The 57,509-nt window shown below is 71.1% G+C and carries 47 protein-coding genes, 1 tRNA gene and 2 pseudogenes (2 of these 50 running past the window's edge); 29 read left to right on the plus strand and 21 right to left on the minus strand.

The genetic code is table 11. The features are described 5' to 3' along the window. Positions 1-1,286, plus strand: partial view of an endo-alpha-N-acetylgalactosaminidase family protein gene (locus AB0E98_RS02775; RefSeq protein ID WP_361697805.1) — the 3' end only. Its footprint begins 1,777 nt before the window's first position; only the last 1,286 of its 3,063 coding nucleotides appear in the window; the start codon falls outside the window, past its left edge; it ends in the stop codon at positions 1,284-1,286. Between the two features lie 64 nt (positions 1,287-1,350). Here the strand turns inward: AB0E98_RS02775 and AB0E98_RS02780 are convergent. Beyond that, positions 1,351-3,205, minus strand: a pseudogene (locus AB0E98_RS02780) (beta-galactosidase family protein). Between the two features lie 129 nt (positions 3,206-3,334). On the opposite strand from AB0E98_RS02780, the gene AB0E98_RS02785 reads away from it, so the two are divergent. Further along, on the plus strand, positions 3,335-4,225 hold the full coding sequence (locus tag AB0E98_RS02785; protein ID WP_361697807.1) for an AraC family transcriptional regulator: 891 nt from the start codon (positions 3,335-3,337) through the stop codon (positions 4,223-4,225). Positions 4,226-4,235: 10 nt separating this feature from the next. Beyond that, positions 4,236-4,547: a chorismate mutase gene (locus AB0E98_RS02790; RefSeq protein WP_361697809.1), complete on the plus strand. Its 312-nt coding sequence runs from the start codon at positions 4,236-4,238 to the stop codon at positions 4,545-4,547. Positions 4,548-4,650: 103 nt separating this feature from the next. Here the strand turns inward: AB0E98_RS02790 and AB0E98_RS02795 are convergent, their stop codons facing one another. Continuing rightward, positions 4,651-5,205: a F0F1 ATP synthase subunit B gene (locus tag AB0E98_RS02795; protein WP_361697812.1), complete on the minus strand. Its 555-nt coding sequence runs from the start codon at positions 5,203-5,205 to the stop codon at positions 4,651-4,653. Positions 5,206-5,450: 245 nt separating this feature from the next. On the opposite strand from AB0E98_RS02795, the gene AB0E98_RS02800 reads away from it, so the two are divergent. Continuing rightward, positions 5,451-6,890: a SidA/IucD/PvdA family monooxygenase gene (locus tag AB0E98_RS02800; RefSeq protein ID WP_361697814.1), complete on the plus strand. Its 1,440-nt coding sequence runs from the start codon at positions 5,451-5,453 to the stop codon at positions 6,888-6,890. Here AB0E98_RS02800 and AB0E98_RS02805 read toward each other — a convergent pair. After that, entirely contained in the window at positions 6,846-8,657 is a 1,812-nt protein-coding gene (locus tag AB0E98_RS02805) for a 5'-nucleotidase C-terminal domain-containing protein (protein WP_361697816.1), read from the minus strand. The two genes, AB0E98_RS02800 and AB0E98_RS02805, sit on opposite strands and share 45 nt — an antisense overlap. A gap of 148 nt (positions 8,658-8,805) precedes the next feature. On the opposite strand from AB0E98_RS02805, the gene AB0E98_RS02810 reads away from it, so the two are divergent. Beyond that, entirely contained in the window at positions 8,806-9,495 is a 690-nt protein-coding gene (locus tag AB0E98_RS02810; RefSeq protein ID WP_361697818.1) for an SIMPL domain-containing protein, read from the plus strand. A gap of 133 nt (positions 9,496-9,628) precedes the next feature. Beyond that, positions 9,629-11,065, plus strand: a complete 1,437-nt coding sequence (gene pyk / locus AB0E98_RS02815; RefSeq protein ID WP_361697820.1) for a pyruvate kinase — start codon at positions 9,629-9,631, stop codon at positions 11,063-11,065. 11 nt (positions 11,066-11,076) lie between these two features. Here pyk and AB0E98_RS02820 read toward each other — a convergent pair. Both AB0E98_RS02820 and AB0E98_RS02825 read right to left on the minus strand, forming a co-directional pair. Then, positions 11,077-11,840, minus strand: a pseudogene (locus AB0E98_RS02820) (transcriptional regulator). A gap of 119 nt (positions 11,841-11,959) precedes the next feature. Then, positions 11,960-12,034, minus strand: a tRNA-Leu gene (locus AB0E98_RS02825). 97 nt (positions 12,035-12,131) lie between these two features. Between AB0E98_RS02825 and AB0E98_RS02830 the strand changes: the two genes are divergently transcribed. Continuing rightward, the gene (locus tag AB0E98_RS02830) at positions 12,132-12,782 is read left to right on the plus strand and encodes a response regulator (RefSeq protein ID WP_311613259.1); all 651 of its coding nucleotides are present in this window, start codon (positions 12,132-12,134) and stop codon (positions 12,780-12,782) included. Between the two features lie 54 nt (positions 12,783-12,836). On the opposite strand, the gene AB0E98_RS02835 is transcribed toward AB0E98_RS02830, so the two are convergent. The 7 genes from AB0E98_RS02835 to AB0E98_RS02865 form a co-directional block, all read right to left on the minus strand. Then, on the minus strand, positions 12,837-13,553 hold the full coding sequence (locus AB0E98_RS02835) for an ABC transporter ATP-binding protein (RefSeq protein WP_361697823.1): 717 nt from the start codon (positions 13,551-13,553) through the stop codon (positions 12,837-12,839). Continuing rightward, complete coding sequence (locus tag AB0E98_RS02840) at positions 13,550-14,410, minus strand: ABC transporter ATP-binding protein (RefSeq protein ID WP_361697825.1); 861 nt, start codon at positions 14,408-14,410, stop codon at positions 13,550-13,552. The genes AB0E98_RS02835 and AB0E98_RS02840 overlap by 4 nt, the downstream gene beginning before the upstream one ends. Positions 14,411-14,415: 5 nt before the next feature. Further along, on the minus strand, positions 14,416-16,173 hold the full coding sequence (locus AB0E98_RS02845) for a branched-chain amino acid ABC transporter permease (protein WP_361697827.1): 1,758 nt from the start codon (positions 16,171-16,173) through the stop codon (positions 14,416-14,418). Between the two features lie 5 nt (positions 16,174-16,178). Further along, positions 16,179-17,111, minus strand: a complete 933-nt coding sequence (locus AB0E98_RS02850; protein WP_361697829.1) for a branched-chain amino acid ABC transporter permease — start codon at positions 17,109-17,111, stop codon at positions 16,179-16,181. Positions 17,112-17,193: 82 nt separating this feature from the next. Beyond that, on the minus strand, positions 17,194-18,438 hold the full coding sequence (locus AB0E98_RS02855; RefSeq protein WP_361697831.1) for a branched-chain amino acid ABC transporter substrate-binding protein: 1,245 nt from the start codon (positions 18,436-18,438) through the stop codon (positions 17,194-17,196). 309 nt (positions 18,439-18,747) lie between these two features. Then, the gene (locus AB0E98_RS02860) at positions 18,748-19,209 is read right to left on the minus strand and encodes a hotdog fold thioesterase (protein WP_361697833.1); all 462 of its coding nucleotides are present in this window, start codon (positions 19,207-19,209) and stop codon (positions 18,748-18,750) included. Positions 19,210-19,315: 106 nt separating this feature from the next. Beyond that, positions 19,316-21,616, minus strand: coding sequence for an FdhF/YdeP family oxidoreductase (locus tag AB0E98_RS02865; RefSeq protein WP_361697835.1), 2,301 nt, complete (start codon positions 21,614-21,616; stop codon positions 19,316-19,318). Positions 21,617-21,844: 228 nt separating this feature from the next. Here AB0E98_RS02865 and polA point away from each other — a divergent pair, with 228 nt between their 5' ends. The 4 genes from polA (at position 21,845) to AB0E98_RS02885 (ending at position 26,015) form a co-directional block, all read left to right on the plus strand. Continuing rightward, the gene (polA, locus tag AB0E98_RS02870) at positions 21,845-24,502 is read left to right on the plus strand and encodes a DNA polymerase I (protein ID WP_361698155.1); all 2,658 of its coding nucleotides are present in this window, start codon (positions 21,845-21,847) and stop codon (positions 24,500-24,502) included. A gap of 152 nt (positions 24,503-24,654) precedes the next feature. Beyond that, positions 24,655-24,789: an SPW_0924 family protein gene (locus AB0E98_RS02875; protein ID WP_361697837.1), complete on the plus strand. Its 135-nt coding sequence runs from the start codon at positions 24,655-24,657 to the stop codon at positions 24,787-24,789. Between the two features lie 16 nt (positions 24,790-24,805). Next, positions 24,806-25,807 (plus strand): DUF3068 domain-containing protein, encoded by a 1,002-nt coding sequence (locus tag AB0E98_RS02880; protein ID WP_361697839.1) that lies wholly within the window; start codon positions 24,806-24,808, stop codon positions 25,805-25,807. A 16-nt stretch (positions 25,808-25,823) separates the two neighbouring features. Then, entirely contained in the window at positions 25,824-26,015 is a 192-nt protein-coding gene (locus tag AB0E98_RS02885; RefSeq protein ID WP_361697841.1) for a hypothetical protein, read from the plus strand. An 80-nt stretch (positions 26,016-26,095) separates the two neighbouring features. On the opposite strand, the gene hrpB is transcribed toward AB0E98_RS02885, so the two are convergent. Together hrpB and AB0E98_RS02895 are read right to left on the minus strand one after the other, a co-directional pair. Next, complete coding sequence (gene hrpB / locus AB0E98_RS02890) at positions 26,096-28,630, minus strand: ATP-dependent helicase HrpB (protein WP_361697843.1); 2,535 nt, start codon at positions 28,628-28,630, stop codon at positions 26,096-26,098. A gap of 158 nt (positions 28,631-28,788) precedes the next feature. Beyond that, on the minus strand, positions 28,789-29,592 hold the full coding sequence (locus AB0E98_RS02895) for a class I SAM-dependent methyltransferase (protein WP_361697845.1): 804 nt from the start codon (positions 29,590-29,592) through the stop codon (positions 28,789-28,791). 424 nt (positions 29,593-30,016) lie between these two features. Here AB0E98_RS02895 and rpsA point away from each other — a divergent pair, with 424 nt between their 5' ends. The 7 genes from rpsA (at position 30,017) to AB0E98_RS02930 (ending at position 35,507) form a co-directional block, all read left to right on the plus strand. Beyond that, the gene (gene rpsA, locus AB0E98_RS02900; protein ID WP_311613272.1) at positions 30,017-31,513 is read left to right on the plus strand and encodes a 30S ribosomal protein S1; all 1,497 of its coding nucleotides are present in this window, start codon (positions 30,017-30,019) and stop codon (positions 31,511-31,513) included. Positions 31,514-31,671: 158 nt separating this feature from the next. After that, positions 31,672-32,616, plus strand: coding sequence for a PAC2 family protein (locus AB0E98_RS02905; protein WP_311613273.1), 945 nt, complete (start codon positions 31,672-31,674; stop codon positions 32,614-32,616). A 25-nt stretch (positions 32,617-32,641) separates the two neighbouring features. Beyond that, entirely contained in the window at positions 32,642-33,250 is a 609-nt protein-coding gene (coaE, locus tag AB0E98_RS02910) for a dephospho-CoA kinase (protein ID WP_361697848.1), read from the plus strand. Between the two features lie 220 nt (positions 33,251-33,470). Then, the gene (locus tag AB0E98_RS02915) at positions 33,471-34,049 is read left to right on the plus strand and encodes a hypothetical protein (protein ID WP_361697850.1); all 579 of its coding nucleotides are present in this window, start codon (positions 33,471-33,473) and stop codon (positions 34,047-34,049) included. A 44-nt stretch (positions 34,050-34,093) separates the two neighbouring features. After that, a complete protein-coding gene (locus AB0E98_RS02920; RefSeq protein WP_361697852.1) occupies positions 34,094-34,414 on the plus strand; it encodes a type VII secretion target in 321 nt (106 codons plus the stop codon). A 7-nt stretch (positions 34,415-34,421) separates the two neighbouring features. Continuing rightward, entirely contained in the window at positions 34,422-35,156 is a 735-nt protein-coding gene (locus tag AB0E98_RS02925) for a hypothetical protein (protein ID WP_361697854.1), read from the plus strand. A 24-nt stretch (positions 35,157-35,180) separates the two neighbouring features. Then, positions 35,181-35,507 (plus strand): hypothetical protein, encoded by a 327-nt coding sequence (locus AB0E98_RS02930; protein ID WP_361697856.1) that lies wholly within the window; start codon positions 35,181-35,183, stop codon positions 35,505-35,507. Here the strand turns inward: AB0E98_RS02930 and AB0E98_RS02935 are convergent. The 3 genes from AB0E98_RS02935 to AB0E98_RS02945 form a co-directional block, all read right to left on the minus strand. Further along, positions 35,504-35,785, minus strand: a complete 282-nt coding sequence (locus AB0E98_RS02935) for a DUF6343 family protein (protein WP_361697858.1) — start codon at positions 35,783-35,785, stop codon at positions 35,504-35,506. The genes AB0E98_RS02930 and AB0E98_RS02935 overlap by 4 nt on opposite strands. 57 nt (positions 35,786-35,842) lie before the next feature. Continuing rightward, complete coding sequence (locus AB0E98_RS02940) at positions 35,843-36,394, minus strand: methylated-DNA--[protein]-cysteine S-methyltransferase (RefSeq protein WP_361698157.1); 552 nt, start codon at positions 36,392-36,394, stop codon at positions 35,843-35,845. A gap of 71 nt (positions 36,395-36,465) precedes the next feature. Further along, complete coding sequence (locus tag AB0E98_RS02945; protein ID WP_361697860.1) at positions 36,466-37,461, minus strand: glycerophosphodiester phosphodiesterase family protein; 996 nt, start codon at positions 37,459-37,461, stop codon at positions 36,466-36,468. 242 nt (positions 37,462-37,703) lie between these two features. Between AB0E98_RS02945 and uvrB the strand changes: the two genes are divergently transcribed. From uvrB to AB0E98_RS02965, 4 genes are all read left to right on the plus strand, one after another. Then, positions 37,704-39,842 carry an excinuclease ABC subunit UvrB gene (uvrB, locus tag AB0E98_RS02950; protein WP_361697862.1) on the plus strand — a complete coding sequence of 713 codons (2,139 nt, stop codon included), beginning with the start codon at positions 37,704-37,706 and terminating at the stop codon, positions 39,840-39,842. 178 nt (positions 39,843-40,020) lie between these two features. Next, the gene (locus AB0E98_RS02955; protein ID WP_126913639.1) at positions 40,021-40,599 is read left to right on the plus strand and encodes a TerD family protein; all 579 of its coding nucleotides are present in this window, start codon (positions 40,021-40,023) and stop codon (positions 40,597-40,599) included. Between the two features lie 59 nt (positions 40,600-40,658). Further along, the gene (locus AB0E98_RS02960; protein WP_361697864.1) at positions 40,659-42,815 is read left to right on the plus strand and encodes a TerD family protein; all 2,157 of its coding nucleotides are present in this window, start codon (positions 40,659-40,661) and stop codon (positions 42,813-42,815) included. Between the two features lie 103 nt (positions 42,816-42,918). Next, entirely contained in the window at positions 42,919-43,935 is a 1,017-nt protein-coding gene (locus tag AB0E98_RS02965; RefSeq protein ID WP_361697866.1) for a TerC family protein, read from the plus strand. Between the two features lie 5 nt (positions 43,936-43,940). Here AB0E98_RS02965 and AB0E98_RS02970 read toward each other — a convergent pair whose 3' ends face one another. The 3 genes from AB0E98_RS02970 to AB0E98_RS02980 form a co-directional block, all read right to left on the minus strand. After that, positions 43,941-45,227 carry an MFS transporter gene (locus tag AB0E98_RS02970; RefSeq protein ID WP_361698159.1) on the minus strand — a complete coding sequence of 429 codons (1,287 nt, stop codon included), beginning with the start codon at positions 45,225-45,227 and terminating at the stop codon, positions 43,941-43,943. A gap of 158 nt (positions 45,228-45,385) precedes the next feature. Continuing rightward, on the minus strand, positions 45,386-46,042 hold the full coding sequence (locus AB0E98_RS02975; protein ID WP_311613285.1) for an MBL fold metallo-hydrolase: 657 nt from the start codon (positions 46,040-46,042) through the stop codon (positions 45,386-45,388). Between the two features lie 10 nt (positions 46,043-46,052). After that, entirely contained in the window at positions 46,053-46,739 is a 687-nt protein-coding gene (locus AB0E98_RS02980) for a maleylpyruvate isomerase family mycothiol-dependent enzyme (protein WP_361697869.1), read from the minus strand. A 211-nt stretch (positions 46,740-46,950) separates the two neighbouring features. On the opposite strand from AB0E98_RS02980, the gene uvrA reads away from it, so the two are divergent. Continuing rightward, on the plus strand, positions 46,951-49,992 hold the full coding sequence (uvrA, locus tag AB0E98_RS02985) for an excinuclease ABC subunit UvrA (RefSeq protein ID WP_361697871.1): 3,042 nt from the start codon (positions 46,951-46,953) through the stop codon (positions 49,990-49,992). Positions 49,993-50,207: 215 nt separating this feature from the next. Then, on the plus strand, positions 50,208-50,630 hold the full coding sequence (locus AB0E98_RS02990) for a Rieske (2Fe-2S) protein (RefSeq protein WP_361697873.1): 423 nt from the start codon (positions 50,208-50,210) through the stop codon (positions 50,628-50,630). A gap of 17 nt (positions 50,631-50,647) precedes the next feature. Here AB0E98_RS02990 and AB0E98_RS02995 read toward each other — a convergent pair whose 3' ends face one another. Further along, on the minus strand, positions 50,648-51,592 hold the full coding sequence (locus tag AB0E98_RS02995) for a hypothetical protein (protein WP_361697875.1): 945 nt from the start codon (positions 51,590-51,592) through the stop codon (positions 50,648-50,650). A gap of 291 nt (positions 51,593-51,883) precedes the next feature. Here AB0E98_RS02995 and AB0E98_RS03000 point away from each other — a divergent pair, with 291 nt between their 5' ends. From AB0E98_RS03000 to yvcK, 5 genes are all read left to right on the plus strand, one after another. Continuing rightward, on the plus strand, positions 51,884-52,507 hold the full coding sequence (locus AB0E98_RS03000) for a papain-like cysteine protease family protein (RefSeq protein ID WP_361697877.1): 624 nt from the start codon (positions 51,884-51,886) through the stop codon (positions 52,505-52,507). Positions 52,508-52,512: 5 nt separating this feature from the next. Continuing rightward, on the plus strand, positions 52,513-53,385 hold the full coding sequence (locus AB0E98_RS03005) for a hypothetical protein (protein WP_361698161.1): 873 nt from the start codon (positions 52,513-52,515) through the stop codon (positions 53,383-53,385). Positions 53,386-53,613: 228 nt separating this feature from the next. Next, positions 53,614-55,599, plus strand: a complete 1,986-nt coding sequence (gene uvrC, locus AB0E98_RS03010) for an excinuclease ABC subunit UvrC (RefSeq protein WP_361697879.1) — start codon at positions 53,614-53,616, stop codon at positions 55,597-55,599. Positions 55,600-55,741: 142 nt separating this feature from the next. Continuing rightward, a complete protein-coding gene (gene rapZ, locus AB0E98_RS03015) occupies positions 55,742-56,674 on the plus strand; it encodes an RNase adapter RapZ (RefSeq protein ID WP_361697881.1) in 933 nt (310 codons plus the stop codon). Further along, on the plus strand, positions 56,671-57,509 hold the 5' portion of the coding sequence (yvcK, locus tag AB0E98_RS03020; protein WP_361697883.1) for a uridine diphosphate-N-acetylglucosamine-binding protein YvcK. 214 nt of this gene lie beyond the right edge of the window; only the first 839 of its 1,053 coding nucleotides appear in the window; the start codon lies at positions 56,671-56,673; the stop codon falls past the right edge of the window. The genes rapZ and yvcK overlap by 4 nt, the downstream gene beginning before the upstream one ends.

Consider the following 57,509-nt stretch of genomic DNA (forward strand, 5'->3'; position numbering starts at 1 on the left):
GGACGATCGTCACCGACGGACGCGTCGTCTACCGCGGCGGCACCTACCTCCTCCCCTGGGAGCCCCGCCGCGCCACCGACCCCGACAGGCTCTACCACTACAACCCGCACGGCGGCACCACCACCTGGACCCTGCCCCGCGCATGGTCCCGGCTGCGCGCCGTCGCCCTCCACCGCCTCACCGACCAGGGCCGTACCGACACCCTCCGGCTGCCGGTACGGGACGGCCGCGTCACCCTCCGGGCGGCCCCCGCTCAGCCCTATGTCCTGACCCGCCCGGACGGACGCCCGGCCCGCCGCGACCCCCGCTGGGGCGAGGGCACCCCCCTGCGCGACCCGTCCTTCACCTCCGGCACCCTCGACGCCTGGCAGGTCAGCGGCCCCGCCCGCGTCGAGCGCAGCGCCCTCGGCAACCCGGAGCTGGTGATCGGCGCGGGGGAGGCGGCCACCGTGAGCCAGCGGCTCGCCCGTCTGCGGCCCGGCACCTACGCGGCGTCCGTCCAGGTCGAGGTCGGCGCCGTCGCGGGGGAGCGGCGCCGGGCCGCGCTGACCGTCCGCACCGCCGACGGGATCACCGCGACGAACTGGACGGACACCTCCACGGCCGGCAATTTCGTGGCCGCCGACAGCAAGCACGGCACCCGCTTCCAGCGGATGTTCACCTGGTTCACCGTGCCGGAGGGCGGCGGGCCCGTGACCCTCGCGCTGACGGCCGGCCCCGGCCGGGCGCGGGTGCGGTTCGACGCCGTCCGCGTGGTGCCCGGCCGCCGGGCCGGCGCCGGGGGCGCCCTCGTCCTTGAGGACTTCGAGAACGTGCCCCAGGGCTGGGGCCCCTTCGTCAAGGGGGACGCGGGCGGGGCCACCGACCCGCGCACCCATATCGCCCAACGGCACGCGCCCTACACCCAGCGCGGCTGGAACGGCAAGGCCGTCGACGACGTCATCGATGGCACCCAGTCGCTGAAGTCGCGCGGCGAGAACCTTGGTGTGGTCTACCGCACCGTGCCCCACACCGTGCGCTTCGCGGCGGGGCGCCGCTACCGGGTGTCCTTCCGCTACGAGAACGAGCGGGCGGGCCAGTACGCATGGGTGACGGCCGTCGACGAACCGGGAGCGCGCGAGCTGGTCCGTACGCCCCTCCCCGTCGCCGAGCGACCGGCCACATTCTCATACGAGTTCACGGCACCGGATACGGGTGAGGCGTGGGTGGGACTGCGGAAAGTGGGGGACAACGGGACTGCTGAGTTCTGCCTGGATGGCTTCATCGTGCAGTTAGTCGGGCAATAAACAACCACGGGGTTCCGTCCCGTTGGCCACCGTCATCGGCCGGTGACCAGCGGGACGGATGCTCTCAGGCCCCGTCGTGGCCGGGCACTCCGCCCAGCCGGACCTCCGGCTCGCCCGGCCCCTCCAACTCCAGCACCAGCACCTCGTTCTCCCCCTCGCGCAGCACCGGCCCCGGTACGTACAGCGGACGGCGCGGACCCCGGTCCCAGTAACGCCCCAGACAGAAACCGTTGACCCACACGAACCCCCGCACCCAGCCGGGCACCTCCAGCACCGCGTCCCCCGCCCCCACCACGGGGAACGTCCCCCCGTACAGCCCCGGCCCCCCACCCGGCCCCGGCCCCCCACCCGGCCCCGGCCTTCCACCCGGTCCAGGCCCCTCACCCGGCCCCGCCCGCCACGGCACCCGCTCCAGGGCCCCGGGCTCCTCCAGCGCCGCGAGCCGCAGCCCCCGCGCCCGCACCCCGTGCACATACTGCCGCTCGTGCAGCAGCCCGCCCGTGACGCCCTTGGCCTCCCCGAGCCGCGGCCCGTAATTGACCCGGCCCAGCGACTCCACCCACAGCTCCACCGCGGCCGGCCCCGCCACCTCACCGATCAGCACCGGATCCGAGGCGTCGTCGACCACCGCGACCCGCACCCCGTCCACGGACACCACCGCCACATCACGCAACCCCATCACCCACAGCGGGGACGCCTTCCGGGGCCCCGGAATCCCGAAGCGATACCGCACCAGCCCCCGGTCCACCCCCAGGTCCTCGAACGACGGGGGCAGCGCCGTCTCGCTCTCCTCGCCCCCCAGCGCGTCCACGACCCCGTCCAGCGGCGCCCACCGCTCCAGCCGCGCCACCACCGCGGCGCCCAGCACCGGTGGCGCGGGCGGCGGCTCCGGCAGCGGACCCGCCGCCCCGCCCGGGACGGCCGCACTGTCCCGGAACCCGGCCAGCACCTCCCGGAACGCCCAGAACTTCGCCGTCGCCCGCCCGTACTCGTCCACCGGAGCGTCGTAGTCGTACGACGTGACCGTCGGCCGCAACGCGCCGAGATGATCCTCACCGGCCCGGTTCGCCCCCGCCCAGCCGCCGAAGTTCGTCCCGCCGTGCGCCATGTACACATTCACCGACGCTCCGCACTCCAGGACCTCCCGCAGCGCCCCCGCCGCGTCCTCCGCCCCCCGCACGGCCTCCTCCGCGCCCCAGTGCGTGAACCAGCCGCACCAGAACTCCATGCACATCAACGGACCGTCCGGCCGGAACCGCCGCAGCACCCCGAACGCCTCACGCGCCCCCGAACCGAAATTCACCGTCGCCGGCACGCCCGGCACCGAACCGCCCGACAGCATGTGCTCCTCCGGACCGTCCGACGTCACCAGCGGAACCGTCACCCCCAGCGCCTTCCACCGTTGGACGAGCCATTCCAGATAAACCCGGTCACTGCCGTACGACCCGTACTCGTTCTCCACCTGGAGCAGCACCACCGGACCGCCCCGGTCCACCTGCCGCCCCACCACCTGCTCCGCCACCAGTGCCAGCCAGCCGTCCACCGCCCGCAGAAACCCCTCGTCCCGCGTCCGCACCCGCGCCCCGAGCCCCCCCGGTCACCCACGCCGGCAGCCCGCCGTTCTCCCACTCCGCGCAGATGTACGGACCCGGCCGCACGATCGCGAACATCCCCGCCGCCGCCACCGCGGCCAGGAACCGCCCCAGCGGCCCCGTGTCCACCGGCCCACCCTCGACCGGAGCATGCCAATTCCAGGGGACATACGTCTCCACACACGTCAGTCCCATCGCCCGCAGCATCCCCAGCCGATGCCCCCACAGCCCCTCATGCACCCGGAAGTAGTGCAACGCCCCCGACAACAGCCGCACCGGCCGTCCGTCGAGCTCGAAATCCTCGTCCCCCACCACGAACCCCGGCACGACCCCCGCCTTCCCTCACACCACACGGACAGCGCGAACGGCGACCATCCTCGCCCTCTGGCGGGAGCGAGGGCCATGGACAAAGATCAGCCCTGATTGGACACCCGGCGGCCGTGGAGGCGGACACGCGTGTACCACACCTGGATGCGCTACTTCACGCCCGGCCCGGTCCACCACCGGCTCGGCCTCGTCTGCCTCGGCGTCGGCCTCCAGCACGGCGCCCTCCCCACCGTCGGCCCCCGCACCCTCGACCACCACGTCGCCGTCGTCATCAGCGCGGGCACCGGCTGGTACCGCACCCCCGACCACCACGTCCACACCGTCACCGCCCCCGCCCTCATCCAGCTCCTCCCCGGCGTCCCCCACCACTACGGCGCCGCCCCCGGCCCCGGCTGGGACGAAAGCTTCGTCGACTTCACCGGCACCGCCGTCACCGCCTACACCGAACTCGGCTACATCGACCCCGACCGGCCCGTCCTCCCCCTCACCGACACCACCGCCGCCCGCGCCGCCGTCACCCGCATCGCCCGCGCCGCCCGCCGCGGCAACCCCCACCTCGAAGTCGAGACCTCCGCCGCCGTCCACGAACTCCTCGTCGCCCTGCGCCGCTCCCGCGCCGACACCACCGGCGACACCGACCCCCTCCTCCACGCCCTCGCCCGCGACGCCTTCCTCCCGCTGTCCGTCGCCCAGCACGCCGCCCGCCACGGCATGACCCCCGCCGAACTGCGCACCGCCGTCCGCCGCGGCGCCGGATGCAGCCCCAAGGACTACCTCCTCGGCATCCGCCTCGGCCGCGCCAAGGAACTCCTCGCCGCCACCGAGCTCCCCGTCGCCGCCGTCGCCCGCCGCGTCGGCTACGCCGACCCCGCCTACTTCAGCCGCCTCTTCACCCGAAGGGTGGGCACCGCCCCCGTCCGCTTCCGCGAACGCCAGGGCATGGCCGTACCGGGCGGCTGGAGCAGCACCGTCCCCGACCCGGAGCACCCACCGGTCATCGGACCACGCCCATCCGCATAGGGTCGTCACCGTGGAGAACAACAACAACGTCACCGACGAGTCCGTACGCGCCGAGCTGAGCCGGCTCCGCGACAGCATCGACAACATCGACGCGGCGGTGATCCACATGCTCGCCGAACGGTTCAAGTGCACCCAGCAGGTCGGCCACCTCAAGGCCGAGCACAAGATGCCGCCCGCCGACCCCTCCCGCGAGGCCCGCCAGATCGCCCGGCTGCGCGAGCTCGCCGAGAACGCCAAGCTCGACCCGGCCTTCGCCGAGAAGTTCCTGAACTTCATCATCGCCGAGGTCATCCGCCACCACGAGACCATCGCCCGCGCCTGACCCCGGCCCCGGCCGTCGGGATCCACCCGGGGACGACAAAAGGCTCCCGCGCCCCCTTCACAGGGGGTACGGGAGCCTTAAGGCCTATGGCTTCTGTCGGTCGTCAGCCTCGCGCTTCGCCCGCCGCCGCGTCCGACGCCTTCGCCGTACGCAGCTCCTCCAGGTAACGGTCGACGACGCCGCTCTGCCGGGCGAAGTCCGCCATCGGCTCGCCGACGATCCGGCCCGCCAGCTCCGTGGCCAGCGCGCCGACCTGCTCGCGCAGCTCGGCCTCGGCCACCGCGCGCTCGGCGTCGATCACCGCGTGACCCGCGGAGATGATCTCCTCGCGCTGACGCTGACCCTCGGCACGCAGCTCGGCGATGATCGCGTTGCCCTGCTCGACGGACTCCTGGCGCAGCCGCGCCGCCTCGTGCCGGGCCTCCGCCAGCAGCTCCTGGTACTCGGCGTGGACCCGCGCCGCCTCGGCGCGCGTCTCCTCCGCCTCGTCCATCCGGCCGTCGGTGGCCTGCTCGCGCTCGTCGAGGACCTTGTTGATCCGGGGAAGGATCGCCTTCGCCATCACGGCGAAGACGAGGAAGAACAGCACCAGGCCCAGAACGAGCGGGGCGAGCTCGGGCTTCAGGGGCCCTACGTCGAGAGCGAAAGTCATGGCCATGGTGTGCACATTACCTTGCGACACCGCCCGGCCCCGCCCCCCACCCCGCCGAACCCCACCCGAACGCGCCCGCCCGCCCGCGCGACGAAGACCCCAACTCACCCCCGCCACAAGGCGGGGCCGCCCCAATACCCACCATCGGGCGAAACCTCCCGCACCCCGGGTCACGGCACGTGCACAGCCGGTAGCTTGGCCGGTCGGTGCTGCCCGTGCCCGCAGGAACTCGTGGAAGGCCACTCGACCCGATGACCACCCCCCAGACCCCCGCATCCGCCCCGGACCAACCCCTGGACCTCGTGGGCATCGGCATCGGCCCCTTCAACCTCTCCCTCGCCGCCCTCGCCCAGCCCCTCGACGACCTCCGCGTCGCCTTCTACGACCAGAACCCCGCCTTCCACTGGCACCCCGGCCTGCTCATCGACGGCACCACCCTCCAGGTCCCCTACCTCGCCGACCTCGTCACCCTCGCCGACCCCACCAGCCCCTGGTCCTTCCTCAACTACCTCAAGAGCCGCGAGCGCCTCTACCCCTTCTACTTCTCCGAGCGCCACCACATCCACCGCGCCGAGTACGACGCCTACTGCCGGTGGGCCAGCCAGAACCTCCCCGGCCTCCACTTCAACCACCACATCGACGCCGTCCGCTGGAACCCCGAGCGCGTCCTCTTCGAGATCGACTACACCCAGCTCGACCCCGAAGGAGAAGCCGACGCCCTCGGCCGCGCCTACACCCGCAACCTCGTCCTCGGCGTCGGCACCGCCCCCTACATCCCCGAGCCGCTGCGCCCCCTCGCCGAAGCCCCCAACGTCCCCGTCACCCACTCCTCCGACTACCTGGACCACCGCGACAAGATCCTCGACGCCGAACACGTCACCGTGATCGGCTCCGGCCAGTCCGGCGCCGAGATCTTCCTCGACCTCCTCCGCAGCCGCCCCGTCGGCCGCGAACGCCTCCACTGGCTCGCCCGCACCCCGGCCTTCGCGCCCATGGAATACAGCAAGCTCGGCCTGGAGCACTTCACCCCCGACTACACCCACTACTTCCGCGCCCTGCCCGAACCCGTCCGCGACCAGGTCCTGCCCCAGCAATGGCAGCTCAACCAGGGCATCGACCGCCACACCATCGCCGACATCCAGGACGAGCTCTACCGCCGCAGCCTCCACGGCGGCTGGCCCGACGCCGTCCTCACCCCCGGAGTCTTCGTCCGCACCGCCGGCCGCGTCGGCACCACCCGCGTCGAACTCCACCTCGAACACACCCAGCAGGGCAGCCGCTCCCGCCTCACCACCGACGCCGTCGTCCTCGCCACCGGCTACCGCGAACGCCGAGTCGACACCCTCCTCGCCTCCCTCGACCCCTATATCCGCCGCGACTCCAACGGCCGCGCCCGCGTCGACGAACAACACCGGCTCGTCCTCGACCCCTCCGTCAAGGGCGCCATCCACGTCCAGAACGCCGAAACCCACACCCACGGCGTCGGCGCCCCCGACCTCGGACTCGCCGCCTGGCGCAGCGCCGTGATCCTCAACGCCCTCATCGGCCGCACGGTCTACCCCCTGCCCCACCGCACCGCCTTCACCACCTTCGGCCTGGAGCCGCGGACCCAGCCACGGCCCCAGCACGCCGTCGGCGGCCCCGGCTCAGAAAACCGGCACACCATCCCGCGTCAGCTTCCAGTCCACTGACGCGAAGGCCCCCACATCAATGGAACCCTTGGCCTTCACCCAACCGATGATCGTGTTCCGGATCTCCTCCGAATTCGCCCACAACTGCTTGGTCCGAGCCACATTCGGGAAGTTCCCGCCACCGCTCGCCCGATAATTGTTCACCGCCAGCACGAACTGTGCCGCGTCATCCAGCGGCTTCCCCTGGAACGACAGATTCACAATCCGCGAACCCGGTTCCTTCGCGATGTCGATCTCATAGGAGAGACCGCTCACCACGTCATAGTTGTAATCCGGAATCGACTCGGCGTTCGTCAGCTTCGCCGGGTCGACCGGCGCACCCACAGCCGTCCGCACGTAATAGTGCGCCGAGAACTCCAGATACGCCCGCAACTGCGCACCGGTCAGCAGCCGCGCCTCCAGCGTGTTCTCGAACGGATAAAGACCCGCCACCTCGCGAATCGTCACCTTCCCCGACGGCACCGACGCCGTCCGCGAGAAACACGACGCCTGCGACAGAACGGGGAGCGAGGCATAGGCCGAGCCCGCCAGAGCCGCCTTCACCGTCTCCGCCTGCACATGATTGATGAAATCGATGATCGGCGTGTCCTTGTACGCCGCCTCCGCCGCACTCATCGCCGCCGACGACGTACCGATCACCTGATTCACATACGTCACGACCTTCCGGTGCTCCTTGCCCAGCAGGTCGGTGATCCGGCGATCCTCGGCCACCGTGTTGGAATTCAGCACCTTCGCCGACACCGACTCCACCTGCCAGCGGCCCCGTTCCCACACCAGACCGAAGTCGAACAACGTCAACCGCTGCCCCCACTTCAGCGGCTCCGAAAGCACCACCTGCTTACCGGACTCCTTGTTCGTCACCCGGTACTCGGGAATCTCCGTATGGGCGTGCCCCACCAGAATCGCGTCGATACCCGGCACCCGCTCCGCCACCAGCGCCGCCGCGTTCTCCACATACGGCAACTGATCACCGTACGACGACGTACCACTCGAACCCGAATGCGCCGCCACGATCACCACATCCGCACCCATGGACCGCAGCTTCGGCACCCACTTCGCCGCCTGCTCCTCCAGGCCCGGGAACACCATCTTCCCCTGCACATTCGCCTTGTCCCAGATCGCGATCCCCGGATTGGTCAGACCCAGGATCGCCACCTTCACATCACGACCGTGCGGAGTGCACACCCGCTTGATCACATACGGGCGGAACGCCGGCCGCAGCGACTTCGCGTCCAGGGCGTTCGCCGCCAGCAGCGGGAAATCGCACTGCTCCTCGAACTTCCGCAGCGTCGGAATGCCGTAGTTGAACTCGTGGTTTCCGACCGCCGCCGCGTCATACCCGATCGTGTTCATCGCCCGCGCCATCGGATGAACCGGGCCGCCCGCACCCGTGATCGGATCCACCTTCGCGTAGTAATACGACAGCTGCGTACCCTGGATCGTGTCACCCGCGTCGATCAGCAGAGTGTTCCGCCGGCCCTTCTCGGCCCGCACCTGCCGCACCAGCGTCGAGATCTTGGCGAGCCCCACATCGTTGTGCGCCTTGTCGTCGAACTCGGCATCGGTGAAGTAATCCCAGTTGAAGACATTGCCGTGGAGGTCGGTCGTCCCCATCACGGTCAACGCGTACCGCTTCCTCCGGCGAGCGACCCCGTCCCCGGCGAGCCCCTCCGCCTCGGCCGGCACAGCCCCCACGGCCCCCGCCAACGCCACACCGGCGCCCGTCACGGCCGTACGCTCCAGGAAATTCCTACGGTTGAGCGGCATATGTTCTGTTCTCCCCATTCATATCCAGAACCAACGCGCGTAGATTCTGGCCCACCCCCCACGCCCACCAACACCCTCAACCCCCTGCGATTCCCATCACCACGCGCCGTCCCTCCCCACCGCCACCCCCACCTGAGACGCTGACCCCATGACCGACCTGCCCTACGGAACCCCCGACGCCCCCCGCGTCGCCGTCCGAGGCGAAGCCCGCCTCCAAGTCGACCCCGAAATCGCCCGCATCGGCATCACCGTCAGCGCCCGCGGCACCGACCGCCGCAACGCCCTCCAGGACCTCACCCGCCGCAACAACCAGGTCCTCGATCTCCTCAAGTCCTACGGCGACGCCGTCGAGAAAACCGAGACCGGAACCTTCAGCATCACCCCCCAGCTCACCGACAAAGGCCGCCACGAACGCGTCCGCGCCTACCACGGCCACGTCCACATCACCGCCACCCTCGCCGACTTCACCGCCCTCGGCGAACTCGCCACCCGCCTCGCCGAACTCGACCTCACCAGCGTCGACGGCCCCTGGTGGAGCCTCCGCCCCGACTCGCCCGCCCACCGCGAAGCCCGCCAACAGGCCGTACGCGAAGCCGTCCAGCGCGCCCGCGAATACGCCGCCGCACTCGGCGCGGAACTCGCCGCCGTCGTCGAGATCGCCGACATCGGCGCCGAGAACACCGCCCCGGCCATGCCCGTCGCCCCCGGCGGCATCATGCGCTCCGCCGGCTACGGCGGAGCCCCCGAGCCGCCGCCCGCGCTCGACCTCGAACCCCAGCGCCAAACGGTCTACGCCAGCGTCAACGCCCGCTTTACGATGACCCGCCCGACGCTCTAGCCCCTCGATAGGGGTGCTCATCAGAGCACCCCTCTGCACGTTTCACAAGGTGTCAACAAGCTTTTACCGAAAGGACGTTGGCCCGTTGCGGCGGGCCAATTCTCTACCCGCCGGTAGGTCATAAGGTCGTGGCATGCGCCGAGCGAAAATCGTCTGCACCCTTGGGCCCGCCACCGACTCGTACGAGCAGATCAAGGCACTCGTGGAAGCCGGCATGGATGTCGCCCGCTTCAACCTCAGCCATGGCACGTACGCCGACCACGAAGCGCGGTACCAGCGGGTACGCAAGGCAGCGGAGGAAACCGGCCGCAACGTCGCCGTCCTCGCCGACCTTCAAGGCCCGAAGATCCGCCTGGGCCGATTCCGCGAAGGACCCGTACTCCTTGAACGCGGCGACGAATTCACCATCACCGTCGAAGACGTCGAAGGCGACCGCCACCAGTGCGGCACCACCTACAGCGGCCTCGCCGCCGACGTCACCAAGGGTGAACGCATCCTCGTCGACGACGGACGCGTCACCCTCGAAGTCGTGCAGGTCACCGGCCCCCGCGTCAAGACCCTCGTCCTCGAAGGCGGCATGGTCTCCGACCACAAGGGCCTCAACCTCCCCGGCGTCGCCGTCTCCGTCCCCGCCCTCTCGGAGAAGGACATCGACGACCTCCGCTGGGCCATCAGGACCGGCGCCGACGTCATCGCCCTCTCCTTCGTCCGCAGCGCGCGCGACATCGAGGACGCCCACCGCGTCATGGGCGAGGAAGGCCGCCGCCTCCCCGTCATCGCCAAGATCGAAAAGCCCCAGGCCGTCGACAACCTCGACGGCATCGTCGCCGCCTTCGACGGCATCATGGTCGCCCGCGGCGACCTCGGCGTCGAAATGCCCCTGGAATCCGTCCCGATCGTCCAGAAGCGCGCCATCAAACTCGCCAAGCGCAACGCCAAGCCGGTCATCGTCGCCACACAGATGCTCGACTCGATGATCGACGCCTCCCGCCCCACGCGCGCCGAAGCCTCCGACGTCGCCAACGCCGTCATCGACGGCACGGACGCGGTGATGCTCAGCGGTGAGACGAGCGTCGGGAAGTACCCCGTCGAGACCGTCCGCACGATGGGCCGCATCGTCATCGCGGCGGAGGAGGACATCCTCGCCAAGGGCCTCCCCCCGCTGACCGAGCGCAGCAAGCCCCGCACCCAGGGCGGCGCGGTCGCCCGCGCGGCGGCCGAGATGGGGGATTTTCTGGGTGCCACGTTCCTTGTGGCCTTCACTCAATCCGGTGATACGGCCCGCCGCCTGTCGCGCTACCGCTCACCGATTCCCCTGCTGGCGTTCACGCCGGAGCCGGCGACGCGGGCGATGCTGAATCTGACGTGGGGCGTGGAGACGTTCCTCGGACCGGTCGTCGAGACGACGGACGAGATGGTCGACCAGGTGGACGAGTACCTGCTGCGGATCGGGCGCTGTCGCCAGGGCGACATGGTCATCATCACGGCGGGCTCCCCGCCGGGGATGGCGGGGACCACGAACCTGGTGCGGGTGCACCACATCGGGGAGGACGACGCGCCGAAGGAGTAGGGGACGGGAGCCTAGCGCTTAGGGCCTATGTGGGTGTCCATGAGGGCGACGGATGCCTTGCGGGCCACGGAGACGTTCCAGGGGCGTTGGCCTGCTTCCAGCTGACGCCGAGTCTGTCGAGGGTGTCGGTGTACAGCCGCCGGATGTCCTCGGACTTGTTGGTGGAGAAGTAGCGCGGGTACTCGTAGCGCTTGCGTTGGCCTTGGACTGGCCGGGTGGCCCAGTTGGTGATGCGGCAACCGTCGGAGTGGACGAGTCCGCGGAGGAATTCCCAGGGGTGCGCATCCACGATCCGCTGCTGCCAAGGTTCCAGGAAGATCGGCCGCTCGTGTTTCCTGCCGGGGCCGTGCTGTGGGAAGAGGCAGAGCCAGTGGCGGCTGTAGCTGACCACTGAGACGCACCCCTGGTTCTGGACAACACACACGCTGTTCTCGGGGCGGACGGCCTTGATGGCGTCACGGCAGGTCGTGATCAAGCCGGGCCACGCGTCGGCGCACGCGATACGAAGGGCGTATGTGCCCTTCGGTTGTCTGCTGACGCAGCCGTCCCCGAGGTAGAGGCCGAGCAGGTATGCGTACGCGGCGGGATCATCGGGAGGGCGCGGGCGGGGCCCGCAACGGGAACAGGCCGGCTTCGAGCGTGCGAGAGGCTCGATCCTGGTCTGCCATGAGCGGAGCGCGTACCGGGAGATCCCGGTCTCCTTGCTCACGGAATCGAGGCTGCGGCCTTGATCGACGAGGGCGAGCGCACGCCGACGCGTTTCGGTGTCGTACATAGAGACGAGCGTGGCGGCAATGCCGTACCGGAAGACAGGATTCGAAGCTATGTTCACCGCAAGGAGTGAAGATCCCCAAGCGTTGGAAACGCTAGCGTTCCTTTGAATCGAAGGTGAAGTGCCCCGGGTCGGATTCGAACCGACACTGTATGGGTTTTGAATCCATTGCCTGCTGCCAGTTGGGCTACCGGGGCCTTGTAATCCAAGGAGAGTCTATACCCCCTCGGTGCTCAAAACTACATGACGTAGGTAGGCTCATGCGAGCAGCACTTGCCCGTACCAAGGAGACCCGTGACCGCCGCCGAGCCCCAGCCGCCCGTCGACGACGAGCCGCAACACACCCCTCCGCACGTCACCCGTGTCGTGATCGCCGAGGACGAGGCCCTGATCCGTCTCGACCTCAAGGAGATGCTCGAGGAAGAGGGCTACTCCGTCGTCGGTGAGGCGGGCGACGGCGAGACCGCCGTGGCGCTGGCGCGCGAGCACAAGCCGGATCTGGTGATCCTCGATGTGAAGATGCCCGTCCTCGACGGGATCTCCGCCGCCGAGCGGATCGCGTCCGAGTCGATCGCCCCCGTACTGATGCTCACCGCGTTCTCGCAGCGCGACCTCGTGGAGCGGGCCCGGGACGCCGGGGCCATGGCCTACCTCGTGAAGCCGTTCAGCAAGAGCGACGTCGTGCCCGCCATCGAGATGGCGGTCTCCCGCTTCACCGAGATGAAGGCGCTGGAGCAGGAGGTCGCCGACCTCGCGCAGCGCCTGGAGACGCGAAAGCTCGTGGACCGGGCGAAGAGCATTCTCCAGACGCAGTACGGGCTGACCGAGCCCGCCGCGTTCCGGTGGATCCAGAAGACGTCGATGGACCGTCGGCTGTCCATGCAGCAGGTCGCCGAGGCGGTCATCGAGGACGCTCGGGAGAAGAAGGCGTCCAAGGAGCAGTAGCTCCTGGTGATCTTGTGGGCCCGCGTCCGGTATGGAGCCGGACGCGGGCCCTTTTCAGTCTTCTCCCAGGTACGCCTTGCGTACCGACTCGTCGTGCAGCAGCTCCGCTCCCGTCCCGGAGAGGACGATCCGGCCGGTCTCCATGACGTGCCCCCGGTCGGCGAGGCCGAGCGCTGCCTGGGCGTTCTGTTCGACGAGCAGGATCGTCGTACCGCCCGCCTTGAGCTCGGCGATGGTGTCCATGATCTTCTGCATCATGATCGGGGAGAGGCCCATGGAGGGCTCGTCGAGCATGAGCAGCTTGGGGCGGGACATCAGGGCGCGCCCCATGGCCAGCATCTGTTGTTCGCCGCCGGAGAGGGTGCCGGCCGCCTGGCGTGCTCGTTCGCCGAGGATCGGGAAGAGGTCGTAGACGCGTCGCACGTCCTGGTCGATGCCCTCGCCGTCCTTGCGGAGAAACGCTCCGAGCTGGAGGTTCTCGGCGATGGTGAGGCGGGGGAAGATGTGGCGGCCTTCGGGGGAGTGGGCGAGGCCGCGGGCGACGACCTGGTGTGCGGGGACGCCCGTGAGGGACCGGCCGTCGAAGCGGATGGCGCCCGAGCGCGGCGTGAGAAGGCCGGAGAGGGTGCGGAGGGTCGTCGTCTTGCCGGCTCCGTTGGTGCCGATGAGGGTGACGACCTGGCCGGTGTCGACGGTGAATGAGATGCCTTTGACGGCTTCGATCTTGCCATAGGCGATGTGGAGGTCCTCGACCTCCAGGAGCGCGGTCATCGGTCGGTCTCCTCCGTCGCGTGGGCCTCGGCCGCCCGGACCTCGGCGGCTTCCTCCTCGCCGGGTGCGCCTTCGAAGGGGGTGCCGAGGTAGGCGGCGATGACGCGTTCGTCGCGCTGGACGGTCTCCGGTGTGCCTTCGACGAGCTTTTCGCCTTGTACCAGCACGGCGACGTGGTCGCAGAGGTTGAAGATGAAGCGCATGTCGTGCTCGATGACGAGGACGGCGGTGCCCTGGTCGCGGATGGCGAGGACGAGTCCTTCGGTGTCGCGGGTCTCCTGGGGGTTCATTCCGGCGGTGGGTTCGTCGAGGAGGAGCAGGCCGGGGTCGCTGGCGAGGGCGCGGGCGATTTCGAGTCGGCGTTGTTCGCCGTAGGGGAGGTTGCGGGCGAGGTGGTCGCGGTTGGCGGCCAGGCCGGTGAATTCGAGGAGTTCCATGGCGCGTTCTTCGGATGCCTTTTCGGCGCGGCGGAAGGCGGGGCCGCGGAGGAGGGCGGAGAGGAGGCCTTCCTTGGTGCGGGTGTGGCGGCCGACGAGGACGTTTTCGAGGACGGTCATATTGGCGAAGAGGCGGATGTTCTGGAAGGTGCGGGCGATGCCGGCCTGGGTGACGAGGTGGGGTTTGGGTGGGAGGACGGTGTCGCGGTAGGTGACGGTGCCTTCGGTGGGGGTGTAGAGGCCGGTGAGGCAGTTGAAGAAGGTGGTTTTTCCGGCGCCGTTGGGGCCGATGAGTCCGACGATCTGGCCTTCGCGGACGGTGAGGTCGACGGCTCGTACGGCGGTGAGTCCGCCGAAGCGCATGGTGACGCCGGTGGCGGTGAGGACGGGGGCGGCGGGGGCGGCGGTCGTGGTGGTCATGGTGGTTATGCCTCCGCCGTGGTGGGCCGGGTGGCGCCGCCCGTGCCGGGCGGGTTCGCCGGGGCCGCGTCAGTCTCGTGGAATTCAAGGCGGTTGCGGCGGTTGGGGATGATCCCTTCGGGCCGGAAGCGCATGAGGAGGATGAGGGCGAGGCCGAAGGCGAGGAGTTGGTAGTCCTGGAGGAATTGGAGTTTGGCGGGGATGAGGTAGAGCAGCGCGGCGCCGAGGAGGGGGCCGGTGATGGTGCCCATGCCGCCGAGGATGACGGCGGCGAGGAGGAACGCGGAGTTGGGCGGTACGGGTCCGGCGAAGACGTATTGCTCGGGGACGACGGTGTAGGCGACGTGGGCCTGGACGGTGCCGGCGAGTCCGGCGAGGGTGGCGCCGAGGGCGAAGGCGATGAGTTTGAGGCGGAAGCCGTTGATGCCCATGGCGGTGGCGGCGGTTTCGTCCTCGCGGATGGCGACCCAGGCGCGGCCTATGCGGGAGTTTCCGGCGCGGCTGAAGACGAGGACGACGAGGGCGGTGAAGAAGAGCATCAGGAGGTAGTAGTTGGCGAAGGGGGTGAGGGTGAGGCCGCCGAAGGAGTGGGTGGCGCCGAAGTCGTAGCCGAGGATGGCGAGGTCGGGGATGTTGGGGATGCCGTTGGGGCCGTTGGTGAGTGAGGGGCCGGATTCTCCGTTGAGGTTGCCGACGGTGATGCGGAAGATCTCGCCGAAGCCGAGGGTGACGATGGCGAGGTAGTCGCCGCGCAGGCGCAGGGTGGGGGCGCCGATGACGACGCCGAAGACGAGGGACGCGGCGGCGCCGGTGAGGACGGCGGCCCAGAAGGGGAAGTGGATGTGGAGGGTGGAGGCGGTGGAGCCGGAGACGAGGGCGGCGGTGTAGGCGCCGACGCCGAGGAAGGCCACGTAGCCGAGGTCGAGGAGGCCGGCGAGGCCGACGACGACGTTCAGGCCGAGGGCGACGGTGGAGAAGATGAGGATGTTGACGATGATGAGGGTGTATTCGTCGGTGTCCTGGGTGAGGGGGAAGAGGACGGCGGTGACGAGGGCCGCGGTGAGGGTGACGCGGTGGTGCCGGTGGGTGAGGGCGGTGAGCCGGGCGCCCAGTCCGCTGGTGAAGAGCGCGGCGGTGGCGAAGCCGGTGAGCAGCAGGAAGCCGGTGAAGAGTTCGCCGTAGGCGGTGCCGATGCCGTAGGTGAGGACTTGGAGGGCGAGTCCGAACACGGCGGCGATGATGAGGATTTCGGCCCAGGCGGGGAGGGCGCGGGCCGGTGGCAGGGGGCGTGGAGGGTCGTTGGGGAGCGCGAGGGCGCCGGTGAGGGCGGCGAGGGCGGCTGCTCCGGCGAGGTAGCCGCCGGGTTCGAGGTTGACGAGTCCGCCGAGGCGGGTGGCGATGGCGATGAGGGTGTACCAGGTGGTGGCCAGGGTGCCGGCGGCCAGGTGGAGGGTGGCGGTGTGGCGGCCGGAGGGGGTGAGCCAGCGGAGGCCGGGGAGGCCGGCGGTGGCGAGGACTTGGGCGAGGGTGAGGGCGGCGCCGGTGAGGGTGAGGATCTGGAGCCCGCCGGGGTAGCCGGTGACGGTGAGGTTGCCGGGGAAGGCGCGGGTCCAGGTCCAGGGGAGGAAGGTGGAGAGGAGGGTGAGGAGGGCTCCGCCGGCGGTGAGGATTCTGGCGGTACTCAGGGGGAGGGGGATGAGCGGGAGGGTGAGCCGGGGGATGGCGCGGTTGACGGTGCCGGTGTGGTGGTGTTGTGGGGTCATGGGTTTCACGCCCGATCCGCGACGCGTTCGCCGAGCAGTCCTTGTGGCCGTACGAGGAGGACGACGATGAGCAGGACGAAGGCCCAGACGTCCTTCCAGCCTCCGCCGCCGAGTTGCTGCATTCCGGGGATGTGCTGGATGTAGGTGGTGGAGGCCGTTTCGGCGATGCCGAGGACGACGCCGCCGAGCATGGCGCCGTAGATGTTGCCGATGCCGCCGAGGACGGCGGCGGTGAAGGCCTTGAGGCCGAGGATGAAGCCCATCTCGAAGTTGATCTGGCCGGCGCGGAGTCCTTGGGCGACGGCGGCGACGGCTGCGAAGGCGCCGCCGATGGCGAAGGCCAGGACGATGATGCGGTCGGTGTCGATGCCCATGAGCCGGGCGGTGTCGGGGTCCTGGGCGGTGGCTTGCATGGCGCGTCCGGTGCGGCTTTTGGCGACGAAGAAACCTAGGGCGAGCATGCACAGGGGTGCGGCGACGAGGACGAAGACGTCGTCGCGCTGGAGGTGGATGTTGCCGGTGAGTTCGAAGGCGTCGCCGTGGAATTGCGGGAAGCCGCGGGATTTCTTGGCGTCGGGGTAGAAGGCCCAGACGATTTGCTGGAGTGCGATGGACAGGCCGATCGCGGTGATGAGGGGAGCGAGGCGGGGGGCGTCGCGGAGGGGGCGATAGGCGAAGCGTTCGGCGGCGGTGGCGACGGCGACGGAGGCGAGGGCGCCGCCGAGGAGCATCAGGGGGAGGGCGGCGGCGAGGGGGACGCTGTCGGGGAGCCAGAGCCGGACGGTGAGGGCGCCGAAGCCTCCGATCATGACGATCTCGCCGTGGGCGAAGTTGATGAGCTGGACGATGCCGTAGACCATCGTGTAGCCGATGGCTATGAGGCCGTAGAGCGTTCCCAGTGCGAGTCCGCTGACCAGTGTCTGCGGCAGTTCGTGCACCGCGTGCCTCCCCGTCGGGTGTGGTGGGCGGTGCCGCGCGAGGGCGTGCGCGGGTGCGGGTGCCTTCGCGCGGGCGGCCCGGTCAGTCCTGGAAGGTGGCGCTCTTGAGGGATTTCCAGGCGCCGCCTACGACCTGGTAGACGGTCAGCTGTTTGTTGGTGGTGTCGCCGTACTGGTCGAAGGAGACCTTTCCGGTGACGCCGTCGAAGGAGACCTTGCTCATGGCGTCGAGGACTTTGGCGCGGGCGTCGGCTGGGAGATTTCCCTTGTTGTCCTCGACGGTTTTCTTGACGGCCTGGACGATGGCCCAGGCGGCGTCGTAGGAGTATCCGCCGTAGGTGGCGTAGGCGTCCTTGTAGCCGGCGTCCTTGTAGCCCTGGACGAATTTCTTGGCGGAGTCGAGTTCTTCGACGGGGTAGCCGACGGAGGTGGCGAGGTCGCCGTCGTTGGGTTCGCCGGAGGCGGTGATGAAGCCGGGGTTGTAGATGCCGTCGCCGCCCATGAGGGGGATGTGGGCGCCGGCCTTCTTGACCTGGTCGGAGAGGAGGCCGGCTTCGGGGAACTGGCCGCCGAAGTAGACGGAGTCGGCTCCCGAGTTCTTGATTTTGTTGGCGATGCCGGAGAAGTCGGTCTCCTTGACCGTGAGGTGGTCGGTGCCGGCGATGTCGCCGCCGAGGCGTTTGAATTCCTCGGCGAAGATGGCGGCGATCCCGACGCCGTAGGTCTGTTTGTCGTCGACGACGAAGGCCTTTTTCTTCTTGGCGTCCTTGTAGAGGTACTGGGCGGCGAAACGGCCCTGGATGATGTCGGTGGTGGCGGTGCGGAAGTAGGTCTTGAAGGGACGGTTCTTCTCGCCCTTGGCCCAGTTGTCGCCCTGGGTGAGGGCGGGGTTGGTGTTGGCGGGGGAGACCTGGGTGAGGTCGGCCTTGGCGAAGACGCCCTGCATGGACTGGGCGACGCCGGAGTTCATCGGGCCGACGACGCCGAGGACGTCCTTGTCGGCGACGAGTTTGGCGGCGTTCTGCTGTCCGGTGCCGGGGACGGCCTGGTCGTCGAGGGCGGTGGTCCTGAAGGTGACGCCCTTGACCTCGTTGTTCTTGTTGGCGGTGCGTACGGCGAGGTCGACGGAGTTCTTGATGCCCTGTCCGAACGGCGAGAGCGAGCCGGTCAGCGGGGCGTCGACGCCGATGGTCACGGTGGTCTTCGCGCCGCCGTCGCCGGTGCCGTTGTCCTTGGCGCTGTCGGCGTCGCGTGATCCGCAGGCGGTGAGGGTGAGGGCTCCGGTGGTGAGCGCGGCGGTGAGGATGACGAGGGAACGGTGGCGCACGCTGGGTCCTTTCCCTGGCGCGGTGGCCTGTGGAGAGGTGCCGTGTCACTCGCCGGGCGGATCGGGCGCGGGTGAGGAGGTGCTGTGCCGGATGGCTGCGGTGTGCTGGACGAACGGCCCGGCGGTCATGGTGTGCCGCGACTTTAGGGGGTGCGCGCGGGGCTCGGGCAGAGGTGACGACGATGCTGTGACTTTCTTGTTATGACGGAGATCACACTCCGCTTTCCGGTCGTCGTCGGGCGTCCAGGTGTGCGACGGCCGGCCACGGGGTTCCGTGGCCGGCCGTCGCGATGGCGGTGGGTGTGTCCGTCAGCCGGTCGCCTGTTCGCGGATGACGCAGGTGAGGCGGGCGGAACAGACGCGGCGGTCCTGCTCGTCGGTGATGACGATCTCGTATGTGGCGGAGGTGCGTCCGCGGTGGACGGGGGTGGCCACGCCGGTGACGAGGCCGGAGCGGACGCCGCGGTGGTGGGTGCAGTTGAGGTCGACGCCGACGGCGATCCGGGTCGGCCCGCCATGGAGCATGGCGCCGACCGAGCCCAGGGTCTCGGCGAGGACGGCGGAGGCGCCGCCGTGCAGCAGGCCGTAGGGCTGGGTGTTGCCCTCGACGGGCATGGTGCCGACGACGCGTTCGGGGGAGGCCTCGACGACGGTGACGCTCATGCGCTCGCCCAGGTGGCCGGCGGAGAACAGGGCGTTGAGGTCGAGCCCGCTGTCGGCCCACCGGTCGAGGGTCTCCTGCGGGAACGTGGTCTTGCTGTGCTCGCCCATGACGCGCGGCTCCGATCACCCTTGGTCGTTGTGGTGTGAAATTTTTTTCAGCTCGACGGTCCCGCCGTCAACCGTTGCGATCTTCCTTTTCCGTCACCTGCCGCCGTCACCGGTCGCCTTCCGTCTCCCGGCCGGTGCTCGGCTCGATCCGGATGACGACGGACTTGCTGGCGGGGGTGTTGCTGGTGTCGGCGGTGTGGTCGAGGGGGACCAGGACGTTGGTCTCGGGGTAGTAGGCGGCGGCGCAGCCGCGGGCCGTGGGGTAGTGGACGACGCGGAAGCCGGGGGCGCGGCGTTCGGTGCCGTCGGTCCATTCGCTGACGAGGTCGGCGTAGGCGCCGTCGGCGAGGTCGTGGGCGCGGGCGTCGTCGGGGTGGAGGAGGACGACGCGGCGGCCGTTCTTGATGCCGCGGTAGCGGTCGTCGAGGCCGTAGATGGTGGTGTTGTACTGGTCGTGGGAGCGGAGGGTCTGGAGCAGCAGCCGGCCCTCGGGGACGTGGGGGTGTTCGACGGGGGCGGCGGTGAAGTTGGCCTTGCCGGTGGTGGTGGGGAAGGTGCGGCTGTCGCGGGGGGCGTGGGGGAGGGTGAAGCCGCCGGGGCGGGCGACGCGGGCGTTGAAGTCCTCGAAGCCGGGGACGACGCGGGCGATGCGGTCGCGGATCGTCGCGTAGTCGCCTTCGAAGTCCTCCCAGGGAGTGGGGCTGGTATCGCCGAGGGTGCGGCGGGCCAGGCGGCAGACGATGGCGGGCTCGGAGAGGAGCTGGGGGCTCGCGGGTTCGAGGCGGCCGCGGGAGGCGTGGACCATGCCCATGGAGTCCTCGACGGTGACGAACTGGTCGCCTGCGTGCTGCCGGTCGCGTTCGGTGCGGCCGAGGGTGGGGAGGATCAGGGCGCGGGCGCCGGTGATCACGTGGGAGCGGTTGAGCTTGGTGGAGACGTGGACGGTGAGCCGGGCGCGGCGGACGGCGGCTTCAGTGACGTCGGTGTCGGGTGTGGCGGAGACGAAGTTGCCGCCCATGGCGAAGAAGACCTTGGCCTGTCCGTCGCGCAGGGCGCGGATGGCGCGGACGACGTCGAGGCCGTGTTCGCGGGGCGGGGCGAAGCCGAATTCCTTCTCGAGGGCGTCGAGGAACGCGGGGGCGGGGCGTTCGAAGATGCCCATGGTGCGGTCGCCCTGGACGTTGCTGTGGCCGCGGACGGGGCAGACGCCGGCGCCGGGGCGGCCGATGTTGCCGCGCAGGAGCAGGAAGTTGACGACTTCCTTGATGGTGGGGACGGCGTGCTTGTGCTGGGTGAGGCCCATGGCCCAGCAGACGATGACGCGCTTGGAGTCCAGGACCATGCGCAGGGCGGTTTCGATCTCCTCGCGGCGCAGTCCGGTGGCGCGGAGGGTCTCGTCCCAGCCGGCGGTGCGGGCGGCTCGGGCGAAGTCGTCGAAGCCGTGGGTGTGCTCGTCGACGAAGGCGGTGTCGACGGCGCCCTCGGTCTCCAGGATCAGGCGGTTGAGGAGGCGGAAGAGCGCCTGGTCGCCGCCGAGGCGGATCTGGAGGAAGAGGTCGGTGAGGGCGGTGCCGCCGGCGGCGAGGCCGCGGGCGTTCTGCGGGTTCTTGAAGCGTTCCAGGCCCGCCTCGGGGAGCGGGTTGACGGTGATGATCCGGGTGCCGCCGTGCTTGGCCTTCTCCAGGGCGCTGAGCATGCGGGGGTGGTTGGTGCCGGGGTTCTGTCCGGCGACGATGATCAGGTCGGCCTTGTAGAGGTCTTCCAGCAGGACGCTGCCCTTGCCGATGCCGATGGTCTCGGTGAGCGCCGAGCCGGAGGACTCGTGGCACATGTTGGAGCAGTCCGGCAGGTTGTTGGTGCCGAACTCGCGGGCGAAGAGCTGGTAGAGGAAGGCGGCTTCGTTGCTGGTGCGGCCGGAGGTGTAGAAGACGGCTTCGTCGGGGGTGTCGAGGGCGTGGAGCTCCTCGGCGATGATGTCGAAGGCGCGTTCCCAGGTGACGGGTTCGTAGGCGGTGGCGCCCTCGGCGAGGTACATGGGGTGGGTGAGGCGGCCTTGCTGTCCGAGCCAGTAGCCGCTGCGGTCGGCGAGGTCGGCGACGGGGTGGGCGGCGAAGAAGGCCGGGGTGACGCGGCGGAGGGTGGCCTCCTCGGCGACGGCCTTGGCGCCGTTCTCGCAGAATTCGGCGGCGTGGCGCTTGTCGGGCTCGGGCCAGGCGCAGCCGGGGCAGTCGAAGCCGTTCTTCTGGTTGACCTTGAGGAGCGTCAGGGCGGTACGGCGGACGCCCATCTGTTCGTGGGCCATGCGCAGTGAGTGGGCGATGGCGGGCAGCCCGGCGGCGGCGTGCTGCGGGGAGGTGACGCTGGGTGCGTCCTGTACGGGATCGCCGGTGGGCGGCTTGCCTGCCATCTCGCTCTCCCTTGAGCGCTCGGTGGATCTTGGGACGTGCGTGTGGTGCCGATCCTGTCACGGGGGTGCGGTGGTGGCGGCGGTGAGGGTGACCGGGGCGCGGGGCGGTCGGGATTGTCAGTGGGCCGTGGCAGGATCGGGGGCGTGGCATCCAAGGCATCGAATACCCCGACCGAAGCGAACGACCCGACCGGCGACGCCGGGGGAGGCCGTCCCCGTCTGTTGTTGATGGACGGGCACTCCATGGCGTACCGGGCGTTCTTCGCGCTGCCCGCGGAGAACTTCACGACGGCGTCCGGTCAGACGACGAACGCGGTGTACGGCTTCGCGTCGATGCTGGCCAACACGCTGCGTGATGAGCGGCCTACGCATTTCGCGGTGGCGTTCGACGTGTCGCGCAAGACGTGGCGCTCGGAGGAGTTCCCGGAGTACAAGGCGACGCGTTCGGCGACCCCTGACGAGTTCAAGGGGCAGGTGACGCTGATCGGCGAGCTGCTGGACGCGATGAACGTGCGGCGTTTCGCCGTCGACGGCTTCGAGGCCGACGACGTCATCGCCACGCTGGCGACGGAGGCGGAGGCCGAGGGCTTCGAGGTCTCGATCGTCACGGGCGACCGCGACTCCTTCCAGCTGATCACCGACGCGGTCACGGTGCTGTACCCGACGAAGGGCGTCTCCGAGCTGACGCGTTTCACGCCGGAGAAGGTGCAGGAGAAGTACGGGCTGTCCCCGGCGCAGTATCCGGACTTCGCGGCGCTGCGCGGCGACCCGTCGGACAATCTGCCGGGCATCCCGGGTGTCGGTGAGAAGACGGCCGCGAAGTGGATCAACCAGTTCGGTTCGTTCGCGGAGCTCGTCGAGCGGGTCGACGAGGTCAAGGGCAAGGCCGGGCAGAATCTGCGCGACCATCTGGAGGCGGTCAAGCTCAACCGCCGGCTGACGGAGATGGTGCGGGACGTCCAGCTGTCCACGCATCCGGACGATCTGGAGCGCGGGGCCTACGACCGGGCGGCGCTGGTGGCGTTCCTGGAGGGTCTGGAGATCCGCAACCAGGGGCTGCGGGACCGGCTGCTGGCGGCCGACCCGGGTGGGGAGTCCGTCGAGGAGGCGGCTCCCGAGGCGGGCGCCGAGGTCGACGGCGTGGTGCTGGACGCGGGCGGTCTGGCGCCGTGGCTGGCCGAGCACGGCACAGGCCCGCTGGGTGTGGCGATCGTGGACTCGTGGTCGCGGGGCAGTGGCCGGGTCGCGGAGATCGCGCTGGCGACGGGCGAGGGCCCGGCCGTGTGGTTCGACCCGGCGGAGCTGGACGAGGCCGACGAGCGGGCGTTCGCCGCGTGGAGCGCGGACCCGGAGCGTCCCAAGGTGATGCACGACGCGAAGGCCGCGATGCGGGTCTTCGCCGATCACGGCTGGTCGGTCGAGGGCGTCACGATGGACACGGCGCTGGCCGCGTACCTGGTCAAGCCGGGGCGCCGGTCGTTCGCGCTGGACGCGCTGTCGGTGGAGTACCTGGGGCGTGAGCTCGCCACGGCCGCCGCCGGTGACGGCCAGCTGGCGTTCGGCGCCGACGAGCAGGCCGAGGCGGACGCGCTGATGGGCCGCGCCCGTACGGTGCTGGACCTGGGCGGCGCGTTCGAGGGGCGGGTCGTGGAGGTGGGCGCCGCGAAGCTGCTGACCAATGTGGAGCTGCCGACGAGCACGCTGCTGGCCGGCATGGAGCGCGCGGGCATCGCCGCCGACCGGGGCTGGCTGGAGCGGATGGAGCAGCAGTTCGCCGCGGCCGTGCAGCAGGCGGTGGAGTCGGCGCATCTGGCGGCGGGCCGCGAGTTCAACCTGGGCTCGCCCAAGCAGCTCCAGGAGGTCCTCTTCGGTGAGCTGGGCCTGCCCAAGACGAAGAAGACCAAGACCGGTTACACCACGGACGCGGACGCGCTGGCCTGGCTCGCCGCGCAGACGGACAACGAGCTTCCGGTGATCATGCTGCGGCACCGTGAGCAGTCCAAGCTGCGCTCCACGGTCGAGGGCCTGATCAAGGCGATCGCCACCGACGGCCGGATCCACACCACGTTCAACCAGACCGTGGCGGCCACGGGCCGGCTGTCCTCCACCGACCCCAATCTCCAGAACATCCCGGTGCGGACGGACGAGGGCCGTGCCATCCGCCGGGGTTTCGTGGTCGGCGAGGGCTTCGAGTCGCTGATGACGGCCGACTACAGCCAGATCGAGCTGCGGGTGATGGCCCACCTCTCGGAGGACGAGGGCCTGATCGAGGCGTTCGCCTCGGGCGAGGACCTTCACACCACGGTCGCCTCCCAGGTGTTCGGCGTCGCCAAGAGCGAGGTCGACCCCGAGATGCGCCGCAAGATCAAGGCGATGTCGTACGGCCTGGCGTACGGGCTGTCGGCGTTCGGGCTCTCGCAGCAGCTGAACATCATGCCGGACGAGGCGCGTCGTCTGATGGACACGTTCTTCGAGCGGTTCGGCGGGGTGCGCGACTATCTCCAGCGCGTCGTCGAGGAGGCCCGGGCCACGGGCTACACGGAGACGATGCTGGGCCGTCGCCGTTATCTGCCGGACCTCAACAGCGACAACCGGCAGCGGCGCGAGATGGCCGAGCGGATGGCGCTGAACGCCCCGATCCAGGGCACGGCCGCCGACATCGTCAAGATCGCGATGCTGCGGGTGGCCGAGGCCCTGGCGGCGGAGAAGCTCACCTCCCGGGCGCTGCTCCAGGTGCACGATGAAATCGTGCTGGAGATCGCGCCGGGGGAGCGGGAGAGGGTCGAGGAGCTGGTCCGTCGCGAGATGGCCGGCGCCGTCGAGCTGCGCGCCCCGCTGGACGTGTCCGTGGGTGTCGGCGGCGACTGGGAGTCCGCCGCGCACTGACGCCCGTGCAACCGGTGCCGTACGGCCCGTCCCCGGACGATCGTCTCCGGGGGCGGGCCGTACGGCGTTGTTCTCTTCCGCGCCGGGCGTTGCTACCGTGCCCCATCCCTGACGCCTCATCAGGTCCAGGGGAATCCGCCGGGAGGCTCCGCATGCGCGCACTGGCCGCCGCGGCCATCGGACTGGCCGCCGCCTTCGCCCTCGTCCTCGCCGTCACGGCCATCGGGCCGCCCCGGGGCGAGACCTCCCCCGAGCCCCTGCTCACCTCCGCCCCCGCCCGGCCCTAGCGGAAGCGGCCCCGCCATGCGCCGACGGGCGAGCCTCGTACTGCTGGCACTCGCGGTCTTCTGCGCCGCGTTGTCACCCCTGCTGCGCTGGTACGCCTTCCCCCGCCTCGCCAAGGTCCCCGCCGGCCAGTACCGGACCGCCGTCATGGAGGCCGAGAACGCCACCCTCATCGACTACGGCACCCTCAAGCCCCGTACCGTCCCCCGCCTCACCGTGGTCCAGACCCTCAAGGGCAACGTCGAGAAGGCCCGGGAGGTCCACGACGAGACCGGCCGCGACGTCGTCGTCTGGGACACCCTCTCCTACGCGGCCGGCCCCGACGGCGCCATGGTCTCCATGATCCCCGAGCGGTACGTCTTCGACGCCCACAGCCAGGAGCCCGTCCACGCGGGCGGCGAACACGTCGACGGCACCCCGGTGCGCCGCGACGGCATCGAGTTCAAATGGCCGTTCCTCGTCGAGAAACGCGACTACCGCTACTTCGACGCGATGACCCGCACCTCCGCGCCCATCCACTACAAGGGCACCCGTACCTTCCACGGCCTGGACGTCTACTACTTCGAGCAGACGATCCCCTGGACCAAGGTCCCCCTGCCCAGGAAGCTGCCGCTCGGCATCGGCCCCGACACCGTCCGGCAGCTCGGCCTGGAACGCTGGTACAGCACCCGGCGCATGTTCTGGGTCGACCCCGTCACCGGCGCCCCGGTCAACGGCGAGGAGATCCACCGCGAGGAGATGCGCTGGACCGGCGCCCCCGGCAAGGAACCGATCCCCGCCTTCTCCGGCCATGTGAAGATGCGCCCCGACGACGTCGACTCGGCCGTCGCCCTCGTGGCCACGCAACGACAGCTCGTACTGCTGCTCACCAGCTACCTCCCCTGGGGCCTCCTCACCCTCGGCGGTGTCCTGCTCGCCCTCTCCCTCGCCCTCGAAGCCCGAGATCGTCGTGCGTTCGCGGCGCGCCGGGCACACGATGGAGGGAAACCCGAACGGGTGACCCCGAAAGGGGTCGCCTGAGCAGAGGAGGCCCGCCGTGAAGGAGAACCCGGAGGACGCGTCCACCGCGTCCCGCCCCAGCCGGCTCTACACCGGTGGCGAGCGGCCCTTCGACCCCGAGGACCTCGTCATGGCCTCCGGCCACGACGTGACCCCCGAACGCGTCGAGGCGGCCAGGCGCCACATAGAGGAGAAGGGAGCCGCCGCCCTGGAGCGCTACCTCCCCTGACGGACAGGGCCTCCCCTGACGGACAGGGCCGGCGGACGGGACGACACGAGGAGCGGGCAGGCCCCGGTCACCGCGGCGCGCTAGCGCCTGGCGTTGGTGCGGCGCGTCGCGACGGCCGCGGCCGGGTCCTCGGGCCAGGGATGGCGTGGATACCGGCCGCGCAGCTCGGCCCGTACGGACCGGTAGCCGTCCCGCCAGAACGACGCCAGATCCGCGGTGACCGCCGCCGGGCGGCCCGCCGGGGACAGCAGATGGACGAGCACGGGCACCCGCCCTCCCGCGACCCGGGGCGTCTCGTGCAGCCCGAAGAGCTCCTGGAGCTTGACCGCCAGCACGGGCTGCTCAGCGCTGTAGTCCACCCGGATCCGTGAACCGCTCGGCACCTCGATGCGCTCCGGCGCCAGCTCGCCCAGCCGCACGGCGTCACCGCTCGCCCACGGCAGCAGCCGCTCCAGCGCCGCGCCCGCGTCCAGCCGCTCCAGATCCGCGCGCCTGCGGGCCCGGTCCAGCTCCACGCCCAGCCACTCGTCCGCCCGCGCCAGCAGCGCCTCGTCCGACACCTCCGGCCACGGCTCGCCCAGCTCACGGCGGAGGAACGCCAGCCGCTGCCGCAGCGCCGTCGCCTCCGCGCCCCACCGCAGCAGCCCCAGGCCCTCCCGCCGCAGCCCCTCCAGCAGCGCGGCCCGCACCAGCCCCGGATCCGGCGCGCCCAGCACGCTCGCGGTCAGCTCCACCGCGCCCAGCCGGGCCACGCGGCGCGCCACGACGTCGCGCCGCTCCTCCGACCAGCGCACCTCCTCGCCCTCGTCGTACAGCGCCCCCGCCGCCGCCCGCGCCGTCTCCTCGTCGATCACGGCCCCCAGCCGCACCCGCGCCGACGCGGCGGCGACGGGCCGGTCCGCCACGGCCACCGCGAGCCAGGGCGCGGTACGCAGCCGGGACCCGTCGCCCAGCTCGGCGCCGGTGCCCGACACCATCAGGTACGAGGCCCCGCCGCGCAGCCGCGCCACCCGTTCGGGGAACGCCAGGGCGGCGATCAGGCCGGCGACGGCGTCATCGGTGTCCGGCCCGGCGGGCTTCGCGGGTGCGGCGGGCTCCTCGGAGACGCTCCGCAGCGCGCTCTCCAGCCTGCGCGCCTCCATGCGCCAGCGGGAGCCGTAGGCGTCGTTCCCGCGCCGGGCGGCGCGCCACGCCGCCGCCAGATCGTCCCCGTACTCCCTCGGCGGTTCCTCGCTCAGCAGCGCCACGACCTCCGCCGCCCGGCGCGCGCCGACCTCGCGCGCGCCGTCCAGCAGAGCGCGCGCGAGCCGCGGGTGCACGCCCAGACGCGCCATGCGCCGGCCCCGGTCGGTGGGCCGCCCGTCGGCGTCCACCGCGCCCGTGGCCGCCAGCACCGACCGGGCGGCCGCCAGAGCACCGGCCGGCGGGGCGTCGAGCAGCGCGAGCCCGGTCGCGTCGGGATCGCCCCAGCAGGCGGCCTGAAGGGCGAACGCCGTCAGGTCCGCCACCGTGATCTCCGCCGCCGGGAACGCGGACAGCCGCGTCTCGTCGGCGTCCGTCCAGCAGCGGTACACCGCCCCCGGGGCCTCGCGCCCCGCGCGGCCCGCCCGCTGCCGCCCGGACGCCCGGGACGCCCGTACGGTCGTCAGCGCGCTCAGCCCCCGGGCGTGGTCCATGCGCGGCTCCCGGGCCAGCCCGGCGTCCACCACGACCCGCACGCCCGGCACGGTCAGGCTCGACTCGGCCACCGAGGTCGCCAGCACCACGCGCCGCGTACCGGTGCCACCGGCCAGCACCGCGTCCTGCACGGCGGCCGGGGCCCGCCCGTGCACCTGGAGCACCTCCGCCCCGCCGGGGCCCGCGCCCAGGAGCCCGGCCACCCGGCCGATCTCGCCTACACCGGGGAGGAAGCAGAGCACGTCGCCCTCCCGCTCGCGCAGCGCCCGCCGCACCACGGCGGCCACGTGCTCCAGCAGCGCGGGATCCACACGCATGCCGTGCGGCGGCCGTATCGCGCGCTCCGGCGGCGCCCACACCACCTCCACGGGGTGCGACACCCCCCGCGCCTCCACCACCGGCGCGCCGCCCAGCAGCCGGGCCCAGCCCTCGGCGTCCGTCGTCGCCGACGCGGCCACCAGACGCAGCTCCGGGCGCAGCGCTGCCCGGACGTCCAGGAGGAAGGCGGCCGCGGTGTCGGCGTCCAGATGCCGCTCGTGGCACTCGTCGAGCACCACGACGTCGACCCCGGCCAGCTCCGGGTCGCGCTGGAGACGCTGGAGCAGCACACCGGTGGTGACGACCTCCACCACGGTCGAGGGCCCGGCCCTGCGCTCGCCGCGCACGGTGAAGCCGACCCGGCCGCCGGCCTCCTCGCCCAGCAGCCACGCCATGCGCCGCGCGGCGGCGCGCGCGGCGATGCGGCGGGGCTCGGCGACCAGGACACGGCGAACCGGCCCGGAGCCGGTCAGGCCCGCCAGCACGAGCGGTACGAGCGTCGTCTTGCCGGTGCCGGGCGGCGCGCACAGCACGGCCGTCCCATGCCCGTCCAGCGCCTCCTCGAGCGCGGGGAGCGCGGACCGCACGGGCAACTGGGCGAGGACGTCGTCACGGATCACGTGCCAAGTCTCACCTACGACCGGACACGCCCCGTAAGACGAGCCCCGTAAGGGGCGCGGGGCGGCGTCGGTGTGCGGCTACCGCCGCGTGGGCGCGACCAGCCCCCGACGGCCCGCGGTCGACAAACCGCCGTCCCGGGAAGCAGCCCGCGGGGTGGTCAGTCCCGCTCACAGACGAAGATCGCCGTCCCCGGAATCAGATGCCCCCGCAGAGGGGACCAGCCACCCCACTCCTGCTGGTTCCACGCGGGCCACTCCGGCTCGACCAGGTCGACCAGGCGGAAGCCCGCGGCCACCACGTCGCGCACCCGGTCGCCGAGCGTCCGGTGGTGCTCCACGTAGATCGCCCGGCCTGCTTCGTCCTGCTCCACGTACGGCGTGCGGTCGAAGTACGACGCGGCCACGGACAGCCCCTCGGGCCCGGGCTCGTCCGGGAACGCCCAGCGGATGGGGTGGGTCACGGAGAACACCCAGCGGCCGCCGGGCCGCAGCACCCGCCGCACCTCGCGCATCAGCCGCACCGGGTCGGCGACGAACGGAACCGCCCCGTACGCCGAGCAGGCCAGGTCGAAGGAGCCGTCCGCGAAGGGCAGGGCGCAGGCGTCGGCCTCCACGAGCGGGAAGTCCGTGCCGATCCGCAGGGCGTGCTGGAGCTGCCGGTGGGACAGGTCGAGGGCCACGGGGCGGGCGCCCCGCGCGGCCAGCCAGCGCGAGCACTGGGCCGCGCCGGCGCCGATCTCCAGGACGTCCAGGCCCCTGAGCGACTCCGCGGGACCCAGCAGGGCGGCCTCCGCCTCGTCGAGGCCCTCCGGCCCCCAGACGAAGCGGTCGTCACCGAGGAAGCCGCCGTGCTCGTTCTGGTACTCGTCCGCGTTGCGGTCCCACCAGCCACGACTGGCCCGGCTGCTCTCGGTCTCGCCGGTCTCACGGCGGGTTGCCTCGGGCTCGTATTCTTGGGTCATCTGATCATCCCGGCGGTCGCGCTTGATCCTTGCAGGTTCTCGCCCGAGCATGACGCCATGGAGCCTTTCGGGCGGCCCCGGGGTGTGGCGCACCGGGGTGCTTCGGGGCCCCGTGGCCTCGCACAACCCGAGTTGTGCCGGAATTGTCGCGATTCGTCCCGGGTGTGCGCCTTCGCGCATTGACCGTGCCCCGCTGCCCCCGTATGCTACAAGTTGCGCTGCGGGCCTGCGCGCCTCAGACGGAGCAGGCCGCGCTCGCATCTGTCGTTTGTCCCTCGGTTGTCGAGGCGCTCCCGGTTCCGCCGGGTCAAAAGCTCTTTACGGAGAGTGCGCCTCCAAGGCCGTCCGGCTTCGGCGATGCGATACGGGCTCTCGGCGTAGCAGTACCTACGACTTCAATGTCCGTACCGGAGCCCTTTCCCACATGACGAGCAGCACCGAGACCACCGCCACCACCCCGCAGGTTGCGGTCAACGACATCGGTAACGAGGAAGCCTTCCTCGCCGCGATCGACGAGACGATCAAGTACTTCAACGACGGCGACATCGTCGACGGCGTCATCGTGAAGGTCGACCGGGACGAGGTCCTGCTCGACATCGGTTACAAGACCGAGGGTGTCATTCCCTCGCGCGAGCTCTCGATCAAGCACGACGTCGACCCGAACGAGGTCGTCAAGGTCGGCGACGAGATCGAGGCCCTGGTTCTCCAGAAGGAGGACAAGGAAGGCCGCCTGATCCTCTCGAAGAAGCGCGCCCAGTACGAGCGCGCCTGGGGCACCATCGAGAAGATCAAGGAAGAGGACGGGATCGTCACCGGTACCGTCATCGAGGTCGTCAAGGGTGGTCTCATCCTCGACATCGGCCTCCGTGGCTTCCTGCCGGCCTCCCTGGTCGAGATGCGTCGTGTCCGCGACCTCCAGCCCTACGTGGGCAAGGAGCTCGAGGCCAAGATCATCGAGCTGGACAAGAACCGCAACAACGTGGTCCTGTCCCGCCGCGCCTGGCTGGAGCAGACCCAGAGCGAGGTCCGCCAGACCTTCCTCACCACCCTCCAGAAGGGTCAGGTGCGCTCCGGCGTCGTCTCCTCCATCGTCAACTTCGGTGCCTTCGTGGACCTGGGCGGCGTCGACGGTCTCGTCCACGTCTCCGAGCTGTCCTGGAAGCACATCGACCACCCGTCCGAGGTCGTCGAGGTCGGCCAGGAGGTCACGGTCGAGGTCCTGGACGTCGACATGGACCGCGAGCGCGTCTCCCTGTCGCTCAAGGCCACCCAGGAAGACCCGTGGCAGCAGTTCGCCCGGACCCACCAGATCGGTCAGGTCGTCCCGGGTAAGGTCACCAAGCTCGTTCCGTTCGGTGCGTTCGTGCGCGTCGACGAGGGCATCGAGGGCCTGGTCCACATCTCCGAGCTGGCCGAGCGCCACGTGGAGATCCCGGAGCAGGTCGTCCAGGTCAACGACGAGATCTTCGTCAAGGTCATCGACATCGACCTCGAGCGCCGTCGCATCAGCCTCTCGCTGAAGCAGGCCAACGAGTCCTTCGGTGCCGACCCGTCCGTGGTCGAGTTCGACCCGACCCTGTACGGCATGGCCGCGTCCTACGACGACCAGGGCAACTACATCTACCCCGAGGGCTTCGACCCCGAGGCCAACGACTGGCTGCCGGGTTACGAGAAGCAGCGCGAGGAGTGGGAGCGCCAGTACGCCGAGGCGCAGCAGCGCTTCGAGCAGCACCAGGCGCAGGTCATCAAGTCCCGCGAGGCGGACGCCGAGGCTGCCGCCGCCGGTGACCAGGACGTCGCGTCGCAGGCCGCTCCGGCCGGTGGCTCGTACTCGTCCGAGTCGGCCGACACCTCCGGCGCCCTGGCGTCGGACGAGGCTCTCGCCGCCCTGCGCGAGAAGCTCGCCGGCGGCCAGAGCTGAGGCTCTGACCGACAGCACAGCTGAATAGCTGACCGTAAGGCCCGCTCTCCTTGGAGAGCGGGCCTTACGCGCGTTCGCCTCTCCGTTGTGCCGGGGCGGGAATGGTCACGGCCCCCAAGAGCGTTCTCTCCCAAGGAACATGAGGAGGAACGGTCACCGTGATGGATCCGCAGGGTTTGTACGAATGGGAGCCCAAGGGGCTCGCCGTGGCCGACCTGGCTCTGGCCCAGGACACGGCCGGACTGGTCATGCTCTACCACTTCGAGGGCTACATCGACGCGGGTGAGACGGGCGAGCTGATCGTCAAGCGGCTGCTGGGCGACCTGCCGCACCAGGTCGTGGCCCGCTTCGACCACGACCGGCTCATCGACTACCGCGCACGGCGCCCGCTGCTGACGTTCCAGCGCGACCGCTGGACCGAGTACGAGACGCCGAAGCTGGAGCTGTACTTGGTGCAGGACGCCACGGGCGCCCCGTTCCTCCTGCTCACCGGACCGGAGCCGGACGTGGAGTGGGAGCGCTTCGCCGCCGCCGTACGCCTGCTCGTGGAGCGGCTCCGTGTACGACTGGCCGTCAACTTCCATGGCATCCCCATGGGCGTCCCCCACACCCGCCCTGTCGGCATCACCCCCCACGGCAACCGCACGGACCTGATGCCCGGTCACCGCAGCTACTTCGACGAGGCCCAGGTGCCCGGCAGCGCCGAGTCGTTCGTCGAGTACCGCCTCGCCGAGGCCGGCCACGACGTCCTGGGCGTCGCCGCCCACGTCCCCCACTACGTGGCCCGCTCGCCCTACCCCGACGCGGCGCTGACGGCCCTGGAGGCGGTCACCGCCGCCACCGGACTCGTCCTGCCCGACGCCGCGCACGCCCTGCGCACCGCGGCGCACCGCACCCAGGAGGAGATCGAGCGCCAGCTCGGCGAGGGCGACGAGGAGCTGATCGCGCTCGTCCGGGGCCTTGAGCACCAGTACGACGCGGTGGCCGGGGCCGAGACCCGGGGCAACCTCGTCGCCGAGCCCGTCGAACTGCCCTCCGCCGATGAACTGGGCGCCGAATTCGAGCGTTTCCTCGCCGACCGGGAGGGCGACGGAGGCCGCTGACACCCGGCCCGATAGCGTGGGGCCCATGCTGAAGGTGGGCCTCACGGGCGGGATCGGCGCGGGCAAGAGCGAGGTGTCGCGGCTCCTCGCGTCGTACGGAGCGGTCGTCGTCGACTCGGACCGCATCGCGAGGGAAGTCGTGGAGCCGGGCACGCCCGGACTGGCGGCGGTCGTCGCCGAGTTCGGCCCCGGCGTCCTCACCGGCGAGGGCACCCTCGACCGGCCCGCGCTGGGCGCCGTCGTCTTCGCCGACAAGGACCGGCTCGCCGCCCTCAACGCCATCGTGCACCCCCTGGTCCGTGCCCGCTCGGCCGAGCTGGAGGCCGCCGCCGGCCCGGACGCCGTCGTCGTCCACGACGTCCCCCTCCTCGCCGAGAACGGGCTCGCCCCCCTCTACGACCTGGTGGTGGTCATCGACGCCGGCACCGGGACCCGGCTGGAGCGGCTCGTCCGGCTGCGGGGCATGACCACCGACGAGGCCCGCGCCCGGATGGCGGCCCAGGCCACACGGGAGCAGCGCCTGGCCGTGGCGGACCTCGTCATCGACAACGACGGCCCGCTGGAGGCGCTGGAGCCCCAGGTCAGGGCCGTCTGGGAGCAACTGCGCGAGCGGGCTGCGAAGCGGTCCGGCTGAGCCGTTCATCAGATCGGGTGAGGCCGGGTGCGCACCGCCGATGGGCGGTGGCGCTCGGTCGGCCCTCGGCAAGCCCTTCGTACGGGCCCTCCGCGTTCCGACGCCGATGACGCGAGCGGTCGTCGGGCCGCCGCACCGCGTCATCACCTCCCCTCCGCGTCGCTAGCGTGTCGCCCCGAACGGCGTCACAACGCGGCTGCTCCGAAGGGGAACGACGACCATGGCCATGCCGGAACTACTCGGCGCGAGCCCCTTCGCGCCCACACCCCGGCCGAGGATCAAGACCCGCCTCGGCGGGGTCTGCCTCGTGGTGGCCGGCCTGCTGCTCATGGAGTTCACCGCCACGTCCGCGGTGAAGGCCTTCGGCTACGCGGACCATCAGGGGACCATGACCATCGGCCACTGCGCCATCACGCACCGGAGCAGCGGCCGTGAAGGCACCAGCTGCGACGGGGTGTTCCGCCCCTCGGACGGCGGCACGGTGCTGACGGACGCCGAGATCGACGGCGCGTACGTCCCCGGTGAACGGGTGAAGGTGTACCGGGAATGGGGCTCGTATTCCCTCATCAGCCTGCGGGCCTTCTGGGAATGGCTGATCTTTCTCTTCATGGCACTTCCGGTCATGGCCCACGGCGTCATGCTCGTCGTCGCCGGATTCCACCCCAGGACCATCGGGCAGTTCAAGGCGGTCCGGGAAATGCTGCGCAGGGCCAGGGTGGTGGAACACGTCCGATGGCTGCGCAGGGTGGGAGGCATGGGCATGCTGGCGTGCTTCCTACTGGCGTGCGTGTCGCCGTGACGCTTGTTCGGGCCGGGTTTCACATCGACGGGGAAAGGGCTGCCGTGTCAGGGCGACTTCAGGTGGAGACGGGGCGGCTGGAGGAGTTCTCCCGGCAAGTGGGCAGGGCTGCGGAGGACGCCTCGGAAATGGCCTCCTACACCAAGGGATTCACCTCGCTCGACTTCATGGAACACGGACTGCTGGGGTTATGCGCGGGGCAGCACACCGAGGTGCGGGACAACGTGCTGCGCACGCTCGACCGCTTGTCCGCCGTGCTCCGGGAGTCGGCACGGGAACTGGGCGCCGCGGCCTCGTACTACCGCCGCACCGACCTCGGGGTCGCCGCCGAGACGGACGCGGCCTACGGCCGGGCGGGGCGCTGACCCGGACATGGACTTCGTCGACGTGGCCGAACCGACCCGGCACCTCACCCCGCCCCGAAAGCCCGCTGGGTTCGTCCATCCGCTGAAACCCGTCAACGACGTCGGGGACTTCCTCAGCCCGGGCGGCTGGTTCGTGAAACTGGCCGAGCTCGTGCTGTCGCGCGACCCGATGGACTACGCGAAGCACGCCCTCGCCGGGGACTGGGAGGCGTACGCGCGGTGCGCCGACGTCTGGCGGAACCTGGGGCATTCCTGCGACGCCCTCGCCCGGAACCTCGGGTCCGGCGCCGGGGCCGTCAGCGCGACCTGGCAGGGGAACGCGGCCGACGCCGCGCACGGCTACTTCGAGGCCTTGCGCAAGAACCTGGAGGACGCGCGGGACTCCCTGTACGCGATCGACGACGAATACCGGGAGATCGCCCGATCGGTGGCGTACACGGGCGAGGCCGTCGCCGCGTGCCTCGGCGCGATGCTCGACGCGCTCATCACCCTTTCCATCGCCATCGCGGCCTCCGCCGCCTCCGGATGGACGGGATGGGGCGCCGCGATGGGATATGCGCTCGGCGCCGCCGAGGCGGAGACCGTCCTCAAGGAATGGACCGCGATGACCAATCTCCTCAACGCGGCGCAAGTGACCATGAACGTCGGCTGCGCGGCGATCGGGCGAACGGGCGGCGAGATCGCGGCCTCCCTCGGCGCCTTTCCGTTGCCGCGTACGAGTTACGACCACCCGGCCGTCTGACGCCGGAAGAAAAGGAGCGGCGGGATGCCGGAACACCACGTCGGATTCGAGGAATTCGTGACCCCGGGCCGCGACCGGGCCCGGGCCCGCGTCGTCCACGAGGCGCTTCGGCACCTCGCCGACGGCAGCGGCGGTGAGGTCCTGCGGGAGATGGCCCAGGAGGTCCTCTCCGGCCGGATGCGCCTCCACGAGGCGGTACGAGTGGGCGCGTACTCCGACGCGCTCACCGAGAGTGTGGAGACCGCCCAGGCGGCCTGGGAGCGCCTCTCGCCGGAGCAGCGGGAGGAGCGGACGGCCGAGGCCCGCCGCTTCCTGGCGGCCCGTGCCGAGCCGCCGGCCGCACAGGGCTAGGAATTCCTTCCGGGGTGGTCTGAAGGCTTGACGGGCTCATACGGTGGGACGTCCCGGCCCGGCTGGTAGTGCGGCCCCTGCCGGATGTGTCGGATGATCAAGACCAGGTCGACCACGGTCACGAGCATCACCACCCCGCACGCGATCGCCCACCCCGGCCGCCCCGCCAGCGCGAAGAGCGCCGTCCCGGCGGCCGTCCACACCAGCCCGAAGGACGCCAGCCCGCACCGCAGCCGCAGCGGGCTGCGCGCCGTCATGGGTTCGTTGCCCGTACGCATGGCGCACCATCTCCCGCTTCCAGCATCCCTCGGGAGCGGGGTCCGGAACAGCGGGGCTCAGAACAGCGGCTCCGGAAGAACCCCTTCCAGCGACAGCAGGACCCGCTTGGCCTCCAGGCCGGGGCCGAAGCCGCCCAGGCCGCCGTCGCTCCCGATGACGCGGTGGCAGGGGACCACGATGGGCAGCGGGTTGCTTCCCATGGCCGTGCCGACCGCGCGGGCCGCGCCGGGGTCGCCCAGGCGGGTGGCGAGGTCCTGGTAGGCGACGACGGTGCCGTAGGGGACGTGGGCGAGGAGCTCGCGCAGGGTGCGGCGGTTGAAGCCGGAGGTGAGGGACCAGTCCAGGGGCACGGAGAAGACGCGGAGGCGGCCCGCGAAGTAGGCCCGGAGCTGGTCCGTGGCCTCGGCGAGGACGTCGTGGCAGGCGGAGGGCGCCGCCATAGGGGCGGCGCCCAGGTGCCGTTCCAGGTGGGACAGGGTCCGTTCGGTCGTGCCGGCGTCGGCGTGGAAGACGACGCTCAGAAGGCCGTCCGGGGTCGCGGCGAGGCCCAGGGGACCTACGGGCGAATCGGTCGTCGACCACGCCCAGGCCCGGGGGCCGGGCGGCAGGGGGCGCTCGGAGTCCGTCACGCCCTCCAGCGTAGAGCGTGGCCGGGCGCCCCCGGCCGGGGCCCCGGGCCTCAGACGGCGTCGTCGAGGGGTGCGTCCTCGTCGGCGGGGTCGCCGGCCGGGTCCGGTCCGGGCCGGTCGTCGTCGTTCAGGAGGGACGGGTCGTCCGCGTCGTCGTCCAGGGCGGCGGCGATGACGTGGGGGGCGTTGGTGATGATGCCGTCCACGCCCATCCGGGCGAGGCCCACCGCCTTGTCCTCGTCGTCGACGGTCCACGCGCAGACCTCGAGCCGCCGCCCGTGCGGGCCGTCGAGGGCGTGGGCGGCGGCGACCCAGTCGGCGGTGATCCGCGTGTGGTCCGGGTTGATCTGGTCGGCGAACTCGGCGTACGAGCGGAGGTCGGCGGCCTTCGGGGCGCCCAGGAAGCCCTTCTTGATGTCGGGGCGGAGCTTGTGCAGCGTCTTCAGGGACGGCGCGCTGAAGCTCTGGACGACCAGCCCCCCGTCGATGTGCTGCCGGTCCAGCCAGCCGGAGCGGCGCAGCTCGGCCACTGTCTGCCGCTCGATCCCCGGGTAGAGCTCCGGGGCCTTCACCTCCAGCAGCAGCTTCTGGTGGTTGTGGTCGACCCGGCGCAGATAGCGGTCGAGCGTGGGGACCCGTTCGCCGGTGAAACGGCTGTCGTACCAGCTGCCGGCGTCCAGCTTCTCGATCTCGTCGAGCGTGAAGTCCGCGACCTTCCAGGGGGCGCGTCCGGGGTAGCGCCGCTTGGCGTCCGTGGTGCGCTCCAGGGTGGTGTCGTGGATGACGATCAGGGCGCCGTCCTTGGTGCGCTGGACGTCGTTCTCCACCCAGACGGTGCCCAGCCGGGCCGCTCTGTCGATCGAGGCCAGGGTGTTCTCCGGCGCCTCGACGGGCACCCCGCGGTGACCGATGACGACGGGTGCGGCCGGGCCCTCGGCGGCGTGCGCGGGCGCCGCCGCGACTTCCGGGGCGGGCACGGAGGCGAGCGTCGAGAGGGACAGACCGGCGAGCACACCGGTCACGGCGGGGGCGATGCGGATGCGCATGGGAGCTCCTCGCGTCCGGGGCCGGGACGACCGTCGCGCCGCCGGCCCTCGCGTACGGAACGTCGTACCTGGTGCACGGAAAGTGGTACAGCAAACGTGTACGTGATCGCGACCGCCGGGGCAGCCGGAGCGGGAGACCCTTTGCCGATATTTCGCCCGGCGTTCGCCTCGTGACCGGCGGGAGAACGGGGCGGAGGGCGGGAGACGAGGCCGTTGTCAGTGGTGGGCCGTACGGTGGTCTCATGCGGCCCGTATCCAAGATCGAACGCAAGGTGGCGCCCTTCGAGGTCGTCAGCCCCTTCCAGCCCAGCGGCGACCAGCCGGCGGCCATCGTGGAGCTGGAGCGGCGCATTCGCGCGGGTGAGAAGGACGTCGTCCTCCTCGGCGCGACCGGCACCGGCAAGTCGGCCACCACCGCGTGGATGATCGAGAAGCTGCAGCGGCCCACCCTCGTCATGGCGCCCAACAAGACCCTCGCGGCCCAGCTCGCCAACGAGTTCCGCGAGCTGTTGCCCAACAACGCCGTCGAATACTTCGTGTCGTACTACGACTACTACCAGCCCGAGGCCTACGTCCCGCAGTCGGACACCTACATCGAGAAGGACTCCTCGATCAACGAGGAGGTGGAGCGGCTGCGCCACTCCGCCACGAACTCGCTGCTCACCCGGCGTGACGTAATCGTCGTGGCATCGGTCTCCTGCATCTACGGCCTGGGCACGCCGCAGGAGTACGTGGACCGCATGGTGCCGCTGAAGGTCGGCGAGGAGATCGACCGCGACACGCTGCTGCGCCGCTTCGTCGAGATCCAGTACACGCGCAACGACCTGGCCTTCACCCGGGGCACCTTCCGGGTGCGCGGCGACACCATCGAGATCTTCCCGGTCTACGAGGAACTGGCCGTCCGCATCGAGATGTTCGGCGACGAGATCGAGGCGCTCTCCACGCTCCACCCGCTCACCGGCGAGGTCATCTCCGACGACCAGGAGCTCTACGTCTTCCCCGCCAGCCACTACATCGCCGGCGCAGAGCGGATGGAGAAGGCCGTCGCGGGCATCGAGCGCGAGCTGGAGGAGCGCCTCGCCCAGTTGGAGAAGCAGGGCAAGCTCCTGGAGGCCCAGCGGCTGCGCATGCGCACCACCTACGACATCGAGATGATGCGCCAGGTCGGCTCCTGCTCGGGCATCGAGAACTACTCGCTGCACATGGACGACCGCGAGCCCGGCTCCCCGCCCAACACCCTCATGGACTACTTCCCCGAGGACTTCCTCCTCGTCATCGACGAGTCGCACGTCACCGTCCCGCAGATCGGCGCGATGTACGAGGGCGACGCCTCCCGCAAGCGCACGCTCGTCGAGCACGGTTTCCGCCTGCCGTCCGCGATGGACAACCGCCCGCTGAAGTGGGAGGAGTTCACCGAGCGCATCGGCCAGACCGTCTACCTCTCCGCGACGCCCGGCCCCTACGAGCTCTCGCGCGGCGACGGCTTCGTCGAGCAGATCATCCGTCCCACCGGTCTCGTCGACCCCGAGGTCGTCGTCAAGCCGACCGAGGGCCAGATCGACGACCTGGTCCACGAGATCCGCACCCGCACCGAGCGCGACGAGCGCGTCCTCGTGACCACCCTCACCAAGAAGATGGCCGAGGACCTCACCGACTACTTCCTGGAGCTCGGCATCCAGGTGCGCTACCTCCACAGCGACGTCGACACGCTGCGCCGGGTCGAGCTGCTGCGCGAGCTGCGCGCCGGCGAGTTCGACGTCCTGGTCGGCATCAACCTGCTGCGCGAGGGCCTCGACCTGCCCGAGGTGTCGCTGGTGGCCATCCTCGACGCCGACAAGGAGGGCTTCCTGCGCTCCGGGACGTCCCTGATCCAGACCATCGGCCGCGCGGCGCGCAATGTCTCCGGACAGGTCCATATGTACGCCGACAAGGTCACCCCGTCGATGGAGAAGGCCATCGACGAGACCAACCGCCGCCGCGAGAAGCAGATCGCCTACAACAAGGAGCGGGGCATCGACCCCCAGCCGCTCCGCAAGAAGATCGGCGACATCGTGGCCTCCCTCGCCCGCGAGGAGCTCGACACCGAGGAGCTGCTGGGCACGGGCTACCGCAAGCCCGGCAAGGACCAGGCGAAGGCCCCCGTCCCGACGGTCCCGGCCGGCAAGGGGAAGGCCGCCAAGGGCAAGGGCAAGGCGAAGGCCGCGGAAGCGGTGCTCACGGACCGCCCCGCCGCGGAACTGGCCCAGCTCATCGAGGACATGACCGACCGTATGCGCGCCGCCGCGGCGGAGCTCCAGTTCGAGGTCGCGGCACGACTGCGTGACGAGGTGGGCGAGCTGAAGAAGGAGCTGCGGCAGATGCGTGAGGCGGGGCTCGCCTGACGGCGGCGCGACAGCATATCCCAGCCTGTCCGACCTGGTACGGAGCATGTTGCAAGACCGCCACAAACCCTTCCCGGGCGCGTACGCGACCGTCGCGTGTGCATAGGGTCGTAGGTGAAGACGGCCGCACGGAACACGTGCGGCCACGGGGGCACAGCCAACGAGAGAGGGACTGCGCGTGACGGTCAACTTGTCCAAGGGCCAGGGCATCAGCCTTCAGAAGGCCGACGGGGGCACCCTGACCGCGGTGCGGATGGGGCTGGGCTGGCAGGCGGCCCCCCGCCGCGGGCTGTTCGGGACGCGGACGAAGGAGATCGACCTCGACGCCTCGGCGGTGCTCTTCGCCGACAAGCAGCCGGTCGACGTGGCCTTCTTCCAGCAGCTCGTCAGCAAGGACGGCTCGGTGCGCCACACCGGCGACAACCTGGTCGGCGGCGCGGGCCAGGGCGGTGACGACGAGTCGATCCTCGTCGACCTCCAGCGCGTCCCGGTGCACGTCAATCAGATCGTGTTCACGGTGAACTCGTTCACCGGCCAGACCTTCGCCGAGGTCCGCAACGCCTTCTGCCGCCTGGTCGACGAGACCACCGGCCAGGAGCTGGCCCGCTACACCCTGGACGGCGGCGGCCCTTACACCGCGCAGATCATGGCCAAGGTGCACCGCGTGGGCAACGGCTGGCAGATGACGGCCATCGGCACCCCGGCCAACGGCCGGACGTTCCAGGACCTGCTGGCGGAGATCCAGGCGGTCCTGTAACCGTCCTTCGCGGACGAGGGCTGCACGACACGACGAGCACGACATAGGGGGAAACGGCGATGACGGCCGAGCTGGTGCGGGGGCAGAACCACCCACTGCCCGGTACTCGACTGGAGATCCGGGTTTCGGCGGGCCACCCGGTGGTGGCGGGCGCGACGCTCGGTGACGCGGACGGCAGGGTGACCGACGACCGGTGGGTCGCGCACCCCGCCTCGCCGAGACTTCCCGGGCTGGAGGTGTCCGGGCAGGCCGCCGCGGAGCACCGGCTGGCGGTCGATCTGGACGCCGTCCCGGAGACCGCCCACCGGCTCACCGTGGTGCTCGCGCTCCCGTCCGTGGCGTCGGTCCCGGCGCGCTTCGGCGCCATCGCGGCCCCCTTCCTCGCCGTGACGGACACGGACGGCACCGAGATCGCCAGCTATACGGTCACCGGGCTGGACGCCGAGTCGGCGGTCGTCGCGCTTGAGCTCTACCGCCGGCAGGGCGCCTGGAAGGTGCGCGCGGTCGGCCAGGGGTACGCGGGAGGTCTGGCCGCGATGCTCCACGACCAGGGCCTGCCTGGCGCGGCCGAGCTGGCCGCCGGCATCGACGAGGCGGTCGCCCGGGGCATGGCCCGCGCGGTCGCGGCCCCGCCCGTCCGAGTCGTTGAGCCTGCCCACGTCGATCCCGCTGACGTCGAGCCGGCCCGCGTCGAGCCCGCCCAGGTCGAGCCTGCCCATGGCGAACCCGCGCCCGGCGAGGGCGCGCACGCGGCGGCCGACGTGCCGGAGCGGGACGACGCGGCCGGGACCGGTGCCGCGCCCGGCCGGGCCGAGGGCGGGTCCACCGCCGTACCTACTCTGGCCGCGCCCGAGTCCGCCGCCACGCAGGACCGGGCCGCGGTACGAGCCCAGGCGGCCTCGGCCTCCGCCGGACCCATCAGCTACCGGCACCCGCGCCGCCAGAGCGGCCCGCAGGCCCCGGCGGCGGGCCCGGAGCCGTCCTCGGCGCCGAGCTCGGCGCCGCGCGAGCCGGCACCGGCCCCGGCGTCCCCGGCCACGGACCGGGCCCCTGACTGGGCCCCGGCCGACGGGCCCGGAACGCCAGGGCCCGTCGCGGGCGACGCCACCGGCTGGTCCATGGACGAGCGGCTCTACAACCAGGTCTGGGGCATGTTCGAGGACCTGACCCGAACGGTCGCCGCCTACCGCAGCGCGGTCGACTTCGCGGAGTCCCGCCTGGAGCGGGAGCTGGACCGGGTCCTCTCCGACCCCGCCACCCGCGTCGGCGCGGCGGCGGACACGGCCCGCGAGGAGGCCCGCGCCCGCCACGCCGAGCTGGTCGACCAGGCGCGGTCCGTGCTCGACCGGGACCTCGCCCAGCTCGTCGCGGAGGCCGAGGTCGTCGAGCACGCTCTGCCGCCCGCCTACGCCCGCTGGGACAGCCCCGTCTGGCAGGGCTACCAGGTGCCGCTGTCGGCCCCGATGGCGCTGCGGCTGGGCGATCTGCACCTGCCGGAACGCCCCGGCCTGCGCATCCCCATGCTGGTGCGGCTGCCGCTGGAGCGCGGCCTATGGATCGACGCCGGCCGGGCCGGTGGCCGGGACGCGGGCCTGCCGGACTCGATGGAGCTGCGCAGGCTGGCCATGGACTGCGCGGTCGCGCACGCCGTGCGGCTGCTGGCCGTCCACCCCGTGGGGGACTACACACTCCACGTCGTCGACCCGGCCGGAGCCGCGGGCCCGGCCCTGGCGCCGCTGCTGGAGAGCGGGGCGCTGAAGGAGCCGCCGCCCACCGGGGCGCGCGGGGTGTCGGACGCGCTGGCGCGTCTGACACGCCGGGTCGACCTGGTGCAGATGGCGGTGCGCAACGGCGCCCTGGACTCGCTGCCCCCGGACCTCGACACGGGCGAGCAGCTGCTGATCGTCAACGACTTCCCGCACGGTTTCGACGACCGCGCCGTCACCCAGCTGCGCTATCTGGCGGACGAGGGGCCGTCCGTGGGCGTCCATCTGCTGATGGTGGCCGACCGGGACGACGCTCGGGCCTACGGGCCCGTCCTGGACCCGCTGTGGCGCTCGCTGCTGAGGATCACGCCGGTGCCGGACGATCACCTCGCCGACCCGTGGGTCGGGCACGCCTGGACGTACGAGCCGTCGCGGGTGCCCGCGGGGAGCGATGTCGTCGGACAGGTGCTGCGGCAGGTCGGTCAGGCGCGGCGCGCGTATGGCATCTAGCCTGCCCTGACCTGCGGTTTTGGGTCTTCCTTTACTATTCCTTGGTCCTTCCTGTACTGTTCTGAGGACTTGCCGTACGCCCGTACGACGTGCCGGAGGAACAGTGGACGTCTCCTTGACCCTGTGGGTGCTGACCATCCTCGGTCTGTGCGCCCTCGTCGCCGCCGACTTCTTCATCGGAGGCCGCAAGCCTCATGAGGTCTCCCTCAAGGAGGCCGGGGTCTGGACGGCGGTCTGGGTGGCCCTGGCCGGGCTCTTCGGGCTGGGGCTCCTCGCCTTCGGGGGCGGTCAGCCCGCCGGTGAGTTCTTCGCGGGCTTCATCACCGAGAAGTCGCTGAGCGTCGACAATCTCTTCGTCTTCGTCCTGATCATGGCGAAGTTCTCGGTGCCGTCGATCTACCAGCAGCGCGTGCTCATGGTCGGCGTGCTCATCGCCCTGGTGCTGCGGGCCGTCTTCATCGGCGCCGGCGCCGCGATCATTGCCAACTTCTCCTGGATCTTCTATCTCTTCGGCGCCTTCCTGATCTGGACGGCCTGGAAGCTGATCCAGGAGGCGCGGTCCGACGAGGAGGAGGAAGAGTTCGAGGAGAACCGCTTCCTGAAGCTGGTCGAGCGTCGCTTCCCCTCCACCGACCGCTACCACGGCACCAAGCTGTTCATCGTGGAGAACGGCAAGCGGCTGATGACCCCGATGCTGATCGTCATGCTGGCGATCGGTACGACGGATGTGCTCTTCGCTCTCGACTCCATACCGGCGATCTTCGGCCTCACCCAGGACCCGTACATCGTCTTCACCGCCAACGCCTTCGCGCTCATGGGTCTACGACAGCTGTACTTCCTGATAGGCGGGCTGCTGAGGAAGCTGGTCCACCTCTCCTACGGCCTGTCGGTCATCCTCGGCTTCATCGGCGTCAAGCTGGTCCTGCACGCTCTCCACGAGAGCGGCGTCGCGGTCCCCGAGATCAGCATCCCGGTCTCGCTCGGCGTCATCTGCGCGGTGCTGATCGTCACCACGATCACCAGCCTGCGAGCCTCGGCCGGGCAGGCGCGGGCCGAGGCGCCGGCGGCCCGCTCCCCGGAGGGGGAGCGGGAGCAGGACGGTCGGAGCGCCCGCGTCTGACGGACTCAGGCGGGGGCGGGATCGGTGGCCGGGCGTGAGGCGATCGTGGCGGGGTGGGTCTCGGGCAGCAGCAGGAAGCAGCCCAGGCTCAGCAGGGCGATGCCGGTGAGATAGGCGGCGACGCCCCAGGGCGGCCCGCCCGACCCGGCCGTGGCCGTGGCCACCAGCGGGGTGACGGCTCCGCCGAGCACTCCGGCGAGGTTGTAGCCGACGGAGGCGCCGGTGCAGCGCACCCTGGCCTCGTAGAGCTCGGGTACATACGCGCCGACCACCCCGAAGGCGGTGATGAAGGCCAGCATCGCGACGACGAAGCCCAGCAGCATCAGCAGGGGGCGCCCGGTGCGCAGCAGGCCCATGAGGGGGAACATCCACAGGGCCACGGCGGTGCAGCCGGTCAGGCACAGGGTGCGGCGGCCGAAGCGGTCGCCGAGGAGAGCGACGACGGGGGTGGCCGCGCCGGAGACGGCGACCGACACCATGACGCAGCCGAGCATGAGCGTGCGGTCGACGCCGAGGTGTTCGGTGCCGTAGGCCAGGGACCAGGTGGTGACCGTGTAGAAGACGGAATAGCCGATGGAGAGTCCGCCGGCGGTGAGCAGGACGAGCCGCCAGTGGCCGCGGACGACCTCGGTAAAGGGGAGGGTCGCGCGGTTCTCGTTCTCGGTGAGCGCCTGGAAGTCCGGGGTCTCGGCCAGCTGGGTGCGCAGCAGCAGGCCGGCCGCGGCCAGGACGCCCGCCGCCCAGAACGGCACGCGCCAGCCCCAGGACAGGAACAGGTCGTCGGGGAGGGTCGCCGAAAGGGTCAGGGTAATGCCGTTGGCCAGCAGGAATCCCACGGACGGACCGGTCTGGGGGAAGCTCGACCACAGCGCCCGGCGATGAGCGGGGGCGTGTTCGGTGGTGAGCAGTACGGCGCCGCCCCATTCGCCGCCGACTCCCAGGCCCTGGAGGAAGCGCAGTACGAGCAGCAGCAGCGGGGCGGCGACGCCGATCCGCTGATAGGTGGGGACGAAGCCGACGGCGACGGTGGCGATGCCCGTCAGCAGTAGCGAGAAGACGAGTACGGGGCGGCGGCCCAGCCGGTCGCCGATGTGCCCGAAGAGCACCGAACCCAGCGGGCGGGCGATGAAGCCGATGCCGAAGGTGCCGAACGCGGCGAGGGTGCCGACGAGGGGGGAGACGGTGGGGAAGAACAGCGGGCCCAGAACGAGGGCGGCCGCGGTGCCATAGGCGAAGAAGTCGTAGAACTCGATGGCGGTTCCGACCATGGACGCCGCCGCGAGGCGGAGCATGGCCGGAGGTCGGTCGCGATTCATGTACTGCCCAACTTCCCCCTGGGGCGGGGGAAACGGGGCGTACGGGGGCGTTGCCGGGGGCGCGCCGGAAGAGCGCCGTCCGCCCGGTGTGCGGACGGCGCGCTACCGACGGTGGCGGGCCGACCCGCCGGGCCTCACCAGCCGCGCTCGCGCCACTCCGCGAGGTGCGGGCGCTCGGCGCCGAGGGTGGTGTCATTGCCGTGGCCCGGGTAGACCCAGGTCTCGTCCGCGAGTTCGCCGAAGATCTTGGTCTCGACGTCGTGGATGAGGCTGGCGAAGGCCTTGGGGTCGTCGTGGGTGTTGCCCACGCCGCCGGGGAAGAGGCAGTCGCCGGTGAACACGTGGGCGTGGCCGTGCGGGTCGTCGTAGACCAGCGCGATGCTGCCCGGGGTGTGGCCGACCAGGTGGCGGGCCGTCAGCTCCACCCGGCCGACGCGGATGACGTCGCCGTCGTCGACGAGCACGTCCGTCGGCACCGGGATGCCCTCGGCGTCCTCGCGGCCGGCGTAGGTGCGGGCGCCGGTGGCGTCCACGACCTCGCGCAGCGCGCCCCAGTGGTCGCCGTGCTGATGGGTGGTCACCACCGAGGCGATGCCGCCGTCGCCGATCAGGGTGAGCAGGGTGTGCGGCTCGGCCGCGGCGTCGATCAGCAACTGCTCGTCCGTCGCGCGGCAACGCAGCAGATAAGCGTTGTTGTTCATCGGGCCGACCGCGACCTTGGAGATCATCAGATCGGCCAACTCGTGTACGTCAGCAGGTCCGCCGACCTCTACCGCTCCGCTGTACATCATGGTCGACAGCCTATAGGGGAGGCAGAACGGGCCGCGGAGCGCCACCTGTTTCGAGTTCCGCGCCGTCCCTGCGACCCGCCAGCCAGCCCAGCAGCGCCGGGGCCGTGCCGGTCACGGTGAGCGGCTCGCCCTCCGCGCGGCCGGAGGTCCAGGTGCCGCCGTCGGCCGAGACCAGCCGGAGGGCCGGGATGTCGGGGTGGCCGGAGAAGCGCTTCGCCAGGAAGTCGATCTCGCGGGCGGTGAAGCCGGCGGGCAGGTCCTCCAGGTCGTAGCCGATGCCGAGGTCGACGTGGTGGAGCTCGACCTCGATCAGCCGGCGGAAGGGGACGTTGGCCGCGGTGTCGGTCACGCCGTTGCGGAGGGTGACGGTGCGGTTCCAGTCGGCGGGGGCGGTGGTCGCGTCCAGGAAGTGGGCGGCCGCGGTGCGCAGGTCGTCGAGCTGGGTGGCCAGCGGGCGGGGCGCGCCGCTCTCGATGTCGGCGTCGCGGACCTCGGTGCTCGCGTACATGGGACGGCCCTCCAGCACGTTCACCAGGGCGTCCGCGTTGCGCGCGAGGTGGGTCAGGACGTGGCCCCGGGTCCAGCCGGGCAGCCGTGACGCCCGGGCCGCGGCCGCGTTGTCCAGGGTGCCGGCGGCGGTGAGCAGCCGGTCGGTCGCCTCACGTACAGCGTTCAAGTCGTGCACATGATCAGTCATGGCGCCGACGATAGCCTCGCCACTCCTTCGGGTGAAGGAGGTCGATCCGGCCCGTAAATCGAATGTGCGTGCTATAGGCTCGTGGGTGGCATCGCTGACGACTTTCGTTCGGCCCCTTGGTTGTCAGACCTCCCCCGTACTCTGGATCGGGGGCGAGGCCCAGCCCCCTTCAGCTCTCCAGAGCCGACTCTCAAGAAAGGTGCCGACTGGCGTGGCAGACCGTCTCATCGTCCGTGGCGCTCGTGAGCACAACCTCAAGAACGTCTCGCTCGACCTCCCGCGCGACTCCCTGATCGTCTTCACCGGACTCTCGGGGTCGGGCAAGTCCTCCCTCGCGTTCGACACGATCTTCGCCGAGGGCCAGCGCCGCTACGTGGAGTCGCTCTCCTCCTACGCCCGGCAGTTCCTCGGGCAGATGGACAAGCCCGATGTGGACTTCATCGAGGGCCTGTCCCCGGCGGTCTCCATCGATCAGAAGTCGACCTCGCGCAACCCGCGCTCGACGGTCGGCACCATCACCGAGGTCTACGACTACCTCCGGCTGCTGTTCGCCCGGATCGGCAGGCCCCACTGCCCCGAGTGCGCGCGCCCCATCTCCCGCCAGTCGCCCCAGGCGATCGTGGACCGGGTGCTGGAGCTGCCCGAGGGCAGCCGCTTCCAGGTGCTCTCGCCGCTGGTGCGCGAGCGCAAGGGCGAGTTCGTCGATCTCTTCTCCGACCTCCAGACCAAGGGCTACAGCAGGGCCCGGGTCGACGGTCAGACGATCCAGCTGACCGAACCGCCGAAGCTGAAGAAGCAGGAGAAGCACACCATCGAGGTGGTCGTCGACCGCCTCACCGTCAAGGACAGCGCCAAGCGCCGGCTGACCGACTCCGTCGAGACCGCGCTGGGCCTCTCCGGCGGCATGGTCGTCCTCGACTTCGTCGACCTCGCCGAGGACGACCCCGAGCGTGAGCGGATGTTCTCCGAGCACCTCTACTGCCCGTACGACGATCTGTCCTTCGAGGAGCTGGAGCCGCGCTCCTTCTCCTTCAACTCGCCCTTCGGCGCCTGCCCCGACTGCACCGGCATCGGTACGCGCATGGAGGTCGACCCCGAGCTGATCGTCCCCGACGAGGACAAGTCCCTCGACGAGGGCGCCATCAACCCCTGGTCGCACGGCCACACCAAGGAGTACTTCGGCCGTCTGGTCGGCGCGCTCGCCGACGCGCTCGGCTTCCGCACCGACATCCCCTGGGCCGGGCTGCCCCAGCGGGCCAGGAAGGCCCTGCTCCACGGCCACAAGACCCAGATCGAGGTGCGCTACCGCAACCGCTACGGCCGTGAGCGCGCCTACACCACCGCCTTCGAGGGCGCGGTGCCGTTCGTCAAGCGGCGCCACTCGGAGGCGGAGAGCGACACCAGCCGTGAGCGCTTCGAGGGCTATATGCGCGAGGTGCCCTGCCCCACCTGTGAGGGCACGCGGCTCAAGCCCATCGTCCTCGCGGTCACGGTGCAGGGCCGGTCCATCGCGGAGGTCTCCGCGATGTCGATCAGCGAGTGCGCGGACTTCCTGCGCGACATGAAGCTCACCGGCCGTGAGAAGAAGATCGCCGAGCGGGTGCTCAAGGAGGTCAACGAGCGCCTGAAGTTCCTCGTCGACGTCGGCCTGGACTACCTCTCGCTCAACCGCGCCGCCGGAACGCTCTCCGGCGGCGAGGCCCAGCGCATCCGGCTGGCCACCCAGATCGGCTCCGGCCTCGTCGGTGTGCTCTATGTCCTGGACGAGCCCTCCATCGGCCTCCACCAGCGCGACAACCACCGTCTGATCGAGACCCTCGTCCGCCTGCGCGACATGGGCAACACCCTGATCGTCGTCGAGCACGACGAGGACACCATCAAGGTCGCCGACTGGGTCGTCGACATCGGTCCCGGCGCCGGCGAGCACGGCGGCAAGGTCGTGCACAGCGGACCCCTCAAGGAACTGCTGGCGACCGAGACGTCCATGACCGGTCAGTACCTGTCCGGCAAGAGGTCCATCGCCATCCCGGACCTCCGCCGCCCCGTGGACCCCACACGCAGGCTCACCGTGCGCGGTGCCCGGGAGAACAACCTGCGCGACATCGACGTGTCGTTCCCCCTGGGCGTGCTCACGGCCGTCACCGGTGTCTCCGGTTCCGGCAAGTCGACGCTGGTCAACGACATCCTCTACACCCACCTGGCACGCGAGCTGAACGCCGCCCGGGCCGTCCCCGGCCGGCACACGCGCGTGGAGGGCGACGACCTCGTCGACAAGGTCGTCCACGTCGACCAGTCGCCCATCGGCCGTACGCCGCGCTCGAACCCCGCCACGTACACCGGCGTCTTCGACCACGTCCGCAAGCTCTTCGCGGAGACGATGGAGGCCAAGGTCCGCGGATACCTGCCCGGGCGCTTCTCCTTCAACGTCAAGGGCGGTCGCTGCGAGAACTGCGCGGGCGACGGCACCATCAAGATCGAGATGAACTTCCTGCCGGACGTGTACGTGCCGTGCGAGGTCTGCCACGGCGCGCGCTACAACCGGGAGACCCTGGAGGTCCACTACAAGGGCAAGTCCATCGCCGAGGTGCTGGACATGCCGATCGAGGAGGCCCTCGAGTTCTTCGAGGCCGTGCCGACGATCGCGCGCCACCTGCGCACGCTCCACGAGGTGGGCCTCGGCTACGTCCGCCTGGGGCAGTCGGCGCCGACCCTCTCCGGCGGCGAGGCCCAGCGCGTCAAGCTCGCCAGCGAGCTCCAGAAGCGGTCGACCGGGCGGACGGTGTACGTCCTGGACGAGCCGACGACCGGTCTGCACTTCGAGGACATCAGCAAGCTGATCAGCGTGCTGTCCGGGCTGGTCGACAAGGGCAACACGGTCATCGTCATCGAGCACAACCTCGACGTGATCAAGACCGCCGACTGGGTCGTCGACATGGGCCCCGAGGGCGGCTCCGGCGGTGGCCTCGTCGTCGCGGAGGGCACGCCCGAGGAGGTGGCGGCGGTACCGACCAGCCACACGGGCAAGTTCCTGCGCGACATGCTGGGCGATCGCGTCAGCGACGCGGCGGTGCCGGTGGCGCGCAAGGCGGCGAAGCGGGCGCCGGCGAAGAAGGCCGCCTCCGCGGCGAAGAAGACGGTGGCGGCGAAGGCCGGGACGGCGAAGAAGACGGTCTCGGCGAAGACCGGCGCCGCCACGAAGAAGACCGCCGCCGCGAAGAAGACGGCGCGGGGCGCCGCGGCCCGCAAGGGCTGAGGCGGTTCGGCACCGCCGGGCTCCCCGGCGGTGCCTCGGCCGCCGCTGCGGCGGGAGGGAGCCCCGGTCCCTCCCCCAGCTACCGCTGGGAGGTGCCCCCATTTCACCGTTTCCCGGGGCTCCGCCCCGGACCCCGGGGTGGGGTCGGGGCACCCCGCCCCACCGCCGGTATTGTCGCTACGTCGCCAACCCCCGCACCACCGCTGGAGCTCCCCATGACATCCCCCTCCGCTTCCCGCCGCACCGTGCTGCGCGGAGCCGCTCTGGCGGGTGTCGCCGGGGTCGGCGCCGCCGCCTGCGCCGGGGGGACGGGCGCCAAGGGGCCCGCCACCCCCACCGCGCCCGTGGACCTGGGGGCGGCCGGGGAGATCCCCGTCGGCGGCGCGCGTCTCTACCGCGAGCAGAAGCTCGTCGTCTCGCGGTCCGCCGAGGGGGAGTACAAGGCGTTCAGCGCCGTGTGCACCCACGCGGGCTGCGTCGTCACCAAGGTCGAGAACGGGAAGATCAGCTGTCCCTGCCACGGCAGCACGTTCGACGCCGCCACCGGCAAGGTCCTCCAGGGCCCGGCGGGCGCGCCCCTGCCCGCCGTTCCCGTCAAGGCCGACGGCGGCAAGCTGATCGCCGGCCCCTCCGCCTGAGCCACGGCCCCCGGCGGCTACGACCAGTCCCAGGCGATCCCCACGATCCCCGGCCGGACTCCCTGCTCCACCAGGTGCACCTCCTGGTGCCGTCCCGCCAGCGTCAGCTCCTGCTGGCCGCTGCGCGGCGCCCCCGCCGCGCTCTGGCTGAAGCGGCGGCACCGTACCGGCAGCGCGGCCTCGTCGAAGCGGACCCGCAGCACGTACTGCCCGCCCGCGAAGCTGAACCCTCGGACGTACTCGCCGCTCGCGCCGCCCGTGCCGTCGTCGAAGCCGTAGCCGAACACATGCGTCTCCCCGGCGCGCAGCCGCGCGTCGAAGAGCAGCTCGGCGACGAGGACGCCTGCCGCCGCGTGCCACCGGACCCGGCCCACCCGGCAGTTCTCACCGGCCCGTACGGTCATCCGGCCGGGGTCGCAGCCCTCGTCGCCGTGGTGGATGGCCACATAGCGGTCCACGCCGTCCCGGTGCGCCCGCACCACGTGGTGCGAGTCGCGGGCGCGCATCTCGCGTCCCGCGCCGATGGACACCCGCTCCAGGTGGCAGACGGTGTGGAGGCCGCCGTCCTCCGGGGACTCCAGCTCCGCCAGCAGCCGCTCCAGGGCCCGGGACTCCTCCACCAGCGAGCGGTACGAACGCGCGGCCGGCCGGTCCGGGGCCGTTCCGGCAGGGGCCGGGTCGGAGAGTAACCGGGTCAGGGCCTGGGCCGGCAGGTCGAGCACGTCCTCCAGCATCCGTACGGCCCGCAGGGACTCGGGCCGCCGGGGCTTGCGGACGCCCTGCTGCCAGTAACTCAGGCTCGTCACCCCGACCTTCACCCCGCGCTGCGCCAGCCGGTGCTGCACCCGGTGCAGTGCCAGCCCGCGCGCCGACAGCGCCGTGCGCAGCGCCAGGTGGAAGGGGCCCGATCGCAGTGCCCGGGCCAGTTCGGCCTCGGCAACGCCTGTGCTGGTGCGCGCCATTCCGCTCGCTCCTCTGTCCGTGCTCTCCCGCTGTGAAGCCCCCGTGCAGTCCCCGTGAAGCCCCTGTGCGCCTGTGAATATTCACGATCGACAGGTGTATTGGCCATGTCTCGGCGTGTCGTTTTCCTCTTGGACGGCCATGAGCCGTTCACATTCGGCGGGATTCGTTCACACTCGGGCTCCTGGCCGTATTGAAGCCGGTTGACCAGCCCCCGACAACATCCGATGCTCCTCACACGCGTCCGGACGCGCTCCTCCATCACCACCCCCCACCCACGGGAGGAACGCGAAATGTCCCGTGCTTCGGCATCGGCAACCAAAGAAAAAGCCCGCATACGCGGCAGACGGCTGTCCCTGACGGCCTTTGTCGCCGCCGCCCTGTTCGCCGTCCCCACCACGGCGAGCGCGGCGACCGGCGAACAGCCCGCGCTGCGAGCGACGAACAGACTGAACATCGGCATGCAGGCGCAGCAGAATACGAACTGGTGCTGGGCCGCCTCCGGCAACACCATCGCCACCTGGTTCGGCCGCAATTACAGCCAGAACCAGTTCTGCAACGCCGCCTTCAACCGTTCCCAGGGCAGCACATGCCCCAACAACCAGGCCACGCTGGGCAATGTGCAGACCGCCCTCGACTGGGCCGGCATCAATGAGGGCCGGTACGTCAACGGCTGGCTGCGCTACTCGACCGTCAAGTCCGAGATCGACGCGGGCCGCCCGGTCGAGACCCGCATCCAGTGGCAGTCCGGCGGCGGCCATATGCACGTCCTCTACGGGTACGACGACGCGAACAGCATGGTCTACTGGGGCGACCCCTGGCCCTCCAGCAACCGCTACAACTGGGCGTCGCACAACTGGTACGTGAACAACAACCAGTTCTCCTGGACCCATTCGCTCTACGGGATCGGGGCGTGAGGGCCATGACCGACCGGCACATACCGAGGAACGCCGCCCGCGCTGCCGCAGCCGGCGCCCTGACCGCCGCGCTGCTGGGCCTCGCACCGCTCGCCCACGCCGCCCCGCCCCCGGCCGTCCCCGCGCCGCCGCCGGCAGCAGGGGTCGCCGAGGCCCACGACGCGGCCGCCGCGCCCGGCACCCTGGCCACGCTCTCCCGCTTCTTCGCCCGGGACGGCGCGCTCGCGAAGACCGACGCGCGACCCAGGATCGACGGCGCGACGGTCCCCGTCTACACGCTCGACCGGGACTTCGTGGCGGGCAAGGAGGGCGCCCCGATCGCCCGGCTGGACTTCCTCGCCAGCACCGCCGTCTCGGCCGACGGGCAGAAGGCGTCGGTGTGGACCGCGCGCACCGGGAACACCTGGAGCGTCGTCAACATCGCCACCGGTGACGACGAGACCCGCTACGCGGCCGCCGGCGCCCGCAGGCTCAGCGGCGGCACGGTCTTCCGCGAGCCGCAGATCAACGCCTGGTACGTCCAGCGCGGCGACCGCGTCCTGCCCCTCGACGAGGACGCCGTGCGGGCGGTCGGCGAAAAGGGCACCACGGTCGACGCCTACCGGGACCGGGTGCGCAAGGCCTACGGCGCCAGGCTGCCGGGCTCGGCCTACGACAAGAAGGGCGTGGCCGGCGGCTACGACGCGAAAGGCGCCGTGAACGGCGACGGGACGTCCGTCGCACCGGGGGCCGATGCGGACCGGTCGGTGACCGCGGCACCGGAAGGTGACGGCGGCTCCCCGATCGCGGCCCCCGCCGCGATGGCCGGCGGGGCGGCGGCCCTGGCCCTCGGGCTGGGGGCCGTGGCGGTGCGCAGGCACAGGCTGCGGCGCCGCTGACGGCACCCCCACGGGGGACCGTCCCCCGCTTCCGCTCCGGCCCCGGCGGCCACCACCGCCGGGGCCGGAGTCGTGCCCGTTCACGGGCCGGGGAAAGGGCCCGGGAAGGGCCCGGGAAAGGGACGGAGACGGGGGCCGGGAGTGGGCCGGAACGGGGGCGGCCGCCCCCGTCGGCGGACCGGCGGCCGGACGGTGGAGTTGTCAGTGCCCGCAAGTAGGGTGTGTGACATGGCCGACCCCAGCAGCTACCGACCCAAGCCGGGACAGATCCCCGACTCGCCGGGGGTGTACAAGTTCCGCGACGAGCACGGTCGGGTGATCTACGTCGGGAAGGCGAAGAGCCTCCGCCAGCGGCTCTCGTCGTACTTCCAGGACCTCGCCGGCCTCCACCCGCGCACCCGCACCATGGTCACCACGGCCGCGTCCGTGGAGTGGACCCTGGTCTCCACCGAGGTCGAGGCGCTCCAGCTGGAGTACTCCTGGATCAAGGAGTACGACCCCCGCTTCAATGTGAAGTACCGGGACGACAAGAGTTACCCCTCCCTCGCGGTCACGCTCAACGAGGAGTTCCCCCGCGTCCAGGTCATGCGAGGCCCCAAGAAGAAGGGCGTGCGCTACTTCGGCCCGTACGCCCACGCCTGGGCCATCCGGGAGACCGTCGACCTGATGCTGCGGGTCTTCCCCGTGCGGACGTGCTCCGCCGGGGTGTTCAAGCGCTCCCACCAGATCGGCCGCCCCTGCCTCCTCGGCTACATCGGCAAGTGCTCCGCCCCCTGCGTCGGCCGCGTCACCCCCGAGGAGCACCGCGAACTCGCCGAGGAATTCTGCGACTTCATGGCCGGACGTACCGGCGCGTACATCCGCCGTTTGGAACAGCGGATGCATGATGCGGCCGAGGAGATGGAGTACGAGAAGGCGGCCCGGCTGCGGGACGACATAGAGGCGCTCCGCCGCGCCATGGAGAAGAACGCCGTCGTCCTGGCCGACGCCACCGACGCCGATCTGATCGCGGTCGCCGAGGACGAGCTCGAAGCGGCCGTGCAGATCTTCCATGTGCGCGGCGGCCGGGTGCGCGGACAGCGCGGCTGGGTCACCGACAAGGTCGAGGCGGTCGACACGGCGGGCCTCGTCGAGCACGCCCTCCAGCAGCTCTACGGCGAGGAGAGCGGCGACGCCGTCCCCAAGGAGGTGCTCGTCCCCGCCCTGCCGGAGCCGGCCGAGCCCGTCGCCCAGTGGCTGGCCGAGCGGCGCGGCTCCCGTGTGGACCTGCGCATCCCGCAGCGCGGCGACAAGAGGGACCTGATGACGACCGTCCAGCGCAACGCCCAGCAGGCGCTCGCGCTGCACAAGACCAAGCGCGCCTCCGACCTCACCACCCGCTCCCGGGCCCTGGAGGAGATCGCCGAGGCCCTCGGCCTGGACTCGGCGCCGCTGCGCATCGAGTGCTTCGACATCTCCCACCTCCAGGGACAGGACGTCGTGGCGTCCATGGTCGTCTTCGAGGACGGTCTGGCCCGCAAGAGCGAGTACCGCCGCTTCCAGATCAAGAGCTTCGCCGGGCAGGACGACGTCCGGTCGATGCACGAGGTCGTGGGCCGCCGCTTCCGCCGCTACGTCCAGGAGAAGCTCAAGACGGGGGAGTGGGCCGAGGAGGCCCCGGGCGACGAGCCCGGCGGCGAGGTCCCCGCCGAGAACGGCGACCGGCCCAAGCGCTTCGCCTACCCGCCCCAGCTCGTCGTGGTCGACGGCGGGCAGCCGCAGGTGGCCGCCGCCCAGCGGGCCCTGGACGAGCTCGGGGTCACCGACGTGGCCGTGTGCGGCCTCGCCAAGCGGCTGGAGGAGGTCTGGCTGCCCGGCGAGGACGACCCGGTCGTCCTGCCGCGCACCAGCGAGGGCCTCTACCTCCTTCAGCGCGTCCGGGACGAGGCCCACCGCTTCGCGATCGCCTATCAGCGCGGCAAGCGCTCCAGGAGCATGAAGGCCGGACCTCTCGACGCGGTCCCCGGCCTGGGCGAGACCCGCAAACAGGCGCTGCTCAAGCACTTCGGCTCGGTCAAGCGGCTGCGCGCCGCGACCGTCGAGGAGATCTGCGCGACGCCCGGCATCGGCCGCAAGACGGCCGAGACCGTCGCCGCGGCGCTGGCCGCGGCGGCCCCGCCCGCCCCGGCCGTCAACACGGCCACTGGCGAGATCATGGACGACGCGGAGGAATGATGGACCTGACCGCACAGGACGGCTGCGGCGGACCGCGCCCGGACCGGCGCGGTCCGTCGTCCGGGCCGCACGCCCGGGGAGGCCTCACTATGGAAGGGAAGACGACGCCGGTGGCGCCGTCGGCAGAACGGGGGAAGACAGCATGAACGTGACCGAGCGGGACGGAGCACAGGTGAGTACGGGCACGACGGTGGAGGCGACCGGCGAAGCGGCGGGCATCCCCGAGCTGGTGATCATTTCCGGCATGTCGGGGGCGGGCCGCAGCACCGCCGCCAAGTGTCTGGAAGACCTCGGCTGGTTCGTCGTGGACAACCTGCCGCCCGCCCTGATCCCCACCATGGTGGACCTCGGCGCCCGCTCCCAGGGCAATGTGGCCCGGATCGCCGTCGTCGTGGACGTCCGCGGCCGGCGCTTCTTCGACAACCTCCGCGAGTCGCTCGCCGACCTGGAGGCCAAGAAGGTCAAGCGCCGGGTGATCTTCCTGGAGGCGTCCGACGACGCCCTGGTGCGCCGCTTCGAGTCCGTGCGCCGCCCGCACCCCCTCCAGGGCTCGGGCCGCATCGTCGACGGCATCGCCGCCGAGCGCGACCTGCTGCGCGAGCTGCGCGGCGACGCCGACCTCGTCATCGACACCTCCAGCCTCAACGTCCACGAGCTGCGCGCCAAGCTGGACGCCCAGTTCGCCGGTGAGGAGGAGCCGGAGCTGCGGGCCACCGTCATGTCCTTCGGCTACAAGTACGGCCTGCCCGTCGACGCCGACCTCGTCGTCGACTGCCGCTTCCTGCCCAACCCCCACTGGGTGCCCGAGCTGCGCCCCTTCACCGGCCTCAACGAGGAGGTGTCCGGCTACGTCTTCAACCAGCCGGGCGCCAAGGAGTTCCTCGACCGCTACACCGAGCTCCTCCAGCTCATCGCCGCCGGCTACCGCCGCGAGGGCAAGCGCTATGTGACGATCGCGGTCGGCTGCACCGGCGGCAAGCACCGCTCCGTCGCCATGTCGGAGAAGCTCGCCCACCGACTCGTCTCGGAAGGCGTCGAGACCGTCGTCGTCCACCGGGACATGGGGCGCGAGTGACCGGCCGGACCTTCCGGATGCGTCGCGTCCGCAAGCTGGTGCCCGGCCGCGCGAGCGGCCGGGCCGAGGGCCGTGCGTACCGGGGCGCCCAGCCCAAGGTCGTCGCCCTCGGCGGCGGCCACGGCCTGTCGGCTTCCCTCGCCGCGCTGCGCCGGATCACCGGCGACCTGACCGCCGTCGTCACCGTCGCCGACGACGGCGGCTCCAGCGGCCGGCTCCGCGACGAGCTGGGCGTGCTGCCCCCCGGCGACCTCCGCAAGGCCCTCGCGGCGCTCTGCGGCGACGACGAATGGGGGCAGACCTGGGCCCGGGTGGTCAAGCACCGCTTCGAGAGCCAGGGCGAGCTGCACGGCCACGCCGTGGGCAATCTGCTGATCGTCGCCCTCTGGGAGCAGCTGGGCGACCATGTCCAGGCGCTGGACCTGGTCGGCAAGCTGCTGGGCGCGCACGGCCGGGTGCTGCCGATGTCGGCGGTCCCGCTGGAGCTCCAGGCGCTGGTCAAGGGCCACGATCCGGCCGCCCCCGACGAGATCACCACCGTGTGCGGCCAGGCCACCGTGGCGCTCACCCCGGGCGAGGTGCAGTCCGTGCACGTCGTCCCGGAGGACCCGCCGGCGGTGCCCGAGGCCGTGGCGGCCGTGCTGGACGCGGACTGGGTGGTGCTCGGCCCGGGCTCCTGGTTCTCCTCGGTCATCCCGCATCTGCTGGTGCCCGAGCTGCTGGAGGCGCTCCAGGAGACCAAGGCCCGCCGGGTGCTCTCGCTGAACCTCGCCCCGCAACCCGGGGAAACCGATGGCTTCTCCCCGCAGCGTCATTTGGAGGTTTTGGCCCGACA

This window comes from Streptomyces sp. NPDC037389 (assembly GCF_040636475.1).
GTDB lineage: Bacteria > Actinomycetota > Actinomycetes > Streptomycetales > Streptomycetaceae > Streptomyces > Streptomyces hesseae.

Excerpts from the sequence above, each read along its gene's own strand:
- AB0E98_RS02795 (WP_361697812.1), bottom strand. The coding sequence starts at position 5,205 with ATGGCCATGACTTTCGCTCTCGACGTAGGGCCCCTGAAGCCCGAGCTC.
- AB0E98_RS02800 (WP_361697814.1), top strand. The coding sequence starts at position 5,451 with ATGACCACCCCCCAGACCCCCGCATCCGCCCCGGACCAACCCCTGGAC.
- AB0E98_RS02805 (WP_361697816.1), bottom strand. The coding sequence starts at position 8,657 with ATGCCGCTCAACCGTAGGAATTTCCTGGAGCGTACGGCCGTGACGGGC.
- AB0E98_RS02810 (WP_361697818.1), top strand. The coding sequence starts at position 8,806 with ATGACCGACCTGCCCTACGGAACCCCCGACGCCCCCCGCGTCGCCGTC.
- pyk (WP_361697820.1), top strand. The coding sequence starts at position 9,629 with ATGCGCCGAGCGAAAATCGTCTGCACCCTTGGGCCCGCCACCGACTCG.
- AB0E98_RS02835 (WP_361697823.1), bottom strand. The coding sequence starts at position 13,553 with ATGACCGCGCTCCTGGAGGTCGAGGACCTCCACATCGCCTATGGCAAG.
- AB0E98_RS02840 (WP_361697825.1), bottom strand. The coding sequence starts at position 14,410 with ATGACCACCACGACCGCCGCCCCCGCCGCCCCCGTCCTCACCGCCACC.
- AB0E98_RS02845 (WP_361697827.1), bottom strand. The coding sequence starts at position 16,173 with ATGACCCCACAACACCACCACACCGGCACCGTCAACCGCGCCATCCCC.
- AB0E98_RS02860 (WP_361697833.1), bottom strand. The coding sequence starts at position 19,209 with ATGGGCGAGCACAGCAAGACCACGTTCCCGCAGGAGACCCTCGACCGG.
- AB0E98_RS02865 (WP_361697835.1), bottom strand. The coding sequence starts at position 21,616 with ATGGCAGGCAAGCCGCCCACCGGCGATCCCGTACAGGACGCACCCAGC.
- polA (WP_361698155.1), top strand. The coding sequence starts at position 21,845 with ATGGACGGGCACTCCATGGCGTACCGGGCGTTCTTCGCGCTGCCCGCG.
- AB0E98_RS02875 (WP_361697837.1), top strand. The coding sequence starts at position 24,655 with ATGCGCGCACTGGCCGCCGCGGCCATCGGACTGGCCGCCGCCTTCGCC.
- AB0E98_RS02880 (WP_361697839.1), top strand. The coding sequence starts at position 24,806 with ATGCGCCGACGGGCGAGCCTCGTACTGCTGGCACTCGCGGTCTTCTGC.
- AB0E98_RS02895 (WP_361697845.1), bottom strand. The coding sequence starts at position 29,592 with ATGACCCAAGAATACGAGCCCGAGGCAACCCGCCGTGAGACCGGCGAG.
- rpsA (WP_311613272.1), top strand. The coding sequence starts at position 30,017 with ATGACGAGCAGCACCGAGACCACCGCCACCACCCCGCAGGTTGCGGTC.
- coaE (WP_361697848.1), top strand. The coding sequence starts at position 32,642 with ATGCTGAAGGTGGGCCTCACGGGCGGGATCGGCGCGGGCAAGAGCGAG.
- AB0E98_RS02915 (WP_361697850.1), top strand. The coding sequence starts at position 33,471 with ATGGCCATGCCGGAACTACTCGGCGCGAGCCCCTTCGCGCCCACACCC.
- AB0E98_RS02925 (WP_361697854.1), top strand. The coding sequence starts at position 34,422 with ATGGACTTCGTCGACGTGGCCGAACCGACCCGGCACCTCACCCCGCCC.
- AB0E98_RS02930 (WP_361697856.1), top strand. The coding sequence starts at position 35,181 with ATGCCGGAACACCACGTCGGATTCGAGGAATTCGTGACCCCGGGCCGC.
- AB0E98_RS02935 (WP_361697858.1), bottom strand. The coding sequence starts at position 35,785 with ATGCGTACGGGCAACGAACCCATGACGGCGCGCAGCCCGCTGCGGCTG.
- AB0E98_RS02945 (WP_361697860.1), bottom strand. The coding sequence starts at position 37,461 with ATGCGCATCCGCATCGCCCCCGCCGTGACCGGTGTGCTCGCCGGTCTG.
- uvrB (WP_361697862.1), top strand. The coding sequence starts at position 37,704 with ATGCGGCCCGTATCCAAGATCGAACGCAAGGTGGCGCCCTTCGAGGTC.
- AB0E98_RS02960 (WP_361697864.1), top strand. The coding sequence starts at position 40,659 with ATGACGGCCGAGCTGGTGCGGGGGCAGAACCACCCACTGCCCGGTACT.
- AB0E98_RS02970 (WP_361698159.1), bottom strand. The coding sequence starts at position 45,227 with ATGCTCCGCCTCGCGGCGGCGTCCATGGTCGGAACCGCCATCGAGTTC.
- AB0E98_RS02975 (WP_311613285.1), bottom strand. The coding sequence starts at position 46,042 with ATGATGTACAGCGGAGCGGTAGAGGTCGGCGGACCTGCTGACGTACAC.
- AB0E98_RS02980 (WP_361697869.1), bottom strand. The coding sequence starts at position 46,739 with ATGACTGATCATGTGCACGACTTGAACGCTGTACGTGAGGCGACCGAC.
- AB0E98_RS02990 (WP_361697873.1), top strand. The coding sequence starts at position 50,208 with ATGACATCCCCCTCCGCTTCCCGCCGCACCGTGCTGCGCGGAGCCGCT.
- AB0E98_RS02995 (WP_361697875.1), bottom strand. The coding sequence starts at position 51,592 with ATGGCGCGCACCAGCACAGGCGTTGCCGAGGCCGAACTGGCCCGGGCA.
- AB0E98_RS03000 (WP_361697877.1), top strand. The coding sequence starts at position 51,884 with ATGTCCCGTGCTTCGGCATCGGCAACCAAAGAAAAAGCCCGCATACGC.
- AB0E98_RS03005 (WP_361698161.1), top strand. The coding sequence starts at position 52,513 with ATGACCGACCGGCACATACCGAGGAACGCCGCCCGCGCTGCCGCAGCC.
- uvrC (WP_361697879.1), top strand. The coding sequence starts at position 53,614 with ATGGCCGACCCCAGCAGCTACCGACCCAAGCCGGGACAGATCCCCGAC.
- rapZ (WP_361697881.1), top strand. The coding sequence starts at position 55,742 with ATGAACGTGACCGAGCGGGACGGAGCACAGGTGAGTACGGGCACGACG.